Origin of the sequence: Actinoallomurus sp. CA-142502, assembly GCF_050936355.1 — a bacterium.
In the GTDB taxonomy this organism is placed as follows: domain Bacteria; phylum Actinomycetota; class Actinomycetes; order Streptosporangiales; family Streptosporangiaceae; genus Actinoallomurus; species Actinoallomurus iriomotensis.
The window spans coordinates 2,864,197-2,917,576 of record NZ_JBNJMY010000001.1 but is presented as its reverse complement, the minus strand read 5'-3'; the positions used below and the strand labels follow the sequence as shown (position 1 = coordinate 2,917,576).

Below are 53,380 nucleotides of genomic sequence, written 5' to 3'. Positions count from 1 at the left end.
CACTCGCTCGCCCGCCGCCAGGTTCCCCGACACCTGCACCAGCCCGTCGGCGTTGTCGAACAGGCCGAGCGTGACCGGCACCGTCTGGTGCACGCCGCGGGCGTCGACCCGCTCCACCGCGTACCCGCCCCCGGCCTGCCCGATCAGCGCGGTGACCGGGACGATCAGCGCCTGTTTCACGCCGTCGGTGGTGATCTGCACCTGCACCGGGGCCTGGTCGAGGTCGCCCGCGACCTTCGGGTGCGTGAGCGTGAGGTAGACCGGGATGGTGGTGTTGGAGGAGCCCTGGTCGTCGGAGGAGGCCGACGTGGCGACCGTGCCGATGCGGGTCACCTTGCCCGTGGTGACGGTGTTGTCCGGCAGGGTGATCTGCGCCTTGTCGCCCACCTTGACGCCGGCCTGCTGGGAGGCGTCGAGGTCCACGGTCACCTGCCGGTCGGCCGACGTCGCCTCCGCGACCGGCGCGCCAGGGGCCGCCCGGCCGCCGAGCCTGGCCGTCGCCTTGGTGATCCGCAGCGGACCGGGCAGGAACACCGCGTCGCCGAGATCCAGTTCCCCGGTCTCGTCGGCGCCGATCTCGTCCTGCAGCTTCTGGAGCGCGGCCGCGGTGGCCGAGCCGAAGTAGCGGGAGTCCGGATCGAGCTCCGACTTCTTCGCGTACCCCAGCTCGACCAGGTTCGCGTTGAGCTCCCCTACGTCCCGGCCGCGGTCGCCGAGGGACAGGTTCCGGTACGCCGGTCTGGTGCCGCACAGGAGCACGATCGGCGTGTCCCCCACCCAGTACAGGATCCGGCCGCACTTGACCTGGTCGCCGGCGTTCGGCGCCCAGGTGTAGATCCCCGGGACCTGGTTGATCACGGAGTAGGGCGTGCCGTCGTCCTGCGCGGCGTACGAGAGCGTGCCGCTCTGGCTGATCTGGGCGGACAACGGGCCCTGCCGTACCGGGACCAGCGAGCCGCCGGCGCCGGCCGGCGGGGGCGTGCCGTCCCCGCCGCCGAACGGGTGCACGGCGACGATCGCACCGCCCGCCGCCAGCACCACGATGACGCCGGCCACCGACCTCCCGCGCCGGAACCGGCGCCGCTTCGCGCGGCCGGGCGCGCCGGTGGTGTCGGGCGCTTCGGCGTCCGACTCGGAGACACTCATGGTCACTGGCCACCGGCCCCGGGAGCGCCGGCGGGCAGCAGTTTCTGGCACTTCTGCGTCGCGGCCTTGAACTGCGGCGAGTTGGGGTCGACGCCCTGCCCCGGGCCGCCCTTGAAGATGATGGCCCCGTTCTGCGGGTCGGGGAAGTCCGGCACCCCGTTCTGGCGCATGCAGGTGACGTACTTCAGCATCTGCGCCTGCTGCTTCGGGTCCTGGGCCCCTCTCGCCTGCCCGCTCGGCGCGTACGCCTTGCACGCCTGCTGCGCCGCCTTGAACTTCGGGCTGTCGGGGTCCATGTCGGTGCCCTTCTTCATGATGATCGTGGACCGCCCGTCGGCCGTCGGGTCGGGGAAGCTCGGCACCCCGTGGGTCCTCATGCACTGGGCGTACCGCACCGCCTTGGTGGAGGTCGTCGCCTTGCCGCCGGCGGCGGTGGAGCTCGACGCGCTCGACGAGCCGCCGGACCCGCCACAGCCCGCGGTCCCGAAGGCCGCCGCCGCCACGGCCAGCAGGGCCGCGCTCCTCATTCGTCCGTTCATGTCCTGCTCCTTCGCATCGGTGGGATGTGCCGGAGACCGTACGGACGAGGCGGTCACAGGGCGGTGCGCGGACCTGTGACCCGGCTGTGACCGGGTATCGGGCATTCTCGACACCATGAATCGGTCGTTCGCCCACCTCGCGGAACGCGGGCGATGAGAGTGCTGGTGGTCGAGGACCACGTCGAGCTCGCCGAGTCGGTGGCGCGGGTCCTGCGCCGCGAGGGGATGGCCGTCGACCTGTCCCACGACGGCGAGGACGCGCTGGAGCGTACGGCGGTGACCGGCTACGACGTGGTCGTGCTCGACCGGGACCTGCCCGGCGTCCACGGCGACGACGTCTGCCGCACCCTGGTGGCGCAGGCCACCCGCGTGCTGATGCTGACGGCGTCGGGCACCCTTGAGGACCGCGTCGACGGCCTCAGCATGGGAGCGGACGACTACCTGCCCAAGCCGTTCGCCTACGCCGAGCTGATCGCGCGGATCCGGGCGGTCGCCCGGCGCTCGCGGACCGCCTCGCCCCCCGTCCTGACCCACGGCGACCTGCGGCTGGATCCGGCACAGCGCGTCGCCACCCGCGCGGGCATGCGCCTGCCGCTCAGCCCGAAGGAGCTCGCGGTGCTGGAGTACCTCCTCACCGCCGACGGCCGTGCCGTCTCCGCCGAAGAACTGCTCGAACGGGTGTGGGACGAGGCGGCCGACCCGTTCACCACGACCGTCAAGGCGACGATCAACCGGCTGCGGGCCAAACTCGGCGCGCCGCCCGTGATAGAGACCGTTCCCCAAGCCGGCTACCGGATCTGACGCCCATGCGCCTCCTGCTCCTCATCCGCCGGCTGCCGCCCCGTACGGTCCGGCTGCGCCTCACCCTGCTGTACGGCGCCCTGTTCGCGGTCTCCGGTGCGGTCCTGCTCGCCGTCACCTACCTGCTCGTCAGCAACTCGACGGGCCGGCTCGTCTTCCTCAGCTTTCACAGGGACCCGGCCTCCGATCCCGGCGCTCAACCGCTTCCGCTCCCCGACGACCTGGCGCGGGCCCGGACGGGGGCGGCCCGCCAGCACGCCGCCGAACTGCACGAGCTGCTGGTCCAGTCCGGGATCGCGCTGGCGATCACTCTGGTGATCTCCATCGCGCTCGGCTGGCTGGTCGCCGGGCGGGTGCTGCGCCCGCTGCAGACCATGACCACCGCGATCCGGCAGATCTCGGCGCGCAACGTCCACGAGCGGCTGGCCGCCGGCGGCCCCCGCGACGAGCTGAAGGACCTGGCCGACACCGTCGACGGCCTCCTCGGCCGGCTGGAGACCGCCCTCGACGCACACAAGCGCTTCGTCGCCAACGCCGCCCACGAACTGCGCACACCACTGACGCTCCAGCACGCGCTGCTCGAGGAGACCCTCACCGACCGCGCGGCCACGCTGTCGTCCTTCCAGGCGACCTTCGAACGGCTGCTGGTCAACAGCGAGCAGCAGGAACGCCTGCTGGAGTCGCTCCTCACCCTCACCCGCAGCGAACGCGGCCTCGACCGGCGCCGCCCCCTGGACCTGGCGACGATCGCCGACCACGTGCTGCTCGCCCCCCGTCCGGAGGCCGCCCTGCTGCGCGTCGGGGCCGACACCGCGCCGGCCCCGGCCTCGGGCGACCGGACCCTCGTCGAACGCCTGGTGACCAACCTGGTCGACAACGCCACGCACTACAACCACGCGGACGGGTGGGTGGAGGTCACCACCGCGACCGTCGCCGGACGCGCCGTCCTCTCCGTGGCCAACACCGGGCCGGTCATCCCGGCCGAGCAGGTCGACCGGCTCTTCGAGCCGTTCCAGCGCCTCGGCGACCGCACCGCGCGCAACGACGGCCACCACGGCCTCGGCCTGTCGATCGTCCGCGCCATCGCGGCCGCCCACGACGCCACCGTCACCGCCCGCGCCCGCCCGGAGGGCGGCCTCATCGTGGAAGTGGCCTTCCCCGCCGGGGAGCTCGCGGCCGTCACGGCACAATGAGGGGCGTGCCCGGATCGGACTCCTCCAACGTGAACTGCGTGTGCGGGCTGCCCGCGCCGTACGACGACTGCTGCGGGCGGTTCCACCGCGGCGACGCGAACGCGCCGACCGCCGAACGCCTCATGCGGTCGCGCTTCAGCGCCTTCGGCGTCCAGGACGAGGCGTACCTCCTGCGCACCTGGCACCCGTCGACGCGCCCGCCGCGGATCGACTTCGACCCCGCCCTGCGGTGGCAGCGGCTGGAGATCCTGGCGACCACGGGCGGACGCCTCCTCGACACCGAGGGGACCGTGCGCTTCCGCGCCCACTTCATCAGGCGGAAGCGCCCCGGTGCGCTGGAGGAGAACAGCCGCTTCGTCCTCCACGACGGCGTCTGGCTGTACGTCACCGCCCTCCCCTGAGCCGAGGTCATCCGGACCCGGACCTCCGGTTCCGGGCGCACTACACTCGGGCCGTGTGAAGGCCGAAGAGGAGCGACCGATGCGCGCGGACGCCCGGCGCAACCGCGAGCGGATCCTCAAGGCCGCCCGTGAGGTGTTCGCCGAACAGGGCGCCGCCGCGCAGATGGAGCCGATCGCCCGGCGCGCGGGGGTGGGCGTGGGCACGCTCTACCGCAACTTCCCCACCAGGAGGGCCCTCATCGGCGCCATGCGCGCCGAGTGGACGGCCGAGCGGACCGCCAACCTCGAACGCGCCCTCGCCACGACCGACCCCTGGACGGCCGTCACCGAGTACGTCCGCCGCGGCGCCGAGGCCATGAGCCGCGACGCGGGCCTGCGGGAGGTCTTCCCCGACCTTCCCGCCAAGGAGACCACGCCCGAGGACGAGGCCGCGTTCCGCGACCGGCTCACCGTGCTCGTCCGCCGCGCGCACGACGCCGGCGCGCTCCGGCCCGAGGTCACCGCCGAGACCTACAACGGCATGATGGTCGGCCTGGGCGCCGCCATCACGGCCGGCACCGACTGGCGGCTCGCCGCGGACATCCTGCTCGCCGGCCTGCGCGCCACGCCCACCTGAGTGGACACCCCGCCCGCTTCGAAGATCGTCAATCCGTCGCGGCCGAGCCGACCGGGAAGGTCGTGCCGGGCGCGGCGTAGTCGATCGGGCCGGTGAACCGGGCCGCCGCACGGGCGACCGCCTGCCGTGGGGTGAGGAAGGGTCCGACATGCGTGACGATCAGCCGTCCTGCCCCTGCCTCTGGTCAGCGTGAGCGCGCCGACGCGCACCCGATGACCGTCATGCAGTTCATCGACGGCGAAGGCGGACTCGATGGGGCTGCGGGCGGAGGTGTTGGTGAGGAAGTGCGCCAGCCGGTCGGCCACGCCCGGCGGGCCGTACAGAGGGATCGGAGCTTCGAGCCGGACGTCGGCGAACAGGGCGCCGTAGTAGGCGGTGAGCAGGTCCGCGGTGTGATCGGCGTGCAGGTGCGAGATCCAGATCGCGTCCAGTTCGTCCAACCGGACGTGTCGTTGCAGCGGCGCCAGCGTCCCGGTGCCCGCGTCCACCCACACCCGGGTGTCTCCGCCGGACACCAGGTAGCCGGAGCACGGGTTGTCCACGCTCGGGTACGGCGACGCGGAACCCAGAACGGTGAGACGGAGATCCTCGCTGGTCATCCGCGAAGTCTAGGGACACCGCCGTTCGTACTCGGTGAGGATCGTCTGGAGCGTCCGCCACTCGGCGGAGAACCGGGCGCGGTCGTCGTCCCCGGTCCCCTCACGGTCGCGGCGCACTGTGATCAACGCCTTCCACAAGGCCCAGCCGCGGCCGCGCGCCCACATCGCCGGGTCGACCGCCAGCGCCTCGCGGAACGCCCGCCGGCTCTCGGCGGTCGGCAGTTTCCAGGCGATCGCCACGTCGCAGGCCGGGTCGCCGACGCCCGAGGTGCCGAAGTCGATGACCGCGGCCAGCCTGCCGTGTCGGACCAGCAGGTTGCCGGTGGCCACGTCGCCGTGGAACCAGACCGGGCTCCCCTGCCGGCCGGCGTCGAGCGCCGCCTCCCAGATCTCCGTCACCGTGCCGGCCGGGATCCGGTCCTTCAACGCGTCGATCGCCTCGCGGGTCTCGGCGTCGTAGGTGGCCGGCGGCCCGCCGCGGAAGAAGTTGTGCCGGCCGGCGGGCGGTCCGCCAGTCGGGTCGACCCTCCGCAGGGCGGTGAGGAACGCGGCGAGGTCGGTGGCGAAGACGGCCGGGTCGCCGATGCGCCCGGCGCTCGCGGTCTCGCCGTCGATCCACTCACGGACCGACCAGGGAAACGGGTATCCCTCGGCGGGCACGCCCCGGGCGAGCGGAACGGGGATCGGCAGCGGCAGGTGCGGCGCCAGCCTCGGCAGCCAGGTGTGCTCCTTGTCGACCTGCGCGGCGTACCCCTCGGCGCTGGGCAGCCGCACGGTCATCGTGTCGCCGAGGTGGAACGTCCGGTTGTCCCAGCCGTCATCGGCGACCGGGCGTACGGACAGGCCGGCCCACTGGGGGAACTGCGCCCGCACGAGCCGCCGGACCAGCGCGGCGTCGATCGCCGGGGCGCGGTCGTGTCCGTCCGGGTTCATCCGCCCCAGACTCGCGACCCGGCCCCGCCCCGGCAACCGGTTTTCCGGGTGCTGGAGCGGCCCCGGTCAGGTCGCCACGGTGAAGTCGGGGAGGGTGAGCGCCGAGTACTCGGGGCGGCCGGTTTCCGCGGGCAGGGAGGTGAGGCCGCGCAGGGCCTCGTTGCGCTGTTCGAGGGCCTCGGTGCTGCCGGGGAACATGGTGGCGTCCCCCCTGCCGACGAGCGCCTGGTTCATCTCCACGAACGCCCGTACGCCGTCCTCGTACGCGGCGAACGCCTCCGTGTGGCCGGTCCTGGTGGCGAGCTCGCCGGCGAGCACGTACGCGCCGACCAGCGCGATGCTCGATCCCTGCCCGGTGAGGAACGAGGGCGCGTACGCGGCGTCGCCGACGAGCGCGACCCGGCCGGCGGACCATCGGGGCATCCGGATCTGGCTGACGACGTCGAAGAACAGGTCGTCGGCGGTGCGCATGGCCGCGGTCAGGCGCGGGATCTTCCAGCCGTCGCCCGCGAAGACGGAGGCGACGAGCTCGCGCTGCGCGTCGGGGTCGCGGAAGGCGTGGAAGGGCGGATCGGGACGGGTGAAGTTCAAGAAGCCGAACAGTTCGTCGCCGTCGCCGACGGCGTAGAGGGCCGCGGCCCTGCCCGGGACGTTCCACAGAACGGCCTCGTGGGAGAGGCCGAAGTCGTTGTGCATGGTGAACCCGGCGAAGCAGTAGCCCAGGTAATGGTGGAATCGCTCCTCCGGCCCGAAGACGAGCCCTCGGGTGTGGGAGTGCAGGCCGTCGGCGCCGACGACGAGGTCGAAGGTGCGCCGGGTCCCGCCGCGGAAGGTCACGTCCACGCCGCCCTCGTGGTCGTCGAGCGTGGCGATCGAGTCATTGAAGAGGAATTCCACCTCGCCGCGGACGGCGTCATAGAGGATCTCGGCGAGATCCCCGCGGCGTACCTCCAGATCGCGGCCCTCGACGCCGCCGACGAGGACCTCGGGCCGGACGGAGGTGACCAGGTCGCCGTCGGCGTCCAGGAAAGTGATCTTCTGAGAGTCGACGTGGGCGTCCTTGAGCCGCGGCACGAGTCCCATGCGCCGGACGACCTCCAGCGCCGTACCGCGGATGTCGATGGGGTAACCGCCGCCGCGCAGCGCTCCCGCCTTCTCCACGACCGTGACGTCGAACCCGTACCGGTTGAGCCAGTAGGCGAGCGCGGGACCTGCGATGCTTGCCCCGGAGACGAGGACCGTGCCTCTCGGTGAACGGCTCATTGCGTGCTCCTGTCCAGCCGTCCCGCAAGGAGGAACGACTATTTATCTACCTTAGGTATCCTTTTCGGTGGCGCGGCGATCCGTCGACCACCGCGACACCTGACGCAACTATATACCTAACTTAGGTATTTAAATGGGATGTGATGGACGACACTCGATCCGCCGGCGATGACGGCGGCCCCGACCTCGACCTCATGGCCGTGTTCCCGAGGCTGACCCAGCTCAGCCACGTGCTCAACCGCAGCGGCCTGATCGAACGCGCCATGGAGCGGGTCGGCCTCGGCCTGGACAAGCCGGCGATGTCGGTCCTGGTCACGCTGAAGATGGCCGACCGGCCCCTGCGGATCGGCGAGATCGCCGAACGCATGCAGGTCGTCGGCCCCCACGTCACCCGGCAGATGAACGAACTGGAGCGGCGGGGACTGGCGCGCCGGGCCACCGACCCGGACGACCAGCGGGCACGGCTGATCGAGCTGACCCCCGAGGGAGCGGCGGCGGCCGAGCGCTACCTGGGGACCATCCTCGGCTGGTACACCGACGTCCTCACCGGCTGGCCGGCACAGGACCGCCAGGACTTCGGCCGTCTCCTCGGCCGTTTCGTCGACGACCTCACCGCGCGCCTGGCCGCCATCGACGACGAGAACCCCGTTCCGTAACGACCGCTCCGCCGGCGGGCGCGACCGGGCGCGGGAGCAGGAACCCCACCGCCGCTCCGGTGACCATCGCGACGACATGGCCGACCGCCGCGACGTCGAGCCGCCCCAGCCCCGCGAAGATGTACGGGGCGAGCACGCCCAGGGCCGCCGCCGCGGCGAGCCGCCACCAGCCGCTCGCCGCGAACACCCTCCAGGCCCCCACGGCGGACGCGGAACCGTACAGGAGCGTGCCGAGCAGCGCGGAAGTGATCACGTACGACGGGCCGACGTCGTCGAGGAAGCGCAGCGAGGCGGGTTCCGCGCCGGTCGAGATGCGCCACGCCAGCAACCCCTCGCTGACCAGCGTGCCGATGACGTGCGCCGCCCCGATGAGCAGCAGCACCCGCAGGTTGCCGAAGCGGTGGACCAGCGGGAACAGCCCGACGACCGCGAAGACCGGCCACACCCACGGCCCGCTCTCGGAGACGAACGCCGACGCGAGGAGCACGCCGAGGGGATCCGACCGGAGGTTCGCGAGGTTGGTCGCGGCGGCGGCCACCAGCGAACGCTGCCCGGCCGGCCTCAGCGCGTAGGTGTACACCAGGGAGACGGCGCACAGTACGGCGACGAAGACGACCGGCACCGCGAACCGCCGGAAGAACAGGGCCACCCCGGCAGCTTAGATCTTCGCGCGCGGACGGCTCCCGGCGGTCAGCGCGGAGCGCCGCGCGCCACTTCCCCGGCGTCCGCGGCGTTGATCTCGGCGGCGGCCAGCAGGGCGTCGAGCAGGCCTGGGAAGCGCGCGTCGAGGTCGTCATGGCGCAGGGACAACAGATTCTCCCGGCCATAGGGACGCTGCCAGATGATCCCGCTGTCTCTCAGGACCTTCCAGTGGCGCGTCAGCGTCGACTTCGACACACCGTCCAGGATCGTCCCGCAGGACTGCTCCCCTCCCGCCGCCAGCACGCGGACGATCTGCAGTCTCAGCGGGTTCCCCAAGGCCGTGAGGACGTTCTCCAACCGGATCTGATGACGCTCGGGGTGCTGCGGGATCACGTACCCAGTGTACGTACGCGTACTTGCGAACACTTCCCCACCGCCCTTCCTGTCGGTGCCACCGTACGTAAGTTGACGCATATACGTACTGTACGCAAATATGCGTACAGTCGCACTGAAGGGTGAACCAATGACCACGAGATCCACCGCGCCGGACGGCCACGCACGGCTGGGCTGGAGCCTGGCCCTGCTGGCGCTGGCGCAGCTGATCTTCTCGCTCGATCTCAACATCGTGTTCGTGGCGCTACCGGAGATCGGCGCCGACCTGGGCTTCTCCGGCCAGACCCAGCAGTGGGTCGTCAGCGCCTACGTCGTGTTCGCGGGAGGCTTCCTGCTCCTGGGCGGGCGCGCCGCCGATCTGCTCGGCCGCCGCCGGATGTTCGTTCTCGCCCTCACGATCTACGCCGTGTCCTCACTGGCCGGCGGGCTGGCAGGCGCACCGGGCGCCCTCGTGGCCGCCCGCGCGGTCCAGGGCATCGGTGGGGCGCTCCTACTGCCCTCGACCCTCTCGCTGATCAACACCCTCTTCGAGGAAGGGCGCCGGCGAAACCGGGCCCTCGCCGTCTGGGGCGGGGCCGGAGCCAGCGGCCTCACCGTCGGCGCCCTGCTCGGCGGCGTCCTCACGCAGGCCTTCGGCTGGCCCGCCGTCTTCTTCGTCAACGTGCCGCTGGCCGGCCTCGCCGCCGTCGCCGCGACGTTCGTCATCCCCCGTGACGGAGGACGTCCTGAGGGCCGTGCCTTCGACCTGCCCGGCGCGCTGACGGTGACCGGCGGCGCGACGCTGCTGGTGTTCGCCCTCGTCCAGGCGCCCGAGATCGGCTGGCGATCCCCCGTGATCATCATCGCCGCGGCTCTGGCGGTGGTGCTGCTGGCCGCCTTCGTCGTCGTCGAGCGGCGCAGCGCCGATCCGCTGATGCCGCCCCGGCTCCTGGCCAACCGCAGCCTCGTCGCGGGGGTCACGGTCGCGTTCCTCTTCATGGCGACGTTCGGCACCCTGCCGTACTTCCTGACCGTGCTGCTGCAGACCGTGCATCACTTCGGGGCGCTGCGGACCGGTCTCGCCTTCCTCGTGCCCTCGCTGGCGATCGCGGCCGGGACCCAGCTCGGCGAGCGCCTCGCGACTCGTCTCGGCACCCGTGCCACTCTCCTGGGCGGCCTGCTCACGGGGGCGGCCGGCACCGCCGTCCTCGCGCTCGGCTTCCACGCCGACAGCGGCTATGCGGCGATCGTCCCGGGGCTGGTGATCTCGGGTGTGGGCCAGGGCGTCACCTGGACCGCCATGTGGATCGCCGCGGCGGCCGGCGTCGCCCCGCACGAACAGGGCGTCGCGTCCGGCATGGCCTCCACGACGCTCAACCTCGGCAACGCCATCGGCCTCGCGGTCCTCGTCGCCGTCGCCAACGCGGGCGCCGGGAGATCACCGCTCGGTTCCTCGATCGCCGACGGGAGCCGTACCGCGGTGCTCCTCACCGCCGCCGGCATGCTCGTGGGCACTCTCGTCGCCCTGCTGTCGCCTCGCCGGGCCGCGTCCGTCCCGGCGGCCGCCGAGGAGGCGCTCGAACCCGCCGAGGGGCGCGTGGCCTGAGGTGTGCGCGGCCGGTTCGCGGCGGGTGAGGAGCAGCCCGACCGCCGCGCCGGTGAGCAGGGCGACCAGGTGGCCGACGGCGGCGACGTCCAGGTGGTTCAGCCCGCCGAACAGGTGCGGGGCCAGCATCGCCAGGCCCGCGAAGGCTCCCAGCCGCCACCAGCGGCTCGCGATGCGGTCGAACAGCCAGTGTCCGTGCCGTGCCGTGCGCACCGCCGGCTCGGGGCCGTACAGGATCGTGGCGATCAGGGCGGAGGCGATGACGTAGGAGGGGCCGACGTCATCGAGGAAGCGCAGCGACCCCGGCGCCGCCCCGGTCGAGATCTGCCAGGCCAGCAGGCCCTCGCTGATCACCGTGCCGATGACCTGAGCGGCCGCGACGAGAAGCAGGGCCCGCAGGTTGCCGAAGCGGTGGACCAGCGGGAACAGGCCGACGATCGCGAAGCCGATCCAGATCCACGGCGTGGCCTCGGACACGAAGGCCGAGGCGATGAGCGTGCCGAGCGGGTCGGTGCGCAGGTTCACGAGGTTCGTCGCCGTCGAGGCGATGAAGGATCGCTGGTCAGACGGTTCGAGCCCGTAGGCGTACACCGACGAGACGGCGCACAGCGCGATGATGAAAAGGATGGGCAGAGGGAAACGTCTGATGAGCGAGGGCACGCCGGAAGCCTAGGGCGGCCGGCTGAGCGTTTTCTGACAACGGCCGGCGAGTGAGCCCCCTGTCACCCGCCGGCCACCCCGGCGTCACCTGAAGCGGCGCAGGCGGTACGCCTCGCGGTCGACGGCGGTCGTCACGACGACCTCGCGGAACCGGCCGGGCGCCTCGGCCGCCCAGAAGGCGCCCGCGACGGTCACGGCGGTGACCGCACGCGACGTGTCGCCCGAGCGGAACTCCACGAGCACCTCGCCACCGGGCGGCAGCTGCCCCCACGCCACCGAGAACCCACGCCCGCGTACGGCGCCGCGCACGAGCGCGGCTCCGCGGCCGCCCGCGACGGCGACGTCGATCAGGCCGTCGCCGGTGTGCACCTCCAGCGCGGGGCGGTCCCCGCTCCCCCGTCCGACGCGCAGCTCCCAGCCGCTCTCCGGCAGCGGGGTCGCGCCCGGCGCGATGTCGGCGTCCATGGTCATGGCTTCTGCTCCTTCGATGTGAAAGGGACGGGCGGAGCCCCCCTCCGCCCGCCCCGGGCCCTCAGATGGCGACGGTGCCCTCGACCGCGTTCTCACCGCGCCGTACGAGCAGGGCGGCGACGGCCGCCACGAGGGCGACCGCGGCGGCCACCGCCATGGAGGTCTGGAAACCGTCCATGAACGCCAGGTGGCTGCCGGTGGTGATGGCGTTCGCGGCCGGCGCCGGCGTGCCGGGCGGTACCGGCGCGACGCCCTGGGCGATGTAGTCCTTGGCCCCCTCGAGCCGCTGCGCGGCCGGCACGGGCAGGCCCGCCCCGGTCAGCCGGTCCATCAGAACGTTGCCCACGCGGGTGGACAGGATCGTGCCGAGGACCGAGGTGCCCAGCACGCCGCCGATCTGGAACGCGGTCTGCTGGAGCCCGCCCGCGACGCCGGCGAGTTGCACGGGGGCGTTGCCGACGATCGCCTCGGTGCCGGCGGTCATGATGAAGCCGAACGCCAGGCCGATGAGGACGAACCACGGCCAGATCGCGTTGTACGAGGCGTCCACCCCGATCCGCGACAGGCCGAACATCGCCACGGCGGTGAAGACCATGCCGAGGATCAGCGGCACGCGCGGGCCGAAGCGCTGGGTCAGCGCACCGCCGAGCGGCGAGGACACGATGAAGATGCCGGTCATCGGCAGCATCCGGACGCCGGCGGCGACCGGGCTCATGCCGTGCACCTGCTGGAGGTACAGCGTGATGAAGAAGATCGTGCCGAACAGGGCGAAGGTGCCGAGCAGGAGCAGCCCCGTCGCGGCCGACAGCGAGACCGAGCGGAACAGCTTCAGCGGCAGCACGGGATGCGTGGCCATCAGCTCGCGGACGACGAACCCGGCGAGCAGCACCGCGAACGCGGCGAACGACCACAGCGGCACCGGATCCCCGAACCCGTACGTGCCCGCCTTGATCAGGCCCCAGACCAGGGCGAACAGCGACCCTGACAGCAGCGCGACGCCGGAGACGTCGAAGGAGCCGTGCGCGTCCTCGTCCCGCGACTCGCGGACCACCCACAGGCCCACGAGCAGTGCGATCAGGCCGAGCGGCGCGTTGAGGAAGAAGACCGACTCCCAGTTGACGTGCTGGACGAGCAGTCCGCCGACGATCGGGCCGCCGGCGATGGAGACGCCGACGGTGGCGCCCCAGATGCCGATCGCGGCGTTGAGCCGCTGCGGCGGGAAGGAGTTGCGGATGAGGGCCAGGCTGGCGGGCTGGAGCAGCGCGCCGGCGACGCCCTGGACGACGCGCCAGAAGATGACCATGCCGATGCCGCCGGACACGCCCACCAGCACCGACGCCGCGGCGAACCCGATCACACCCGCCAGGAACGTCTTCTTGCGGCCGAACCGGTCGGCGATCTTCCCCGCGGGGATCAGCGTGACGGCGAGGGCGAGCAGGTAACCGTTGGTGACCCACTGCAGACCGGCCAGGTCGGCGTGCAGGTCCTTGGCGATCGCGGGGTTGGCGATGGACACGACCGTCGCGTCCAGGCCCACCATCATCACGCCGAGCGCGACGGCGAAGAGTGTCAGCCAGGGATGGCCGTGGCCGGCGCGGCGCGGTCGCTCCCGCGCGCCCGCATGCGGCGTGAGTGTCGCTTGGGACATGAACTTGCCTCCGTGAAGTCCGAGTGCCCCAAAACTGTCATGCTGTGACACATGTCGTCAAGCGACTAAAGTCGTGACATGACTAGTGTCACAACATGAAAAGTGGTCTTGGCTAAGTGAACGGCGTCCGTTACCCTTCGGGCATGGAGGCGACGACGGTGCACGACATCTGCGCGGCGCCCATGGCCGGTCGGCGTGAGCGCAAGAAGCAGCGCACCCGTGAGGCACTGGTCGACGCGGCGTTCCGGCTCTTCCAGGAGAAGGGCTTCGACGCGACGACCGTCGAGGAGATCGCCGACGAGGTCGACGTCTCCTCCCGCACCTTCTTCCGCTACTTCGCCTCGAAAGAGGACGTCGTCCTGACGTTCCAGGAAGAGCAGTTCACCACGATGCTGGAGGCACTGTCCTCCCGCCCGGCCGCCGAGCCGGTGCTGACCGCGCTGCGCAACGCCGCGGTCTCGGTGATCCGCGCCTGCGAGAACGGCCAGTACGGCTTCGACCCGGAGCGGTTCGGCTGCATCCAGCAGATGATGGAGAGCAGCCCGGCGGTGTTCGGCCGCAGCCTGGAGCACGGGCAGAAGAAGCAGTCGGAGATCACCCGGATCATCGCCGAGCGCATGGGCGTCGACCCCGCCGCCGACCTGCGGCCGCACGTGATGGCCGGCCTGGCCAACTGCGCGTTCCACAGCGCCTTCGAGGTGCTGGCGGCGGGCGTGGCCAAGACCGACCGCTTCTCCGAGGTCGTGGACGAGGTCTTCGCGGTCATGGAAGACGAGCTGGCCTACCGGTCCGAGAAAGAGACCGCCACCGGATGACGCACGCCGGCCCACGGATGACCGTGGACCGGCGCACTCACGGGGGATACGGCCGTGCGGCGGGGAACCGCCGGCCCTGCTCGCGACTCCGCCGTCGGGGACCGGCGGGCCGCACAGCGGGACTCACGTGTGGGGTCACGTGGCCCGGTGGGGTCTTCAACTGGAAAGTACGGGTCAGGCCGCCATGGTGAGCGGCCGGGCACGATGGGGTTCGGTCGCGAGACCGTCGGGGCCCAGTTCGCCGGTGTCGTCGAAGATGACGACACCGTTGCAGAGCAGGTACCAACCCTGCTCGGGGTGCGACGCCACGACACGGGCCGCCGTGTGATCGGCTGCGTCAGCCGCGGGGCATGGAGGCCGGTGCTGGCACATGTCACTTCCCCTTCCTTCTTCGTAGCCGTCTGTACTTACAACACCACAATCCCTCGCCGGATGCCGTACGTCAGCGCCGCCACCCCCCAAATCGCCCGCCTGCCAGCGGCAATACCGGCCTTCCTGCTAGCTGGTATGCCTCCCGGTGCAAGGAGAGCAGAGCCGTGCCGGTCAGCGCCGCGCCGAGGCCGAAGATCATGGCGAGCGCGTGGATCAGCGGAGCGACCGGCCCGATCAGCCGACCGTGGCTCACCAGTACCTGATCGGACCGCCACGACACGACGTCGTCGACGCCCAGGACCGCGAATAACGCCGCGCCCACCGCGACCACGATCAGGTCGCCCACGGCGCACACACGCGACCGCAGCCGCCACTCGGTGAAGGGCGTCCACGGATACCCGGGAGTCTCATCCAGCCGATGCATGCCCGCATCGTGTCCGGCGGCCGGGAGATCAAACCGGACGGCCGTCTCCGGCCACGGCACGCACGGGACGGCGTCCCGTCCTACGCCGGACGGCTCAGGACCAGGCCGCTCGTGGGTACGCCCGTGCCCGCCGTGACCAGGACGTGCGCCACGTCCGGCACCTGGTTGACCGATGTGCCGCGGACCTGGCGGACCGCCTCGGCGATGCCGTTCATGCCGTGGATGTACGCCTCGCCGAGCTGACCGCCGTTCGGATTGACCGGCAGGTGGCCGTCGAGTTCGATGCCGCCGTCCGCGACGAAGTCGCGGCCCTCTCCCCGCCCGCAGAAGCCCAGCTCCTCCAGCTGCATCAGCACGAACGGCGTGAAGTGGTCGTACAGGATCGCGGTCCGCACGTCCGCCGGGGTGAGTCCGGACCGCTCCCACAGCGCGCGGCCCACCACGCCCATCGCGGGCAGCGCGGCCAGGTCCGTCTCGTAGTAGCCGAACATCATCATCTGGTTCGGGCCCGAGCCCTGCGCGGCGGCGGTGATCGACACCGGCGGATTCGGGAGGTCACGGGCGCGGTCGGCGCCGGTCACGACGATCGCCACGGCGCCGTCGGACTCCTGGCAGCAGTCCAGCAGGTGCAGCGGCTCGACCACCCAGCGGCTCGCCTGGTGCTCCTCCAGCGTGATCGGCCGCTCGTGAAACCAGGCGCGCGGGTTGGTCGCGGCGTGCCGCCGCATCGCGACCGCGACACGGCCGAAGTCCTCGCTGGTCGCGCCGTAGTCGTGCATGTAGCGCCGCGCCTGCATGGCGACCCAGGCGGCGGGCGTGGCGAAGCCGAACGGCAGGTGCCAGGAGAACTCCATGGCAGTCGTACCGGGCGCCATGGCCGTGGTCGCCTGGCCGAACCGCTGCCCGGACCGCTCGTTGAACGCCCGGTAGCACACGACCGTACGCGCCTGCCCGGTCGCCACGGCCATCGCGGCGTGGGCGACCGTGCCGCAGGCCGCGCCGCCGCCGTAGTCGACGCGGGAGAAGAACGTCAGCTCCGGGACGCCCAGCTCGCGGGCGACGGCGATCTCGGCGTTCGTGTCCTGGGTGAAGGTCACCAGGCCGTCGACGTCCGACGGCGTCAGCCCGGCGTCCTTCAGGGCGGCGACGCACGCCTCGGCGGCGAGCCGCAGCTCCGAGCGGCCCGACTCCTTGGAGAACTCCGTCGCCCCGATGCCGGCGATCGCCGCGCGTCCCGAGATCGTCATGCGGGCTCCTTCAGCCGTACGGTCGCCACCACGTGGTCGCCCGCGCCGACCGCGCCGCGCACCTCCAGCGCCCCGTCGCCCACGGGACGGCCGGTGAGGGTGAGCGTGTCCCCCGCGTACGCGGGCACGCCGAGCCGCAGCGCGATGCCGGCCAGGCGGGCGTCCGGCCGGCTTTCGAGGACGTAGCGCTGGACCAGGCCGATCGTGGTGAGGATGTTGAGGAAGATGTCCGCCGAACCCTGCGCCCGCGCCACCGCCGGATCGTGGTGCACGGGCGTGAGGTCGCGGGTCGCCAGCGCCGTTGAGATCACGAACGTCGGCGTCAGCTCGATCCGCAGACCCGCCTCGCCCTCGGCGTGCTCCGGCTCCTCGACGGCCGCCGGCGCGGTCCCGGCGGGTCGCCACTGCGGCAGCGTCAGCTCCTCGTCCATCCGCTGGAACTCCAGCTCCACCGGCATGCCGACGTACGCGTCCCCGGGCGCGCAGCCGAGGAGGTCACCGATGATCCGCACGCCCTCCTCCAGCTCGACCAGCGCCACGACGTACGGCGGGGTGAGGCCAGGCACCGGCGGGTGGTGGTGCACGACGTAGCTGTGCACGACGCCGCGCCCGGCGGCGGTGACGTGGTCGCGCTTGGTCGCGTGGCAGGCGGGGCACATCGGCCCGGGCGGGTGACGCAGCGCACCGCACTCGGCGCAGCGCTGGATCCGCAGCTCGCCGGCCCGCACGCCGTCCCAGAAGAACCGGGTGTCGGGGCCGACGGCGGGGCGCAGCGGATATCTCCCGCCGGACGGGGCGGGCGGCGCGTCGCCGCGCGGTTTGAACTTCAGCACCCGGAACAGCATCTCCGCGACCCGCTCGCCGCCGGAGTACCAGCGCTCGTACCAGGTGACGAAGTAGCCCTCGCCGAGCGCGGTCCGCTTGGGCCCGGTGACGCCGTCGAAGATGACGGTCGTGGACAGTTCCTCGCCCAGCCGCAGGTAGCGGTCGTAGGTGTGCTCGCAGTTGGTGGCGACCACACCGACGTAGCCCGCCCCGTCCAGCGTGCTCAGGATCCGGTCGGGCGAGGCGGTTTCTTCCCGACCAACCTGCCCCGACCGACCTCCCGGCTGTGGCCGCTCGTCGGGGCCGGCCATCGACCAGACCTGGATCATGGCCGGCGGGGCGTACTCCGACCAGCGCCCGCTCCGGTCGCCGAGCGCCCGGGTCCAGTTGCGGATCATCGCGGCGTTCACCGAGTCCGGGCAGGGCGTGGCGGCGCTCTCGCCCTCGGCCGCGAGTTCGTCCGCGAGCGCCATCAGCCGGTCATGCATGTCTCTCCCTCGCGGTGCGTCAGCGCGGGGCCCGCGGCAGGCCGAGGCCGATCATGGCGATGATCTCCCGCTGCACTTCGTTGACCCCGCCGCCGAAGGTCAGCACGAGGCCGCCCTTGACCCCGTGGTCGACCCGGTCGATCAGCTCGCGCGTCTCCTCGTCGCCGGGGTCGCCGTACCGCGCGAGGATCTCGCCCACGACCCGCCCGGCGTCCTGCATGCGCTCGGAACCGTAGATCTTGGTCGCGGAGGCGTCCGCCGCGCCGAGCCAGCCGAGGTCCATGCCCGCGGCGACCTGCCAGTTGAGCAGTTCGTTGACGCGCAGGAACGCGTGCACCCGCGCCACCGCGCGCCGGACCGCCGGCTCCTCGATCAGGGGCCGCCCGTCCGGGCCCGTCTTCGTACGGGCCCAGCGGACGAACCGGTCGTAGGTGTGACCGAGGTTGCCGGCCGGGCCGAGGGTGACGCGTTCGTGGTTGAGCTGGTTGACGATGAGGTCCCAGCCGCGGTTCTCCTCGCCGACGAGCAGGTCGGCCGGCACGCGGACGTCCTGGTAGTAGGTGGCGTTGGTGTGGTGACGGCCGTCCATCGTGACGATCGGCGTCCAGGAGAAGCCCGGGTCGGCGCAGTCGACGATGACCATCGAGATGCCCTTGTGCCGGGCGGCGTCCGGATCGGTGCGCGCGGCCAGCCAGATGAAGTCGGCGTGGTGCGCGCCGGAGGTGAAGATCTTCTGGCCGTTCACGACGTAGTGGTCGCCGTCGCGGACCGCCGTGGTGCGCAGCGCGGCCAGGTCGGTGCCGGCGCCGGGCTCGCTGTAGCCGATCGCGAAGTGGCACTCCCCCGCGAGGATGCGGGGCAGGAACCGCTTCTTCTGCTGCTCGGTGCCGTACTGCACGAGCGTCGGCGCGACGGTGTTGAGCGTGATGATCGGGTACGGCACCTCCGCGCGGGCGATCTCGTTGGCGAAGATCTGCTGCTCGACCGGGCCGAAGCCGCGCCCGCCGTACTCCTCCGGCAGCGCGATGCCGAGCATGCCGTCGCGGCCCAGCCGCCGGCAGTGCTCCATGTACGCCGTGCCGAACGGGTCCTCGGCGATCCGCTCGCGTTCCCCGGCGGTGAGGCAGTCGCGGAAGTAGCCGCGCAGGTCGTCGCGGAGGGCCCGCTGCTCGCCGGTCAGGTCGATGAACATCAGGCCACCAGAGCTCCGATCGTGTCGAGCTGGGCCTCCGCCCCGCCGAGCAGGTGGGCGTAGTGCTTGCCCCAGGCGAAATGGCGGTGCAGGGGATAGGTGACGTCGAGGCCGAGGCCGCCGTGCAGGTGCTGGCAGGTGTAGAGGGCCTGGAGCGCGCCCTCGCAGGCCGCCCACGCGGCGACCGCGAGCACCTCGGCGGCGTCGTCGTGGCCCTCGGCGAGCCGCCAGACTCCGGCCCACATGGCCACGTCGAGCGCCCGCTTGGCGATGTAGACGTCGCCGATCTGCATCGTGACGGCCTGGAACTCCGCCAGCGGGCGGCCGAACTGCTCGCGCGTCCGTACGTGCCCGGTGGTGAGGTCGAGCGCGGCGGCGAGCGCGCCGGAGGCGGTGGCGACCGCCCCGGCGGTGGCGTACCCCAGCAGCGTCTCGTGCGCCCCGGCGCCGAGCAGGGCGCCGGCGCCCACCCGGACGCCGTCCAGGTCCAGCCGCGCCATCGGCTCGCCGATCGCCGCGGGCTGCGGGGTGAGCGCGACCTGGTCCGGCTCGACGGCGAAGACGCCGACGGTCCCGTCGCCGGTCCGCGCCGGGACGAGGATGTACGCCGCCTGCCCTGCGTACGGCACGAAGGTCTTGACGCCCTCCAGGACGTACGCGTCGCCGTCGCGGGTCGCGGTCGCGCCGGGCGGCTGGGCGAGGCCGGAGCCCGGCTCGCGTACCGCCGCGGTGAGCACCAGCCCGCCGTCGGCCACCACGCCGAGTCGCGCGCGGAGCTCTCCGCCGCCGTGGCGGGCGATCGTGAGAGCGGCCGGCAGCGAGGCGTAGGCGGGCACCGGCGCGGCGTGCGCCCCGATCTCGCGCAGGATCACCGCCAGCTCGACCGCGCCGAGCCCGGCGCCGCCGAGGTCTTCGGGCAGGCAGGCGCCGAGCACGCCGGCCTGGGCGAGCGCCGCCCACAGGCGGGCGTCGTACGGGGCGCCGGAACGCTCGTGCTCTTCGATCCGCGCCGGGGTGGCCTCGCGGTCGAGCAGGCCGGACACCAGACTCCGCAGCTCCTGGGCGTTCTCGTCGAGATCGAAGTCCATGATCCCCTCTCGCGGCCGGGGGCAGCGCGCCTGGGATGAAAACTAGAACGGATTCTAGTCCGTGTCCACTGCCGCAGGCGGCACCGGTCCGACCACCGCACAGGGGATCCGCGGCCGCCGAAGTGACACGGCGGTTCGTTGCGGCGGAATAACGTGTTCTCGCGGCATGTACCCTTGTGCGAAGAAAGCGCGGACCGCAGGCCGCGCTCCCGACCGAGGGGTGGCGTCGTGACCGCAGAACCCGCGGCGGCCGGTCACCTGACAGGTCGCTCCCGCAGCCAGCACCAGCGCCGCAAGCGCATCCTTCAGGCCGCGGCCGCGCTGGCGTCGCGCGGAGGCGTGGAGGCGATGCAGATGCGCACGGTCGCCGAGCGCGCCGGAGTGGCCCTGGGCACGCTCTACCGCTACTTCCCCTCGAAGATGGACCTCGTCGTGGCGGTCGTCAACGAGGAGATCGACACTCTCGAGGCGAGCCTCGACCGCCGGCCGCCCCGCTCGGGGACGCCGGCCGGGAGGGCCGTGGAGGCGCTGATGCGGGCGACGCGCGGGCTGATGCGCGAGCCGGAGCTCGCGGACGCGCTCATCCGGTCACTGTTGCTGTCGGACGTCAAGACCGACCTCGGCGACCGGATGGCCGCCATGCTCGCGCGCGCCGCCGACGGCGACGTGACGCCCGGCGAGGAGCGTCACGTCCTGCTGCGCTCGTTGTCCAGCGTCTGGGTCATGGAGATGATCGAGCTGCTCCGTGGCCGCACGGGCAACGAGCAGATCCAGGCACGCCTGGAGATCGCCGCCGAGCGTCTGCTCGCCGGCGCGTAGCGAACGCTCCTCAGGCGGGAACGCCCGCGGCACGCAGGTCGCGGTACAGACCGGACCGCATGAACTGCAGGAACAGGCGGGTGAGAAGAGCCTGGAGCAGCATCACCAGGGCCTTCGCGAGGACGGTCGAGACGATGTCTGGCACGGGGAACACCTAACGCGTATCAGGGGGTGCTTTCGACCTGAGTATGCCTTCTTGTCCGGTTTCAGGAAAACCCTGGGGGTTACGAGAAGATGAACATATCCCCAGGTCAACCGGTTCGCTCGCCCCGGTTGACCCCTGTGGGCTCGCAAGACCCTGATGTCACGCGGGAAGGGCGCGGGCGAGACCTGCGGGCAGGTTCTCCTTCAGTCCCTCCCGCAGGCGGTTCGTGAGATCCTCCTGCAGCTCCTCCACGAGACGGGCGAGCCGGGTCGCGCCCGGAACGTACGTCACGATCGTGCCGCCGGGCAGCCGTGTCACCAGCACCGCGCCCAGCGCGAAGCCGCCCGCGCAGCCCAGGGCGATCAGCCAGCCGTGCGGCAGCAGCGGCCGGCTGCCGAAGAAGTGGCTCAGCACCGGCACCTGCACGATGATCCCGAGGGCGGCCAGCGAGGCCACGCCCGACGCCAGGACCAGGGGGTCGCGCCCGCCGGCCGCGATCGTCTGGGCCAGCTGGGTGCCGACCAGGGCCACCAGGCCGGTCGTGTCCGCCTGCTCGCGCGTTCCGCTCATCCTCGCGAGCGTCCAGGCGGTCACGGCGGCGCCCGCCGTCGCGCACGCGCGTACCGCGATGTCGCGGGTCAGCGCGGTGCCGAGCGAGCGGTCCGGGCCCTCCTGCAGCAGTTCCTCCCGGGTGACGCCGGAGGGCGGACGGGCCGCCAGCGCCACGGCCGGGAGCATGTCGGTGAGCAGGTTCACGAGCAGGAGCTGGCGGACGTTCAGGGGGCTGCTGCCGCTGAGCAGGCCCGTGAGCACGGTGAAGACGATCTCGCCGATGTTGCCGCCGAGCAGCACCGCGAGCGCGTCGCGGGTCGAGCGCCACATCGCACGGCAGTCGGCGATCGCGTCGGTGATCGTCTCGATCCGGTCGTCGGTCACCACGACGTCGGCGGTCTCGCGGGCGGCGGGCGTGGCACGCTCGCCGAGGGCGATCCCGACGTCCGCCAGCCGGATCGCCGGCGCGTCGTTGGCGCCGTCCCCGGTGACCGCCACGACCCGGCCCGCCGCGCGCAGCGCCCGGACGACGCGGGCCTTCTGGTTGGGGCTCACGCGGGCGAACACCGAGACCCCGGCCAGCGCCTCCCCGAGCTTCTCGTCGGGCAGGGCGTCGAGGTCCGCACCGGTCATGATCTTCCCGTTGAGGAGGTTCAGCTCGGCGGCGATCGCCTCCGCCGTGGTCGGATGGTCCCCGGTGATCATCATGATGTCGACGCCCGCCTTGCGGAGCCGGCCCACGGCCTCGGCGGCGGTCGGGCGCACCGGGTCGGCGATGCAGACCAGGCCGAGCAGGCACAGCCGGTCGATGCGCGACTCGGTCAGGTCCCGCCGCCCGGACGCCTTCCGCTCGCCGACCGCGAGCACCCGGTAGCCCAGGCGCGCCAGCCGGTCCACCTCCTGCTCGACCTTCTCGCGCGCCTTCTCGTCGAACGGGACGACCTGGTCGCCCCGACACCACTGGTCACACCTGGCCAGGAGGATCTCCGGCGCGCCCTTGACGCTCAGCAGCTGCCCGTCCGGCGTACGGCCGAGGACCGCGTGGTAGCCGCGGCCGGGCTCGAACGGCAGTTCGGCGACGCGCTTCCAGGAGCCGAGCCCCTCGAAGTCCTTCATGTCCAGCTCGCGGGCCGCGCGAATGATCGCCTGGTCGGTCGGGTGGGGCATCTTGCGGCCGGCCTGCTCGGGGCTGGCGCGGAGCGCGGCGGCGACGATGACCCGTCGCCGCGGCGACAGATTCTTGGTCGGAGAGGTCGACTCTCCGTCGGAGACGAGCCGCAGCCGCAGGCGTCCCATGGTCAGCGTGCCGGTCTTGTCGAAGCACAGGACGTCGATCCGGCCGAGGGCCTCGATCGTCGCCGGGTTGCGCACGAGGGCGCCCCGCTGGGACATGCGACGTGCGGTCGCCAGCTCCGCGGCGGTGGCGACGAAGGGCAGGCCCTCGGGCACGGCGGCGACGGCGAGGCTGACCGCCGGGCCGAGCGCCTGGGCGAGCGAGCGGCCCCGCAGCAGGTCCGACAGGAACAGGCCGGCGCCCGCGCCCAGCGCCACGGGCAGCGTCACCGCGGTGAGGGACTGCAGGCGTGCCTCGACGCCACCGGGGCGGCGCTCGCCGGCGAGCCGGCTCGCGCGGCCGATCTCGGTCCGCTCCCCCGTCGCGACGACCACCGCCGTGGCCTCACCCGCCGCGATGACCGTGCCCTCGTACAGCATGGAGGTACGGTCCGCGACGGACCCGGCCATGCTCGGGCGGGCGGTCTTGGTGACGAGCTGCGACTCTCCGGTGAGGCTGGACTCGTCCACCTCCAGCCCCTTCGCGACCAGTAGCCGTGCGTCGGCCGGTACGGCGTCGCCGGCGCTCAGCATGACCACGTCGCCGGGGACGAGCTGGTCCGCGGTCGCCCTGACGTCGGTCTCGGCCTCCTCCGGGCGCCGCAGCCGTACGCGCACCGCGCTCAGGTCGACCAGCCGGCGCAGGGCCCGGTCGGCCCCGACGCGCTGGACGCCCGACATCAGGGCGTTGACGCCCAGGACCGTACCGATCAGGGCCGCGTCGGTGATCGACCCGACGACGGCGGAGACTCCCGCGCCGGCCGCGAGCGCGGGGGTCAGCGGGTTGTCCAGCTCCTCGACCGTGACCCGGGCGAGGCCGGCCGGCCGCGGAGCGCCGTCCTCGGCCGACACCCGCCGGCGTTCGGCCTCGGACGCGGTGATGCCGGCGGAGGACGAGTCGAGACGGCTCAGCACGGCCTGGGCGGGCCAGGCGTGCCAGGGCGTACGGTCGACCGGCACGAGGGCGGGCCGCCGGCCGACCGTGAGCCCCGCCCAGGTGCCGGTCGCGAGCGCGGACAGGGCCGCGGTGTCGATGGCGAGCTGCGCCCGGCGGGCGGCGTTCCGCGGAGTGCCGGTGGCGGCGAGCAGCGCGCCCGCCACCGAACCGACCTCGGCGATCCGGGCGGAGCGGGAACTGGCCTCACGCGCGGGCACCAGGGCCTCGATCACCGGATACGCCTTGCCCAGGCCGGGGCCGCACAGGATGTGCGCGCCCCAGGGCGGGTGCCCGTTCGCGCTCACGAGCCCGACGCCGACGTCGGCGGCGGCGAGCGCCGCCCCGCCGCGCGCGGACAGCAGCATGACCGTACGGCCGTCCTCCTGGAGCCGCCGCACGGACGCCAGGAGACGGCTGCCGCCGGGCACCGCCTGCTCGACCGGGAGCCGCCGCCGCAACCCCGCGGCGACGCCGGCGACCGCGACGGGACAGGCACGCCGCGCCGCCGCGATCAACGGCTCGGCGAGCGGGTCCAGCTCCACCACCACGGAGACCAGCGCGACCGGCTCCTCCTCGCAGGTCAGCAGCAGCACGGTCGCCCCACCCTTGCGGAGCACCTCCGCCTGCTCCCTGGCCCCGCGCGGCAGCCCGCGCGCGGAGGGCCGCAGCGGCGCCACCGCCCACGGGCCGTCCTCGTGCCGGTCGCTCAGCCGGCGCACGTCCACGAGGGCGTGGGCGCGCTCGTACGCCGTCTCCGGGGGGACGCCCTCGGTGACGAAGACCACGTCCTCGATGACCAGGTCGCCGGTCCGCAGCGCCGACGCGTCGATGACCAGCTGGTCCACGCGGTCGAGCCGGCGCAGGACCTCGGGCGTCACCACGACCACGTCCCGGCGGGCCGCCGCCCGGCCGACCTGGATGGCGAAGGCGTCGCGGCCGAGCCGGGCCGCCTTCGGCACGCCCGCCGCCAGCACGCCCTGGGCCCGATCTGCGTCGCGGCTGAGCGCGTACGTGCCGGTGGCCGTGGCGATCGCGGCGGGAATGGTCCAGGCGGCGTGCTCCACGGCGCCGTACGGCAGTGGAACGGGCCGTGGCGGCACGTCGAGCGGTGCGGCCTGGAAGACGCCGGGGGTCGGCGCGATGTGCCGGGCGCGCCGGTTCCACGCCTCCGCGTGCGCGCGCATCTCGGCGATGCGCATGAGCCGGTGCACCGAGTTGATGACGGGGCCCGAGGGCTGGTACGCCAGCACGTGACTGATGATCACACCGGTGCCGAGCACCATGTCGGAGGCGGGGTGGCCGATCCGCCGCTCCAGCCCGCTCCGCACCTGCGGCGACGCGTCCGCCATCGCCAGCAGCGTCGCGAACCCCGGTGGCAGGGGCGTCGCCCGCATCAGGCGGCCGAGCACGGCGAAGCCGCCCCCGGCGAGGTACGCGCCGGCGAGAGCGGCCTCCCGCACGACGGTCTGCCGGCTCGGGTGGGCGAGGGCGGAGAACGACTCGCCGGAGACGCCGTGTGCCGCCTCGACGGCCTCGACGACGTCCAGGAGCGCGTCGAGCGGCGTCTCCTCGTCGTGCATGACGAAGACGAAGCCGAGCGGCGCGTTCACCTCGGCGCGCGTCACCCCGGCGACGCTCATCAGCCGCTGGACGAGGGACCGGGCCACCGGCTCGGTGCCCGGCTTGTGCACGCCGCGCACCCGGATGCGCGTCCGGCCCGGCGTGGTGTGCACCTGGCGTCGTTCCGCGATCCCGGTCACCGCGCCCGACACCGCTCGCAGTGTGGCGCCGGGCAGGCCGGTGGCGTCGCCGAGAAGTCGTCGCAGTCGCATGGTCGTCTTTCTGGTGGCGTACTGGTGGCGTTCTGGAGGCGTGCGTCAGCGGCCCACGCCGACGCCGCTCGCGACGGTCGGGGGTTCGGCGGGGCCGCGGGTGTCAGGTACGCGAGGTGGAGCGCCGCGCGCGCCCGCGCAGGGCCTCCATGCCACGGCCGGTCCGGCGCGCGACCATGGTGCCGATGCCGATCGCCGCGGCGACCGGCCAGTCGATGGCGCCCATGACCGCCGCGATGCCCAGCCCGCCGTAGAACGCGAGGCGCCCGGGCGGCGGGAGATAGCCGGCGACGAGCCTTCCGGCGTCGCCGACATAGGACATGCCGGGCGTGGGGACGTGCACCGTTCTCATGTGGGGGGTGAACACCGGAACCGGAACGTCCACCCCGGCGCCGTTGGTGGAGGGACGCCGCGCCGTGGCGGTCGCGCCGCCGGCGCTCCGGGCGGCCGGCGTCCTGCGCGCACCCGCCCCGGAGGTCTTCGAGGCGGAGGTCCTGGCCCGGCTGGTCGTGCCGCCGCGGCCGGCGGCCCTGGCGGCGGACGTCCTCGTCGTGGACCTGCCGCCCGTCGTTCTACCACCCGCGCTCTTGCCGCTCGTGGTCCGGCCGCCCGTGGTCCTGCCGCTCGTGGTCCGGCCGCCCGTGGTCCGGCCGCTGGACGTCCTGCTGGTCGTGGTCCCGCCGCCGGAGGTCCTCGAGGCCGAGGTCCTGCTCCTCGCGGAGGCGCTCCGCGACGTGGTCTTCTCTTTGGTCGCTCGCCCGGCTTCCGCCATACCGGCACATCCCCCCTCAGGTGTCCGGACACGATGTCCGGTTAAGTCCAGGTTGTATCCGTGAGCGGGTGTCGCCATGCCTCCGGCCGCGTTTCCAGACCGACCTTTTCCCTGGTCAGGGCGGCATGATGGAGAGCGCTGGAGCCGAACCGGCACCTGTCACCGGTGGTGACGATCGCGAGACTCCCCGGCTCCGCTATCCGGCGTTTCCGCGAGTACGGCCCGCCCCGGCGAGGGGTAGGCATACGGGCGGACCGTCACAGGTGGGGAGGGAGAGCACGATGGCGCGCCAGGAGCCCGGCTACGAGCCCGACTACCGTTTCTCCCTGGCCAACGAGCGCACCCTCCTGTCGTGGATCCAGACCGCCTTCGGCCTGCTCGCGCTCGGCGTGCCGCTCGCCGGCGGCATCCGCGGCGTACGGCTGCCGCCCTGGCACCACGAGATCGGCCTGGGCGCGATCGTGCTGAGCGTGCTGATCGTGCCCGCGGCGTACCGCAACTGGCGGCGCGTCCAGCTCGCCATGCGTCTCGGCATCCATCTCCCCCGCGACCCGCTACCGGCTCTGCTCGCCTCCGGAGTGGCGGTACTGCTGGCGACGACGCTGGTCAGCATGGCGATGGGATGAGTTCCGGGCTTCAGGCACAGCGCACGGAGCTGGCCTGGCTGCGGATAACGCTGTCGGCCTGGACGGTGACGGCCATCGCGGCGCGGGTGGACCTGCCGGTGGGGATGTTCGCGGCCGCGGGTCCGGTGGCGTTGACGCTCATCGCGTACGCGCGACGGCGGCGGCTCAGAGAAGAGGGGCTCCCACCCGCGCTGGCTCCGGCGGAGGCGGTCCCGCTGGCGGCGGCGTGCGTCCTGATCGCGCTCGCGGCCGCACTGCTGTTGTGATCGAACTACTCTTGTGATCGAACCGTGATCAACAGTCGGGGCAGAGGAAACAGGCCCAGACGACCTTGCCGTGGCTCGACAGCGGCGCCCAGTTCCATGAGTGGCTGAACGCCTCGACCAGATGCAGGCCACGGCCGCTCTGGGCCACCCAGTCGGGCTCCCTGCGCACCGGGATCTCGTCGCAGGGATCGGTGACGGCACAGGTCAGCCGGCCGCCGGTCCGCAGCAGGCTCAGCCGTATCGGGCTTTCGCCGTGCCACTCGGTGGCGTGTCCGGCGGCGTAACGCAGCGCGTTGGTGACGAGCTCGGAGACGACGAGGCGCACGTCGTCGTGCATGGCGGTGAGGCCCCAGGACAGGAGCACGGCGCGGGCGAAGTCGCGGGCCTCCTTGACCGACTCGGCCACGGCGGCGAGCCCGACGGACATGGTCTGCGGAGCAGGGCGGATCGAGGCAGGACGGTGTTCGTGCCACCGCTCGCCCTGAGTGATCGTGGACAACCACTCCGGCGCCTCGTCGACCGCCTCCCCTGCTCTTTCGCCTGTCATCCAGCGCGCTCCGTGTGCTGTCATCCGCGATCCCCTGGCGATCAGTGATCGGCGTGTCCCGCGCGCTATCCTGCTCGACATGTCTTGCAGATGCAAGGCCCGATGCACGTGCAGATGCCCGTGCGCATTCTGACAACGAGCCGAAGGGAGTGGCAGACTGTGCGCTGACCGATGCTCATGGAGGTAGGGGTGGAAACAGCGCAGCCCGCCGGAGGACCGACCGTTCTTCGCCGGCTCCTCGGTGCCCAGCTGCGCCGGTTGCGTGAGCGCCAAGGCATCACGCGCGAAGAGGCCGGATACGCCATTCGCGCCTCTGGTTCCAAGATGAGCCGCCTGGAGCTGGGCCGGGTCGGTTTCAAGGAGCGCGACGTCGCGGATCTGCTCACCCTGTACGGCGTCACCGACGAAACCGATCGGGAAAGCCTGCTCGCCCTCGCCCAGGACGCCAACAGTCCTGGCTGGTGGCACAGGTACGGCGACGTCCTGCCGGGCTGGTTCGAGACGTATGTCGGCCTCGAAGAGGCGGCGGCGCTCGTCCGCACCTACGAAGTCCAGTTCATCCCGGGTCTGCTCCAGACCGAGGAATACGCCCGCGCGGTGATCTCGCTGGGTAATTCCACGGCGGCTCAGGAAGAGATCGAGCAGAGGGTCAGCCTGCGTATGACACGTCAGAAACTACTCACGCGGGGGGAATCCCCCCGGCTGTGGGCTGTCGTGGACGAGGCGGCCTTGCGCCGTCCGATCGGGGGACGGGATGTGATGCGCGGCCAGCTCGAGCGGCTGATCGAGGCCACCAAGCTGCCGGGCGTCATTCTCCAGGTGCTGCCGTTCCGGGTCGGCGGGCACACCGCCGAGGCCGGAGCCTTCTCCATCCTGCGTTTTCCCGAGTCGGACCTGCCGGACGTGGTCTACGTCGAACAACTGACCAGCGCTCTCTACCTGGACAGGCGTGACGACGTCGACAGCTACATGGAGGCCATGGAGCGCCTCTGTGTGGTCAGCGCGCATCCGGACGAGACCGCCGAGATCCTCAGCAGGATTCTCCAGGAGACATGAATGCAGTACCCCGCCTACAACGGCGTCCCCGCCACCGATATACCCGACGTCAGCTGGCAGAAGAGCCATCGGAGCAACTCACAGGGCAACTGCGTGGAGCTGGCGAAGCTGCCGGACGGCAGCGTCGCGGTACGCAACTCCCGCCATCCGACCGGCCCCGCCCTCGTCTACACCAGGGCGGAGATGGAGGCGCTCATCCAGGGCGCCAAGGCCGGTGACTTCGACAGTCTGCTCGTCTGATCCGGCGATGTTAGAACGCGTTACCTGTAACACCTCCACCCTGCGGTACCTGACGGCCTTCCACTAGAACAGGTTATTGTTTCTCCCCCCGGTTCTAGTGGGAGGCCGTATGAGTCACCCCGTCATCGTCTCCGCCGTCCGCACCCCCATCGGCCGCCGCCGCGGCCGGCTGGCCGGGCTGAAACCCCAGGCCGTACTCGCCCACGCGCAACGCGAGCTGATCACCCGCACCGGAATCGACGCGGCCGATGTCGGCCAGGTATTCGCCGGCTGCGTCACCCAGGCCGGCGAACAGGGCGGCCACGTCGGCCGGCACGCCTGGCTCTACGCCGGTCTCGACCATCGCACCGGCGTCACGACGGTCGACGCCCAGTGCGGCTCCAGCCAGCAGGCCGTACATCTCGCCGCGGCGCTCGTGCACGCGGGCGTGGTGGACGCCGCGATCGGCTGTGGCGTCGAAGTGATGAGCCGCGCGCCGCTCGGCAGCAACGTCCTGCCCGCCGACCCGCGCCCCGACGACTGGTCGATCGACCTGCCGGACCAGTTCACCGCGGCCGAGCGCATCGCCGCACGCCGCGGCCTCACCCGCGCCGACCTCGACGCGTTCGGCGTACGCTCCCAGCGACTCGCCGCCAAGGCCTGGGCCGACGGCCGGTTCGACCGGGAGATCGCACCGATCGACGCGCCGGTGCTCGACGGCGAAGGGACCCCGACCGGCGAGACCCGCACCGTCACCACCGACGAAGGTCTGCGCGAGACCACCTCCGAAGGGTTGGCGGCGCTCCGCCCGGTGTTCGAGCAGGGCCTGCACACGGCCGGCACCTCGTCGCAGATCTCGGATGGCGCCGCCGCCGTACTGGTGATGTCGGAACGGGCCGCCTACGAGCGGGGACTGCGGCCGCGCGCCCGCATCCGCGCACAGGCCCTCATCGGCGCGGACCCGTACTACCACCTGGACGGCCCGGTGGAGTCCACCGCGCGGGTACTGGACACGGCCGGGATGACGATGGCGGACGTGGACCTGTTCGAGGTGAACGAGGCGTTCGCCTCGATCGTCCTGTCATGGGCGTCGGTACACGAGCCGGACATGGACCGCGTCAACGTCAACGGCGGCGCCATCGCGCTCGGCCACCCCGTCGGCGCCACCGGAGCCCGCCTCCTCACGACCGCCCTGCACGAGCTCGAACGCCGCGACGCGAACACCGCACTGGTGACGATGTGCGCGGGCGGCGCCCTGTCCACCGCCACCATTCTCGAACGCCTCTGATCCCGGCCGGCGGCCGCGGCAAGGGTATTGCCGGGCTGGCAAACTGCTCGTATGGCAGACGACGTCGACCAGGCGCTCGGCGCGGTCGGGCCGCGGCTGCGCGCACTGCGGCGGGAGCGGGAGACCACGCTCGCCGAGCTGTCCCGGGCGACCGGCATCTCGGTGAGCACCCTGTCCCGCCTGGAGTCCGGCGCCCGCAAGCCCACTCTCGAACAGCTGCTGCCCCTGGCCAGGGCCCACGGCGTCACGCTCGACGAACTCGTCGACGCGCCGCCCACCGGCGACCCGCGTGTCCACCTGCGTCCGGTGACCCGTAACGGCATGACCATGCTGCCCCTGACCCGGCGGGCCGGCGGCATCCAGGCCTACAAGCTGATCATCAAGGACACCGCGCGCCGGAGGGAGCCCGATCCCCAGACGCACGAGGGCTACGAGTGGCTCTACGTGCTCAACGGGCGGTTGCGGGTCATCCTCGGCGAACACGACCTGGTGCTGTCGCCCGGCGAGGCGGCGGAGTTCGACACCCGCGTCCCGCACTGGTTCGGCGCCGCCGACTCCGAGCCGGTCGAGCTGCTCAGCCTCTTCGGCCGGCAGGGCGAGCGGGCCCACCTGCGCGCCCGTCCCCGTACGAAAGGCACGGACTAGAGGCGCGCCCGCTGGCCCCGCCGCCAGTCTCCTCTGGCCACCGAGCGTGATGAGACGCGCGACACGTTGACCCTAGCAATCGCTTGGTTTAGAACGTGTTTCAGAACGTCGATCCCGGAGGAGACCCGATGGCCGTCGACCTCATCACGCCCACGCTGTACGAGACTCAGGGCTTTCCCGACGAGGACCTCCGCCGGCTCCGCCGTGAGTCGCCCGTGCACTGGCACGAGGATCCGTCCAGTGACGTGCCCGGTTTCTGGGCGGTGACCAGGTACGACGACATCGTCCACGTCTCGCGGCACCCGGAGCTCTTCTCCTCCCACGCGCGCACGTCGATGTTCGAGGAGTTCGCCGACGAGGACGTCGCGCTGTACCGGCTCATGATGCTGTTCATGGATCCCCCGCAGCACACCCGCCAGCGGGCGTTCGTCAACCGCGGCTTCACGCCGCGCATGATCAAGCAGCTCGAGGAGCACATCCGCGACGTCGGGCACCGGCTCATCGACAACGTCGTCACGCGCGGCGAGGCCTGTTTCGTCCGCGACATCGCGGCGCCCTTCCCGCTGTACGTCATCTGCGAGCTGATCGGCGCGCCGGTCGAGGACCGCGAGCAGATCTTCGCCTGGTCCAACGTGCTGGTCGGCTCCAACGATCCCGACTTCGCCACCTCGCCCGAGGACGCGAGGGAGGTCTCCGCCCAGGTCCTGCAGTACGCCCACGAGCTGGCCGCCCGCCGCAGGCGGCAACCGCGCGACGACATCGCGACGAGCCTGCTGGAGCCGGACGCGGACGGCAACCGCCTCAGCGCCGACGAGTTCGCCATGTTCATCCTGCTGCTGATCATCGCGGGCAACGAGACGACGCGGAACGGCGCGTCGGGCGGCATGCTCGCCTTCTTCCAGCACCCGGAGCAGTGGCGGCGCCTGGTCCGCAACCGCGGCCTGATCAAGACCACCGCCGACGAGGTCGTGCGCTGGGTCAGCCCGGTCAACCTCTTCCGCCGCACCGCGATGCGCGACACCGAACTGCGCGGCCGGCGCATCCGGGAGGGCGACAAGGTGGTGATGTTCTACTCCTCGGCCAACCGCGACGAGGACGTCTTCGAGGACCCGTACACCTTCGACATCGGCCGCGACCCCAACCCCCACCTGGGCTTCGGCGGAGGCGGCCCGCACTTCTGCCTGGGCACCCACCTGGCGCGGCTGGAGCTGGCCGTGCTGTTCGAGCTGCTGCTGGACCGCATGCCCGACATCCGCCAGGCCGGCGAGGCGCGCCGGCTCCGGTCCAACTTCATCAACGGCATCAAGGAGATGCCGGTGCGGTTCACCCCGTCGGAGCGCGTTAATAGAACAAGTTTCATTTAGCCGCTTCCTCGTTTACGCTCGGGATACCCCCGACCTCCAAGGGCGGTTGCGATGAACATCGACCAGGAGATCAACCTCGTCGACCCCGACCTGTACGCGACCGGCGGCATCCCGCACGAGCAGTTCCGATGGCTGCGCGAGAACGCGCCGGTCCACCGGCACCCCGGCGACCCGGACTTCTGGGCCGTCACCCGCTACGACGACGTGGTGCACGTCTCCCGGCACCCGGAGATCTTCTCCTCGCACCGTCGGCTCGCGCTGTTCAACGAGCCGACGGAGGAGCATCTCGTGCTCCAGCGGATGATGATGCTCAACCAGGACCCGCCCGAGCACACGCGCAAGCGGGCGATCGTCAACCGCGGCTTCACGCCCCGCACCGTCGGCGGCCTCGAAGAGCACATCCGCGGCATCTGCGACGATCTGCTCGACGGCCTGGCCGGCCGCGAGGAGGTCGACTTCGTCCGGGACATCTCCGCGCCGCTGCCGCTGTACGTGATCTGCGAGCTGCTCGGCGCGCCCCCCGAGGACCGGGAGAAGATCTTCGACTGGTCGAACCGCCTGATCGCCCAGGACGACCCGGAGTTCCGTACGCCGGGCGACGACGGCATGGCGGCCGCCGGCGAGCTGTACGCCTACGCCAACGAGCTGGCCGTACGCCGCCGCGACGAGCCGCGCGACGACATCGTGACCCGGCTCCTGCAGCCGCACGACGGCGAGGAGCTGTCGGTCGAGGAGTTCGACCTGTTCGTGATGCTGCTGTCCGTGGCCGGCAACGAGACCACGCGCAACGCCGCGTCGGGCGGCATGCTCGCCTTCTTCGAACATCCGGAGCAGTGGCGACGGCTGCGCGAGGGACACGCCGCCGGCGACGAGCGGCTGTCGGAGACCTTCCCGGACGAGATCGTGCGCTGGGTCAGCCCGGTCAACCTGTTCCGCCGCACCGCGACCCGCGACACCGAGCTGGGCGGGCGGCGCATCGCCGAGGGCGACAAGGTCGTCGTGTTCTACGCCTCGGCCAACCGCGACGACGGCGCCTTCGCCGACCCGTACGCCTTCGACATCGGCCGCGACCCCAACCCGCACATCGGGTTCGGTGGCGGGGGCCCGCACTTCTGCCTGGGCGCGCACCTGGCGCGGCTGGAGCTGCGCGTGCTGTTCGAGACGCTGCTGGAGCGGATGCCGGACATCTCCCCGGCGGGCGAGGTCCGCCGGCTGCGCTCCAACTTCATCAACGGCATCAAGGAGATGCCGGTACGCATCGGCTAGTGGCGTTCACCACCTTTTAGACTCTGTGCCTAATATCGAACGCGCAGGTCGGACAGGTCAGGCTATGGTCATACTTCACTGAATGTGCGTTTACGGGAGGGCCGGACGTGAACGAGGCAGACGAACCGTTGCGCGTCGCGCTCCTCTCCTACCGGAGCAAACCCCACTGTGGTGGTCAGGGCGTCTATCTCCGTCACCTGTCTCGCGAGCTCGTCGACCTGGGACATCACGTCGACGTCTTCTCCGGCCAGCCGTACCCCGAGCTCGACCGGGAAGAGATCACGCTGCGCCGCGTGCCGAGCCTGGACCTGTACGCCGACGAGAACCCCTTTCGCACCCCGCGCCTGGCGGAGTTCCGCGACTGGATCGACGTGCTGGAGTTCGCCCACATGCGTACGGGCGGGTTCCCCGAGCCGCTGACGTTCAGCCTCCGCGTGCTGCGTGAGCTGCGCGCACGCCGGCACTCGTACGACGTCGTGCACGACAACCAGGTGCTCGGCTACGGCAACCTCGCCATCCCGCACCTCGGCCTGCCCTTCGTGACGAGCATCCACCACCCGATCAGCGTCGACCGGCGCATCGAGATCAAGGCCGCCAAGGGGCTCAAGGAGCAGTTCGGCAAGCGCCGCTGGTACGGCTTCGTCCGGATGCAGGCGCGCGTCGCCGCGCGGATCGGGCCGATCCTCACCGTCTCCGGCTCCTCCAAGCACGACATCGTCCGCGACTTCGGCGTGGCGCCCGAGCAGGTGCACATCCTGCCGCTCGGCGTCGACGACCGGTTCTTCCACCCGCGCGGCGAGCGCGTGCCCGGCCGCATCGTCGCCGTCGCCAGCGCGGACTCGCCGCTCAAGGGCGTCGCGACACTGCTGCGCGCGGTCGCCAAGCTGGCCACCGAACGCGACGTGCACGTCGTCGTGGTCAGCCGGCCGACGCCGGGCGGCCCGACCGACAAGCTCGTCGCGGAACTCTCGCTCGGCGACCGGGTGCGCTTCGTCTCCGGCATCTCCGACGAGGAGCTGGGCGAGCTGCTGGCCAGCGCCGAGATCGCCGCGGTTCCCTCGCTGTACGAGGGCTTCTCGCTGCCGGCCGTCGAACACATGGCCTCGGGCACGCCGCTCGTGGCCAGCCGTACCGGCGCGCTGCCCGAGGTCGTCGGCGACGCCGCGATCCTCGTCGAGCCGGGTGACGTCGAGGAGCTGGCCGCCGTGTTCCGGCGCCTGCACGACTCGCCCGAGGAGCGCGAGCGCGTCGGCGCCGCCGGCTACGCCCGCGTGCAGGAGCGGTTCACCTGGTCCGCGGTCGCGCGGGCCACCGTCGGCCACTACCGAGACGCCATCGCCCGCCGCCGTACGGGCACCGTTTGAGAGGAGCACGGCCCTGCTGACCGTGGACTTTGACCGGTTCCGCGTCGCACCCGGCGAGCAGGTGCTCGACATGGGCTGCGGCGCCGGCCGGCACGCCTTCGAGCTGTACCGGCGCGGCGCCAACGTGGTGGCGTTCGACCGCGACGAGAAGGAGCTCGCCGGAGTCGCGACGATGTTCGGCGCGATGGAGCTCGAAGGCGAGGTACCGCCGGGCGCCTCGGCCCGTACCGTGACGGGGGACGCGCTCAGCCTGCCGTTCCCCGACGACTCCTTCGACAAGATCGTCGCCGCGGAGGTGCTGGAGCACATCCCCGACGACATGGCGGCCATGGGCGAGCTGCTGCGCGTGCTGAAGCCGGGCGGGCGGCTCGCCGTCACCGTGCCCTCATGGCTGCCCGAGCGCATCTGCTGGGCGCTGTCGGAGGACTACCACACGGCGCCGGGCGGGCACGTGCGCATCTACACGCGCGCCGAGCTGGAGGCCAAGCTCAAGGCGACCGGGTTCGAGGTCGGCGACCACCACTACGCGCACGGCCTGCACGCGCCGTACTGGTGGATCAAGTGCGCCGTCGGCGTGAACAACGAGGGGCACCCGCTCGCCAGCGCGTACCACAAGCTGCTCGTCTGGGACATCATGAAGCGTCCGCTCGCCACCCGCCTGGCCGAGCAGGTGCTCAACCCCGTCATCGGCAAGAGCGTCGTCGTCTACTTCACCAAGCCCGCCGTCCCGGCGTCGCGGGAGCAGGCCCATGCGGCGGCCTGAGGCCGTACCCGGGATCCTGACCTCAACAGACCTCGTCGCCACCGCTGAGTCGATCGTCGCCCAGCAGGAGCCGTCGGGCGCCATTCCGTGGTTCGCCCCGGTGGACGGCGTGCCGGGCCACGTCGACGCCTGGAACCACGTCGAGGCCGCGATGGCACTGTCCGTCGCGGGCTTCACCGAGCCGTCGCGCCGCGCGTACGCGTGGCTGCGCGACGCCCAGCGCGAGGACGGCTCGTGGCCCGCCAAGTGGGTCATGGGCGAGGTGACCGAGCCGGGCGGCGAGTCCAACCACGCCGCGTACCTCGCGGTCGGCGTCTGGCACGAGCTCACGCTGACCGATGACCTCGCGTTCGCGGCGGAAATGTGGCCGTCCGTACGGCGGGCGGTGGAGTTCGCCCTCGGCCTGCAGAGCGCCCGCGGCGAGATCATGTGGATGCGGAACCCGGACGGCTCCGCCGCCGACCACGCGCTGCTCACCGGGTGCTCCTCGATCTACCAGTCCCTGCGCTGCGCGGTCGCGCTGGCCGAACGCCTCGACGAGCCGCAGCCGGACTGGGAACTGGCCGCCGACCAGCTCGGCCACGTCGTCGCCTGCCACCCCGAGGCGTTCGCGGACAAGAACCGGTTCTCGATGGACTGGTACTACCCGGTGCTCGGCGGGCCCCTGCGCGGCTCCCCGGCGTACCGCCGGATCGACGAGCGGTGGGACACCTTCGTCGTCGAGGGCCTCGGCTGCCGGTGCGTCTCGGACCAGCCGTGGGTGACCGGCGCGGAGAGCTGCGAGCTCGTGCTCGCCCTCGACGCGATGGGCGACACGACGCGGGCCCTGGAGCTGTTCGCCACGATCCAGCACCTGCGGCACGAGGACGGGTCGTACTGGACGGGCTGGCAGTACGCCAACGAGCGGCACTTCCCGAGCGACCGCTCGACGTACACGGCGGCCGCGGTGATCCTGGCCGCCGACGCCCTCGTGGGCGGCTCCCCGTCCGCCCGCCTGTTCAAGGAGATCGCCGGCCGCGACCTGGGCCCGTCCGGCCCGTCCGACCCGGTCGCCTGCGGCTGCGAGGCCCCGTCCCTGGCCGACTCGGTCCGTACGCGGCGCTGACCCGAGCAGGGATCGCCTCCGGGGCGACCAGCTACCACCTGCGCCAGCTCGGCACCGCCGGCTTCGTCGAGGAGGACACCGAGCGGGGGAACGCGCGGGAGCGCTGGTGGCGTGCCGCGCACCGGTCGACCTGGGTCACCGACCTGGAGGTGCTCAGCCAGGATCCCGAGGCGGGTCTCGCCTACCTGCAGTCCGTCGCGGCCGTACACGTGTTGCAGACCCAGCAGTCGCTGAACGAGTTCCAGACGCTCCCTCGTGCCTGGCGGGACGTGTTCGACCTGAGCGACTTGGCCCTGCGCCTCACCCCCGGAGAGGCACAGGACCTCCTGGACGACCTGAGCGCGGTCCTCGCCCGGTACCGGCGAGCGGACGAGACCGCCGCCACGCCCGAGGGCGCCGAACGCGTCAACCTCATCCTGCACCTTCTGCCCGAGCCGGGCCTGCCCGCCGGACCGGCGGCGGACGGCTCCGCTCAGGAGGCCCCCGGAGACGACGGCGGCGCGTGCCCGGCGAGAGAGACGCCGTGAGCCGCCGCGCCGGCCCGGCCGAGGATGACGCCGGCCGCCGGAGTCTCCGTCCCTTAGCCGGGATCCTCGCCGCCCTCATGGTGTCGCAGACCGGCACCCGGATCTCGGCGATCGCGCTGCCCTGGTTCGTCCTCGTCACGACCGGAAGCGCCACCAGGACCGGCCTGACGGCCTTCTGCGAGATGGCCCCGTACGTGACGGTCAAGGCGCTCGCCGGGCCTCTGGTGGAGACGGCCGGGCCGCGGACCGTCTCGTGGGTCGCCGACGCGGTCAGCGGCGCCGTCCTCACCCTGATCCCGCTGCTCCACGCGCTGCACCTGCTGTCCTTCTGGACGCTGTCCGCCATGGCGGCGGTGATCGGCGCCGCGCGCGGCCCGGGTGACCTGGCCAAGGAGGTCATCGTCCCGGAGGCAGCCGAGCGCGGCCGGGTGCCGCTGGAACGGGCGACCGGCCTGGCCGGTACCACCGATCGGCTGGCCTCCACCTTCGGACCGGCGGCCGGGGGCGCGCTGATCGGGCTGGCCGGCGCCCTGACCGGGCTCGTCGTGGTCAGCGGGTGCTTCGCGCTCGGGTCGGTGGCCATCGCCCTGGGGCTGCCCCGCGTCATGGGGCACACACCGGAGCGGAACGCGGCGGCCGGAACGGGCTACTGGCGGCGGCTCGGCGAAGGTCTCGCCTTCCTCCGTGAAGAGCGGCTGCTGCTGAACCTGTGCATCGTGGTGGCCGTCACCAACCTGCTGGACGCGGCGTTCTCGTCGGTGCTCCTGCCGGTCTGGGCGAGGCAGTCCGGTGCCGGGCCGGCCGGGATCGGACTGGTCGGCAGCGCGCTCGGCATCGGGGCGGTGGGCGGCAGCCTGGTCGCCGCCGCGGTGGCTCACCGCATCCCGCGCCGGCCGGTGTTCTTCATCGGCTTCCTGGTCGCCGGGGCGCCGCGCTTCCTGATCCTCGCCGCCGGCGTGCCGACCGGGGCGGTGGCCGCGGTCTTCGCCGTGGCCGGCCTCGGCGCCGGCTTCCTCAACCCGATCCTGGGCGCGATCTCGTTCGAGCGGGTGCCACGACGACTGCTCGGCCGGGTACGCGGGCTGACCGACTCGCTCGCCTGGGCCGGCATTCCGCTCGGTGGCCTGATCGGCGGGGCGGCGGTGGCCTCCGTGGGCCTCGTGCCCGTGCTCGTGACCGGCGGCGCGGCGTACTTCCTGACCACGAACGTCGCCGGGCTTCGCCCGGAGAGCCGGGAGATGGATCGATCCCGCATGTGACGCTCAGAGCCGGCCGAGGTCCAGGCTCAGGTCGACGTCGAACCCGATGTCGGTGCGCAGCCGCCCATGGTGCACGCCGGTGGGCACGTACGCGCGGATCGAGGGGTCCAACTCGTACGTGTAGACGACCGGCCGGCGCCCGTCGCGCTCCACCCGCCACAGGAACCGGATGCCCGCTTCGGCGTACTTGATCGGCTTGGTGAACCGGTCTCGGTCCTCGGAGTCCGGTGACACCACCTCGACGACCAGCCGTACGTCCTCGGGCAGGTAGTAGGTGCGGTCGAGGTCGTCGAGCGCGTCGTCCTTCACCACCATGACGTCGGGCTCGGGACGCTGCCGCAGGCCGAGCTTCACCGCCATCTCCCGGACGACGGCCAGCCCGGCCGGCGGCCGGATGCCCGCCTGCGAGTCGGTGAGCAGATTGACGACCAGCATGTGAAATTTGGTCTGCGGCGACATCAAGACGAGGGCTCCGTCGATCAACTCGACGCGCCTGGGCGCGTCCGGTGGCAGAGCGTCGAGATCGTCAGCCGTCCACCCGTTCTCCGGGCCGGGATATAGCCACTCGGGCAACGAGGTCATAACCACCATGATTAACCCCCGTCGTGCTGCCGTCTCGATCCGCGGCAACCCTAACAGAAGTTGATTACGAAAAGTAATCGAATAATTTCCCTCGGTTATTATCTGGATGCACTGAGAGGCCGGGTGTTCAACCGCTTCCGGGGCCGAACCCGCGAATCGGGGGCGGCTGCAGTAGCGTGCGCGGCATGGTCTGGCGGGACGGCGGTCAGCGCTCCGGACGGTCGCGTCACCGCGGCCGGACCGACCGGGGCTCCCCGTACGGGGAGAACGAGGAGTTCGGCGGGTCCGGTGGGATGACGTTCCTGCCTCCGCTGCCGCCGGAACGGTCGCCGGCCGGTGTGCGGGCGGTGGTCGTCGTCCTGGTGATCCTGCTGGTCGGTGGCGGTGTGGCCCTCGCCGTCGCCGGGGCCGACGGCCACGGAAGGCGTGCCATCGCCGGGTCGTCGCCCTCCCCCGACGCGTCGCGCCTCCCGTCGTACGTGCCGTCCGCGCCGCCGTCCGCGCGGGCGAAGGTGCCGGGATGGCACGCCGTCGTCGCGGTCAAGCACGGCCTGACCTACGACGTGCCGCCGTCCACCTGGTCGGTGAAGTCGGCGGACACGATCGTCGGCTTCGAGGACCCGAACGGACGGCCCGAGGTGGCCGGCAGCGGCGTCGCGATCTACAAGGAGGGCTACTGCCCGGGACACAGCGGGAGCTGGCGGGCCCAGACCGCCGTCGCGGGCTACGGCGAGAGCGACCCGGCCGCCGCCGCGAAGGACGCGGCCCGCACGTGGGCCACCTACGGCTACGCCCCGGGCACCGGCGGCTCCGCGCCGACCGTGACGCTGCGCGCCCCGAAGCCGCTCACCACGGGCGGATCGCAGGCGATGGAGGTCACCGCGACGGTCACCGTGCACGACGACGAGCCGTGCTCCCCTCCGCGAGGAGTCGTGCACGCGGTCGCGGTGCCGCTGAAGGGCGGCGAGGTGTCCGTGCTGATCGTGATCGCCGACCAGGGCGTGCCCGACGCGACGTCCGCCACCGACCTGGAGAAGATCGCCCGCAGCGCCCGCCCGACCTCCTGACGCCGCCGCGGAAAACCGGGTTGGCCCCGGGCGTACGGACCGGGAGGATCGGGAGATGCGCGTCGAAGACCTTCTGCGGCTGGAAGAGGCGGGGGCCCTGCCCGAGCCGCTGCTGTTCTGGGGCCATCGGCCGCCCGCGGGCGGTGGGGTCGGCAAGGGCTGCCTCAGCCAGTGGTACCCGGCGCCGTTCACGGTCGACGGTGTCCGTTACGCCACCGCCGAGCACTTCATGATGGCGGGCAAGGCGCGGCTGTTCGACGACGCGGAGGCCGAGCGCCTCGTGCTGGCCTCCGACGACCCGGGCAAGGCGAAGGGCGCCGGGCGGCGGGTGCGCGGCTTCGACGAGGACATCTGGGCCGAGCACCGCTACGACCTGGTCGTACGGGCCAACACCGCGAAGTTCGGCCGGCACGCGGCGCTGCGGGACTTCCTGCTCGCCACCGGCGACCGGGTCCTGGTCGAGGCCAGCCCGTACGACACGGTGTGGGGCATCGGCCTGTCGGCGGACCAGCCGGAGGCGCGGCGCCCGTCCGGGTGGCGCGGCCTCAACCTGCTCGGCTTCGCCCTGATGGACGTCCGCGACGCCCTCCGCGAGCCGGCCGCCTGACCGGTCAGCGGCCGGCGAGGAACCGGTCGACCTCCTCGCGGTCCGGGGCCGTCGCGGGGCCGCGCCGGGTGACGGCGATGGCGGCCGCGGCGTTGGCCCGCCGCGCCGCCCGCTCCGGCGGCAGCCCGTCCCCGAGCGCCGCCACGAACACGCCCACGTGCGCGTCGCCGGCGCCGTTGCTGTCGACCGCCGTCACGTCGAAGGCGGGGACATGCACGGCCGGCGCGTCGCGCACGGCCAGGACACAGCCGCGCGGCCCCATGCGGAGCACGACGCCGGAGCGCCCGGTCCGGCGGGCCAGCTCGGCGGCGGCGCGGTCCGGGTCGGCGTGGCCGGTCATCGCGGTCGCCTCGTCGTGGTTGCAGCTCCACCAGTCGGCGCGGTCGAGCACCGGCCGGAGCACGTCGGCGGGGATGTCGGCGACCAGCGGCCCGGGATCGACGATCACGGTCGCGTCGCCGGGCAGCGTCGGGAGCCAGCGCGTGAGCGCCACCCGGTTCGCCGGGTAGGCCAGGCCGTACCCGGAGAGGTAGATCGCGTCGCCGCCGCGCAGGCGGACGCCGCTGAGCTGCTCGTACGTCAGGCCGGCCTCGGCGCCGACGCTCGTCGCGAACGTCCGTTCGCCGCCGCCGTCGACGAACGCCACGTCGAAGCCGGTGTCGGCGTCCGGGGTCGCCTCCTGGAGGACGGCGATGCCGGCCTCGGTCAGCCGGGCGCGGGCGAGGTCGCCGAACGGGCCGCTGCCGTGCGCGCCCGCGTAGGCGACCTTCAGGCCCTGACGAACGCTCGCCAGCATGACGTTGTATCCCCCGCCTGGCGTCACCTGGCTGGAGGTGGCGAGCACGTCGCCGCCGGGCCGCGGCAGCGCCGGGATCTCCATGACCAGGTCGATGACCACGTTGCCGGCGTGGACCAGCCGGTCGATGCCGCTCACGACACCACCTCGCTCACCCGTGCACGGGTCTCACGGGACCCCGTGACGGTCCGGAGGACGAGGTAGATGACGGCGGCGACGGCGAAGGCGACGAGCCAGCCGAGACCGTTGCGCGCGGGCCAGGTCTTCGACAGCGGCCCGGCGAACCACACGTCCGTCTCGGACGTCTGGGCCACGGTCAGCAGCAGCCCGGCGACGATGCCGGCGGCCCAGGCGACGAAGGCGGACCACGCCACGCCGCCGTGGTGCCAGTAGACGCCGCCGCGCGTGGTGTCCATCAGGCCGGCGGGGTCGTACTCGCGGCGGGTCAGCATGTCCACGAGGAAGACCGCGACCCAGGAGGTGATCGCGACGGCGAGCAGCGAGATGAAGGTGATGAACGGGCCGTAGAAGTTCTTCGCGATGAGCATCAGGTAGACCCCGCCGGCCAGCGTGAGCACCACGTCGGCGCCGACGGCGAGCACCCGGCGGACCCGGATGCCCAGGGTGATCATGGTGAGCCCGGCGGAGTACACCGACAGGTGGTTGGACAGCAGCAGGCCGCCGAAGGCGGTGAGCAGGTACGGGATGGCCATCCACGACGGCAGCATGGCCTGGATCGCCGCCACCGGGTCGGACGCGGCGGCGAGCGTGTGGTCGCCGGTCGACAGCAGGCCGCCCAGGGTGATGAGCAGCAACAGCGGCACGCCGGCACCCGCTGCGGCGGCGGCCACGATGCGGTGTCCGGGGACCCTCCGTGGCTGGTAACGCGCCATGTCGGCGCCGGCGTTCGCCCAGCCGATGCCCGTTCCGCCGGCGATCACCCCGATCCCCGCGATCATTACGCTCGCCGGCGCGGCCGGGGCGTGCAGGACCGTGTGCCAGTGCACCTTCGTGACGAGGAAGCCGCCGACGACCAGGTTGAGGACGCCGAAGACGTACGTCGCCCGCTGCTGGATCCACACCAGGGTGGCGTGGCCCAGCCCGGACACGAGCAGGGTGAGGGCCACGAAGGCGAGCAGGCAGACGACGGTGAGCACCGAGCTCGCGCCCACCCCGAAGGCGATGTGCAGGATGGCCAGCAGGGCGTACGCGGCGGTGGTGGTGTTCACCACCTCCCAGCCGACCCGCGACAGCCACGACACGAGCGTCGGCCCGTGGTTGCCCCGCGGGCCGAACACCGCGCGGGACAGGGTCATGCTCGGCGCGCCGCCCCACTTGCCCGCGACGCTGATGAGCCCGACGACGGCGAACGACCCGAACGAGCCGATGGCGCCGACGAGTACGGCCTGCCAGATGTTCATGCCGCGCAACGCGACAAGCGTCGCGCCGAGGGGCAGCCCGAGGATGGAGATGTTGGCGGCGAACCACACCCAGAAGAGCTGGAGCGGGTTGCCGTGCCGTTCGGCGTCGGGCACCGGCTCGATGCCGCGGGTCTCGACGGCGCCGACCTTGTTGTCGCTGGTCATAAGGGCCTTCTTCGCAGAGGGGTGTCGGGGGGTCAGGCCCGCAGGGCCAGCAGGCCGCGCGCCAGCTCGTCGAGGGGGAGCCGGTTGACCGTACGGATCGTGGTGACGGCGTCCTCGGGGAAGGAGCCGACGCCGTGGCAGGCGCCGGCGATCGCCCCCGCGATGGCCGCGATGGTGTCGCAGTCGCCTCCGAGCGACGCGGCGAGCAGGCACGCCTGCCACGGGTCGTCCGGGTGCACCGACAGCACGGCGAACGCGGCCGGCACGGACTCCTGGGTGGCGACGCTGGTGCCGACCAGGTGGTAGATGTCGGCGGCGGCGGCCTCGGCGGGGCGGCCCGCCACCAGCTCGCCGGCCCAGCGGATGCGCGAGGCGACGTCGGCGGCGGCGATCCAGTGACCGCGGCGGACGCCGGCGGACGCGGCCTCCTCCGCGCGCTGGACGGCCTCCTTCACATCAGCTCCGTCGACCCCGGCGCTGACGGCGGCCGCGACCGCCGCGGCTCCGGCGAGGGCGACGCTCGTGTTGTGCGTCACCAGGCTGGCCTCGACGACGCTGTCGAGGAGCGCGGCGGGTTCACCGCCGGAGGCGATGCCGACCGGGGCGATCCGCATGGCGGCGCCGTTGGTGTCCCCGCGGCGGCCCGCCTCCTCGACGGGCGTGCCGGCGGCGACCGCCGCGACGGCGCGTTTGGTCGAGGGGCCGAGCAGATCCAGCGAACCGCGCCGGCGCATGTCGTCCTCCCAGGCCAGGAGGGCCTGCGCCAGCGCGACCGGATCGATGTGCCCGGCGCCGTCGAGGAGCAGCCGGGCGAGCAGGACGGCCTGCTCGGTGTCGTCGGTGACCGATCCCGCGCGCATCCCCGCGGCGATCGGGTGGTCCGCGGCGGCGGGCTCGAACCCGGTGAGCGAGCCGAAGTCCCGCCGGATCCGCTCCCGGGGCAGCGACTGGGTCGGCATGCCCAGCGCGTCGCCGATCGCGAGTCCGTACAGCGCTCCGGCGGCGCGGGCCTCGGCGCCGGTCACGAGGTGCTCCCGAAGCGCAGGTGCAGCTCGAACCGGAGCGGGTCGAGCCGGCTCTCGACGTGTTCGACCAGTTCACCGGACGCGGTCCAGCTGACGCGCCGCGCGCGCAGGAACCACTCACCGGGGCTCCGTCCCAGCTCGGCGGCGTCGGTGTCGTCCAGGGGCGCGGCGGTGACCCATTCGTCGCCGTGGTCCGCGTGCAGCCCGGCGGACGCGAGCGTCGCCGTCAGCGACCCGTCGAGCAGGCCGCGTGCGGGCAGGTCGAGCAGGTCGCCTGCGGCGGGGATGCGGCTGCGCTCCAGGGAGACCGCCGGCCCGTCCGTCACGGTGCGGACGCGGTCGACGGCGAAGAACGAGGACGAGGCCAGGCCCAGCCGGCCGGCGAGCTCGGGATCCTCGACCTTCTCCAGGCGCAGCGTCCGGGTCTCGGTGGCCACGCCCTGAGCCGCCAGGGCGCGGGCCCAGCCCAGCCGGTCGTCGAGCGGCCGCCCGTCGAAGGTGACGAACGAGCCCTTCCCCGACCGGGTGGAGATGAGACCCTCCCGGCTCAGCTCGGTCAGCGCGGACCGGATCGTGTTACGGCTGACCGAGAACCGCGCGGCGAGCGCGTGCTCGCCGGGGAGGCGGCTGCCGCGCTTGAGCTTGCCCGTCCGGATCTCGCGGGCGAGGGCTTGGGCGATGTTCTCGTGTTTGAGCGCATGCACGTTGTCCGTCATGTCCACCCCTGCACCGAGACCTGTTCAAACATGTTCAGAAAGGTACGCCTGACATGGCGGTTCGTTCAAGAGTGCGTTTCTCGCCGGTTCCGCCTGAGAGCGTCAGCGGCGCTCGAGGACCCGCAGGGAGCCCTCGATCCGGCGCTCGGTCCACCGGCCGGTCGCCAGGGCACGCCGGTAGACGCGGTACGGGGCCTGGCCGCCGTCGGCCGGGTCGGGGAAGATGTCGTGGAACGCCAGCGCCCCGCCGGGCATCACGTGGTGCGCCCAGCCGTCGTAGTCGGCCTGCGCCAGGTCCTCCGCGTGCCCGCCGTCGACGAACAGCATGCCGAGCGGCTTGGCCCACAGCGCCGAGGCGGTCGCCGACGTGCCGACGACCGCGACGACGCGATCCTCCAGGCCCGCCGCGACGATCGTCCGGCGGAAGACCGGCAGCGTGTCCATGCGGCCCGTGGCCGGGTCGACCAGGGTCTCGTCGTGGTACTCCCAGCCGGCCTGGTTCTCCTCCGAGCCGTGGTGGTGGTCGACGGTGACCACGACCGAGCCGGCCGCGCGGGCGGCGGCGCCGAGGTAGATCGCGGACTTGCCGCAGTAGGTGCCGACCTCCAGGATCGGGCCGCGCGCGCCGTACTCCACCGCCGTCTCATAGAGCGCGATTCCCTCGGCCGGCGGCATGAACCCCTTGGCCTCCTCGGCGGCGCGCCGCAGGTCGTCGGGCATCGGCGGGAGACTCGTCCGCGTTGTCACGTCATCCACGCGCGCACTCTAATACCGTCGGTGACGCATATGTCCGAGTCCAGGGAGTAGGCGCATGGTGGATGACGGTGTTGCCGGCGAGCTGACGATCGGCGGGAGAAGGCGCACCTTCACGGTCCGGCTGCCACGGACACCGGTGGCAGGCCGGCCGGTGCCGCTCGTGCTGGTGCTGCACGGCAACAGTCCGGACGCGGGCGGATCACTCATGCGCGAGTGGACCACCTTCGACGAGCAGGCGGACCGCTGGGGCTGGGCGATCGCCTACCCGGACGGTCACCAGGGATGCTGGGCGGACGGCCGTGGTGTCACGACGGCGGACGAGGCGGGCGTGGACGACGTCGCCTTTCTTCGCGCGGTCGTCAGCCGGGTGGCCGAACGCCACGGCACGTCGCCGGACCGGACCGTGGTGGCCGGGATCTCCAATGGCGCGTTCATGGCCCATCGGCTGGCACTGGAGGCCTGCGACCGGGTGGCAGTGGTGGCGGCCGTCGCCGGCGGGCTGCCCGCGGCCCTGAGCGACCTCCGGCCGACGCACGCCGTGTCGGCGATGCTGATCCACGGCACAGCGGACCAGATCACACCGATCGACGGCGGATACTCCCGGCGCCGCGGGCCGGGCGGGGAACTGCGCGGCCGCACGCTGTCCCTGCGCGAGACGGCCGAGCACTGGCGCGCCGTCGACCGGTGCCCGCCCGGACCGGGCGAGACACACACCACCGAGCTCTCGAGCCGCACGATGGCCGGCGGGGGCATCGGTGGTACCCAGGTCGTCGCCTGGACGGTGTTCGGAGGCGGCCACTCATGGCCGGGCATGCCCGGCGCGCCCGGCCGGACAGAGCCGATCAGCCGGGAGTTCGACGCGGCCGAGGAGATCTGCCGCTTCGCCGAGCCCCTGCTCGCCTCCGCGGACGCCCGGCGGCTCTGACCTTCCTGTGACCGACGTCACCGCTTCTCCTCTGTCCTCCGTGTAATCGTTTCCATATTCTGCCGTGTAATCGTTTCCACGAGGGAGGTGGCATGGCGGGCATCAAGGAGGTCGCCGCTCGCGCGGGAGTCTCGGTCGCCACCGTCTCCCGGGTGCTGAACGACAGTCCCCGGGTCAGCGAGCAGGCGCGGGCCAAGGTGAGCGCCGCCGTCGAGGCGCTGCGCTACCGGCCGAACGCGGTGGCGCGCTCGCTGCGCACCGAGGCCACCCACACGCTCGGGCTGATCGTCGGCGACATCGTCAACCCGTTCTTCGCCGTGCTCGCCAGAGCCGTGGAGGACGAGGCGCGTCGGGCCGGCTACACCGTCGTCATCGGCAACGCCGACGAACGCCCCGAGCGACAGGACCACTACGTCCGCACGCTCCTCGAACAGCGCGTCGACGGACTGCTCATCTGCCCGACGGCCGAGGTCACCCCGCTGATCCGTGACTGTGCCGCGGCGGGCGGCCCACTCGTCTTCCTCGACCGCACGCTCCCCGGCCTGGACGTGCCCTCCGTACGGGTCGACGGGACGGCCGCCATCGGCGAGCTCATCCGGCACCTCCACGGGCTCGGGCACCGCCGGATCGCCTTCATCTCCGGCCCGGAACCGCTGTCCACGGGCCGCGAGCGCACCCGGGCGTACGCGGACGCGATGCGCGCGACCGGCCTGCGGATCCGCGAGGAGTACCTGGAGGCGGGCGACTTCCAGGCGGAGAGCGGGCGGGCCATCGCGGGCCGGTTCCTCGACCTGCCCGAACCGCCCGAGGTGATCTTCGCGGGCGACAACCTCATGACGCTGGGCGCCCTCGACGAGATCCGGGCGCGCGGGCTGCGGATCCCGGACGACGTGGCGCTCGCCTCCTTCGACGACGTCGGCTGGTTCGTCCACGTGGACCCGCCGATCACCGCGATCGCCCAGCCCGCCGAAGAACTCGGGCGGCGGGCGGTACGCGCACTGCTGGAGCGCGCCGAGGGCCGGCCGGTGGAACCGGTCGTGCTCCCGGCGCGCCTCGTGAAACGCCGCTCCTGCGGAGAGACGGGAAGGACACAGCGATGACCGAGGGCCTCAGCGGACGGGGGCGGGCGTACGACGTCGTGGTCGCCGGGTCGGTCAACGCGGATCTCGTGGTCCGCGTCGAGCGGCGCCCGGGCGCCGGCGAGACCGTGCTCGGCTCGGACCTGGTGACCCATCCCGGTGGCAAGGGCGCCAACCAGGCGGTCGCCGCCGCGCGGCTGGGCGGCCGGGTCGCGTTCCTCGGCCGCGCGGGCACCGACGGCCACGGTGACTTCGTACGGGAGACGCTCCGGGGCGACGGCGTGGACACCGGGCACCTGATCACCACTCCGGGCGCGAACGGCGTGGCCCTGATCACCGTCGACCCGTCGGGCGACAACAGCATCATCGTCTCGCCGGGCGCGAACGCGAAGGTGACCGAGCAGGACGTCGCCGCCGCGCGATCGCTGTTCGCGGAGGCCGCCGTGGTGTCGCTGCAACTGGAGATCCCCCTCGACGCGGTCGTGGCCGCCGCCCGTACGGCGGCCGAGGAGGGCGCGCGGGTGGTGTTCAACCTGTCGCCGGCCGCCGACGTGCCGGACGAGCTGATCGCGCTCTGCGACCCGCTCGTCGTCAACGAGCACGAGGCGGAGTTCCTGGGCGACGCGCGGCCGGCCGGCCTGCTCGCCCGGGGCGCGCGGTCCGTCGTCATCACGCGCGGCGCGGACGGCGCCGTCGTCGCCGACGCGCGCGGCGTCACCGAGGTGCCCAGCCCGAAGGTGGACGTGGTGGATACCACCGGCGCGGGCGACGCGTTCACGGGCGCGCTGTGCCTGCGCCTCGCCCAGGGCGACGACCTGGCCACCGCGGCCCGGTTCGCGGCCCGTGTCGGCGCCGCGGCCGTGCGCGGGGAGGGCGCGCAGAGTTCGTTCCCGACCCTGGAAGAGCTGTAGGCGCGGCCTTGATGCGGCTGACTGAAACGTGTTCTACTTCTCGGCGTGAGTCAGCGCTCTCGTATCGCCATGACGGACGACGAGGTCACGGCGTTCATCGAGGAGAACCCCAAGTTCCAGCTCGCCACGATCAACCGTGACGGCACTCCGCACCTGGTGACGATGTTCTCCGGGCTGGTGGAGGGCAAGATCGCGTTCTGGACGTACCGCAAGTCGCGCAAGGCGCACAACCTCGCGCGGGATCCCCGCGTCACGTGCCTGATCGAGGCGGGCACGGACTACTTCGAGCTGCGCGGGCTGATGCTGTCCGGCACCGTGCGGACCCTGACAGAGCCGAACGACGTTCGGTATGTTGGCTCCCAAGTGGTTCGCAGAATGATGGGCCTCACGGACGACGACGCGATCGCCTCGGTCGTGGATCAGACCGCGGCCAAACGCCACGCCTACATCGTCGAGCCGACCGGTGCCGCCTCCTGGGACCATCGCAAGCTCACATGAAGGGGGAACAGCTTCATGCAAGTACGGGTGGACCCGCTGGTCTGCGAGGCCAACGGCGTGTGCGTCGGGCTCGTCCCCGAGGTCTTCGACCTCGATGACGACGACGAGCTGCACATCGCGCAGCCGTCGCCCCCGGCCGAGCTCGCCGACCGTGTCCGGCACGCCGTACGCTCCTGCCCCAAGGCCGCGCTGACCCTCGACGAGGACTGACGGACATTCCCCAACCCCCATATCCGGCCGGCCTCCGGGGCCGGCCCCCGTCCTGGAGGTGTGTCAGGTGCGAGCCGCGGTGATCCAAGGCCCCGGTGTCAAAGAGGTCGAGCTTCGCGACGACGCGACGACGGTCGGCCCGGACCCCGCCGAGGTGAAGGTCAGGATCAGGGCGACCGGGGTCTGCCACTCCGACCTGTCGATCCTGAGCGGCACCCTGCCGAACAACTATCCGGCGGTGGTCGGCCACGAGGCGGCCGGCGAGGTCGTCGAGGTCGGCGAGCACGTCACGAACGTCGCGCCCGGCGACCACGTCGTCATCAGCTGGACCCCGGCCTGCGGCCTGTGCCCCGACTGCGTCGCCGGGCGGCCCTTCCTGTGCGTGAAGTACATCATCGAGGGCTACACCAAGCCGCGGTTCCGCCTGGGCGACGACACACCGGCGTACGGCATGGCCGGCTGCGGCACCTGGGCCGAGGAGATGGTGGTGCCGTGGGAGGCCTGCATCAAGGTCGCCGACGACGTGCCGTACGAGTACGCCGCGCTGCTCGGCTGCGGCATCTCCACCGGGGTGGGCGCGGTGATCAACACCGCCCGGGTACGGCCCGGCACGGCGGTCGCGGTCGTCGGCTGCGGCGGCGTCGGCCTCTCGGTCATCCAGGGCGCCAGAGCGGCGGGTGCGGCGTCCATCCTCGCGATCGACCCGCTGGAGTCCAAACACGAGATCGCCAAGAGGTTCGGCGCGACGCACACCGCCACGCCGGACGGGGCGGACGAAGTGCGGAACCTCCTCACCGGCGGGCAGGGCTTCGACTACGCCTTCGAGGTGGTGGGCCGGAGCACCACGATCCGCGCCGCCTGGCAGCTGGCCCGGCGCGGCGGCGACGTCATCGTGGTCGGCGCCGGCGCGGCCGACGACAACGTGCGGTTCAACGCGTTCGAGCTGCTCTTCGACGGCAAGAACCTCCGGTCGTCGCTGTACGGCGGCTCCGACCTGCGCCGCGACGTGCCGCGGTTCGTGGACCTGTGGCGGGCGGGGCGGCTCGACCTGGAGAGCCTCATCACGCGGCGGATCCGTTTCGAGGACCTCAACGACGCGATCGCGACGCTCGAACGCGGCGACGCGATCCGCCAGGTCGTGCTGTTCGACTGACGACCGAGCGGGGGCGGCCGGCGACGGACACGAGAAGGGCGGCCGGCGTGCGCTGCCGAGCCGTCGGCCGCCCTCTCGCGACACCCGGTCCGCCCGCGAACACGCGACCGGGTGTCTCGTCCTGACGGGCGCTCCGCACCGGGAACGCCCGGCCATCCGCATGCGATGACCTGCCTGTTACATCGTTCCGAACGGGACCGGCGCTACAAAGAGCCGGCCGTGGGCCGCGGTCAGGCATTCAGGAACTGGTGGAACTGCTTGTCGAACTCCCGCGGGTCTTTGCTCAGCGACGCCTTGACCATTTCGGTGAACTCGTCGACGACCACCTCGAACGCGTCGGCCTCGACACCGTCGAGGGTGATACGGGCGACATCGGCCGGGTCCATCTTGGGCACGTCGTAGCCCTTCATCATGTCGGTGTCGGCCGCCCCGAGATGCACCGAGGTGACGAGCGTCCCCTGACCGGCCAGTTCCTGGCGCAGCGCTTTACTCATGCTCCAGACGGCCGCCTTCGAGACCGCGTAGGCGCTGCTGCCGGGGAAGACGAACCAGGACGCCGAAGAGGCGATGTTCACGATCGCGCCCCCGCCATTCGCCGCGAGAACCGGCGCGAAGGCACGGGCCATCGACAGCGTGCCCCAGAAGTTCACGTCCAGCGCGGCGCGGACCGCCTGCAGGTCGCCGAGCAGGGCGCCGCCTCCGATACCGGCATTGTTGACCAGCAGGTTCACGTCGCCTGCCAGGCGAGCCGCGGCCGCGACGGAGTCCGGGTCGGAGATGTCCAGGCCGAGGACCTCGACGCCGTCGAGATCGATGGACTCGGGACGACGGGCGGTCGCGTAGACCTTCGCGCCTCGCTCGACGAGCTGGGCGGCGAGGTGGCGGCCGATGCCGCGGTTGGCTCCGGTGACGAGCGCAGTCGCTCCGTGAATGTTCATGAGGCGTACGCTAGAACCTCACGTCAACGTGAGGTTCAAGTCCGGACTGCGCGAGGAGTGCCATGCGTATCGGAAAGGTGGCCGAACGCGCTGGAGTCAGCGTCCGCGCGCTGAGGTACTACGAAGAGCAGGGGCTCGTCCTCGCCGACCGCAGCCCCAGCGGCCACCGGCAGTACCCCGAGTCCGTCGTTGAGCGGGTGAAGTTCATCCAGCTCCTCTACGCGGCCGGTCTGACCAGTAAGGCGATCCTGCAGATCCTGCCGTTCCTGGACACCCTCGTCGCGACCCCGCAGATGACACGCCGGCTCACGGACGAGCGTGCCCGTATCCGGGTCCGGATCGACGCCCTGACCAAGGCGCACGACCGACTCGAAGAGCTGATCCGTCTCGCCGCCGAGTACGAGAACTCTCCGGCGACGTGCTCGGCGAGCGCGGACATCGCCGCCTCGCACACGTCACCTCCGCGGCGCTGACCGCAGCGGTCTTATCGGGCAAAAGTTTTGAATGCCACTCATCGGGAATCTGGCGAGCGTTCCAGCCAAGCCAAGGAGGTCCCGATGCGGATACGGGGCGGAATCAGCTTTGTCGGCCTGATCTATATATTGATTGGCATCTTCGTGGCCTGGGACCACGACTACATCACGCTCGGCCTGCTGAAGCGGGTGTTCAGCGCGCTGCTCGCGGTTTTCCTGTGGTTCCTCGTCCTTCTCGGGGTGAATCTCCACGTCCACTGATCCGATGTCCCCCTGCTTCGCGGTCGCTCCGATACGGAATGCGACCGCGAAGCCATTTCCCGGGGCGATTTCAGGGCATCGGGGTTCGCCAGAGGGTGGGCCCGTCGGTGCGGTGGTCACCGGTGAAGCCGACCGCCAGGAGGTTCGTCCCGACGACCGTCAGGCCGTCGAGCTCCTGGACACCCGGTCCGTCCAGACCCAGGCCGTGCGGCCGCGTCGCGCGCCAGGTCCGGCCGTCCGCCGAGGACCACGTCGCGACGTCCGAACCGGCCGTGCCGGCGAGCACGAAACCGCGCGAGGTGGCGGTGGCGGCGGTGATGCGGGTGCCCGGCGCGGCGCCGGGCAGCGCCGACGGCTGCCAGGTGCGCCCGCCGTCGGCGGAGACCGACGCGAAGGCGTACGCCCCGGCCACGCCGGTGGCCACGAGCACTCCGCCCCGCGCCACCACCTTCGTCAGCGAGCCCTGCGTGGTGCCGGTGGGCAGCGCGGGCGCCGCCGAGGACAGGGTCCACCGCCGGCCGTCCGGTGAGGTCCACAGCGCGGGCTGCGACACCTTGTTCTTCGTCTGGCCGCCGACCGCCACGAAGCCGTTCGGCCCGGCGGCCACGTCGCTCATCCACTTCGGCGCGTCCCGGCCGCCGGTCAGGTCCGCCTTGCCCGCGCCCGCGGCGTGGGTCCAGCTCTTCAGGTCCGACGAGGTCCACACGGCGGCGCTCGTGCCGCCCTGGGTGCCGACGACCACGTACGCCGAACCGCTCGCCGCCGCCGCGGACGGCACCAGGTCGCCGCCGAACCGCTCGCCCGCCACCGGCTGCCAGGTGACGGTGTCGCCCGACGTCAGCACCAGCGAATGGGAGCCGGTGCCGCCGACGGCGAGCCAGCCCGGCCCGCCGTGCACCGCGTCGACGAGCCGCTGCTGACCGGTGTCCTTGGACGCCGGGAGCTTGGCGCGCGTCCACGTGGCGGCGTCGGAAGAGGTCCACAGCGCGGCGCGGCCGTTCGTGCTGCCGACCGCGACGACCCGGCCCGCGTCGGCCACGACACCGTCGACCGTGCGCTCCGGGTGCACCGCGTCGGGGATCGCGGGGAGGTTGACGTCGCCCGCGCCCGCCATCG

59 protein-coding genes and 1 pseudogene (2 of these 60 running past the window's edge) are annotated in these 53,380 nt (G+C 72.3%); 32 read left to right on the top strand and 28 right to left on the bottom strand.

Translation table 11 applies throughout. From position 1 onward, the window contains the following. A protein-coding gene (locus ACQEV1_RS14250) for an efflux RND transporter periplasmic adaptor subunit (protein ID WP_433394233.1) crosses the window boundary here: on the bottom strand, positions 1-1,146 show its 5' portion. The gene continues 18 nt to the left of window position 1, outside the view; only the first 1,146 of its 1,164 coding nucleotides appear in the window; its start codon is at positions 1,144-1,146; the stop codon falls past the left edge of the window. 2 nt (positions 1,147-1,148) lie between these two features. Then, the gene (locus ACQEV1_RS14245; protein ID WP_433394231.1) at positions 1,149-1,685 is read right to left on the bottom strand and encodes a hypothetical protein; all 537 of its coding nucleotides are present in this window, start codon (positions 1,683-1,685) and stop codon (positions 1,149-1,151) included. Between the two features lie 153 nt (positions 1,686-1,838). Between ACQEV1_RS14245 and ACQEV1_RS14240 the strand changes: the two genes are divergently transcribed. The 4 genes from ACQEV1_RS14240 (at position 1,839) to ACQEV1_RS14225 (ending at position 4,696) form a co-directional block, all read left to right on the top strand. Continuing rightward, a complete protein-coding gene (locus ACQEV1_RS14240) occupies positions 1,839-2,486 on the top strand; it encodes a response regulator transcription factor (protein ID WP_285570070.1) in 648 nt (215 codons plus the stop codon). A 5-nt stretch (positions 2,487-2,491) separates the two neighbouring features. Beyond that, positions 2,492-3,679, top strand: coding sequence for a sensor histidine kinase (locus ACQEV1_RS14235; RefSeq protein ID WP_433394229.1), 1,188 nt, complete (start codon positions 2,492-2,494; stop codon positions 3,677-3,679). Next, a complete protein-coding gene (locus tag ACQEV1_RS14230) occupies positions 3,676-4,080 on the top strand; it encodes a YchJ family protein (protein ID WP_433394227.1) in 405 nt (134 codons plus the stop codon). The genes ACQEV1_RS14235 and ACQEV1_RS14230 overlap by 4 nt, the downstream gene beginning before the upstream one ends. A gap of 79 nt (positions 4,081-4,159) precedes the next feature. Next, a complete protein-coding gene (locus ACQEV1_RS14225; RefSeq protein ID WP_433394225.1) occupies positions 4,160-4,696 on the top strand; it encodes a TetR/AcrR family transcriptional regulator in 537 nt (178 codons plus the stop codon). On the opposite strand, the gene ACQEV1_RS14220 is transcribed toward ACQEV1_RS14225, so the two are convergent. From ACQEV1_RS14220 to ACQEV1_RS14210, 3 genes are all read right to left on the bottom strand, one after another. Then, a complete protein-coding gene (locus tag ACQEV1_RS14220; protein ID WP_433394223.1) occupies positions 4,591-5,295 on the bottom strand; it encodes an MBL fold metallo-hydrolase in 705 nt (234 codons plus the stop codon). The genes ACQEV1_RS14225 and ACQEV1_RS14220 overlap by 106 nt on opposite strands. A gap of 9 nt (positions 5,296-5,304) precedes the next feature. Further along, on the bottom strand, positions 5,305-6,228 hold the full coding sequence (locus tag ACQEV1_RS14215; RefSeq protein ID WP_433394221.1) for an aminoglycoside phosphotransferase family protein: 924 nt from the start codon (positions 6,226-6,228) through the stop codon (positions 5,305-5,307). A gap of 66 nt (positions 6,229-6,294) precedes the next feature. Beyond that, positions 6,295-7,491 (bottom strand): FAD-dependent monooxygenase, encoded by a 1,197-nt coding sequence (locus ACQEV1_RS14210; protein WP_285618223.1) that lies wholly within the window; start codon positions 7,489-7,491, stop codon positions 6,295-6,297. Between the two features lie 143 nt (positions 7,492-7,634). On the opposite strand from ACQEV1_RS14210, the gene ACQEV1_RS14205 reads away from it, so the two are divergent. After that, positions 7,635-8,147: a MarR family winged helix-turn-helix transcriptional regulator gene (locus ACQEV1_RS14205; protein WP_285618225.1), complete on the top strand. Its 513-nt coding sequence runs from the start codon at positions 7,635-7,637 to the stop codon at positions 8,145-8,147. On the opposite strand, the gene ACQEV1_RS14200 is transcribed toward ACQEV1_RS14205, so the two are convergent. Together ACQEV1_RS14200 and ACQEV1_RS14195 are read right to left on the bottom strand one after the other, a co-directional pair. Next, positions 8,101-8,796 carry a rhomboid-like protein gene (locus ACQEV1_RS14200; protein WP_285618226.1) on the bottom strand — a complete coding sequence of 232 codons (696 nt, stop codon included), beginning with the start codon at positions 8,794-8,796 and terminating at the stop codon, positions 8,101-8,103. The two genes, ACQEV1_RS14205 and ACQEV1_RS14200, sit on opposite strands and share 47 nt — an antisense overlap. Positions 8,797-8,837: 41 nt before the next feature. Further along, complete coding sequence (locus ACQEV1_RS14195) at positions 8,838-9,182, bottom strand: ArsR/SmtB family transcription factor (protein ID WP_285618227.1); 345 nt, start codon at positions 9,180-9,182, stop codon at positions 8,838-8,840. A 130-nt stretch (positions 9,183-9,312) separates the two neighbouring features. Between ACQEV1_RS14195 and ACQEV1_RS14190 the strand changes: the two genes are divergently transcribed. Beyond that, a complete protein-coding gene (locus tag ACQEV1_RS14190) occupies positions 9,313-10,767 on the top strand; it encodes an MFS transporter (RefSeq protein ID WP_433394218.1) in 1,455 nt (484 codons plus the stop codon). A gap of 240 nt (positions 10,768-11,007) precedes the next feature. Here the strand turns inward: ACQEV1_RS14190 and ACQEV1_RS14185 are convergent. From ACQEV1_RS14185 to ACQEV1_RS14175, 3 genes and pseudogenes are all read right to left on the bottom strand, one after another. Next, positions 11,008-11,427: pseudogene (locus ACQEV1_RS14185) on the bottom strand (rhomboid-like protein); the annotation flags it as partial. A gap of 84 nt (positions 11,428-11,511) precedes the next feature. After that, entirely contained in the window at positions 11,512-11,898 is a 387-nt protein-coding gene (locus tag ACQEV1_RS14180) for a hypothetical protein (protein ID WP_433394216.1), read from the bottom strand. A gap of 61 nt (positions 11,899-11,959) precedes the next feature. After that, the gene (locus ACQEV1_RS14175; protein ID WP_285618231.1) at positions 11,960-13,546 is read right to left on the bottom strand and encodes an MFS transporter; all 1,587 of its coding nucleotides are present in this window, start codon (positions 13,544-13,546) and stop codon (positions 11,960-11,962) included. Positions 13,547-13,689: 143 nt separating this feature from the next. Between ACQEV1_RS14175 and ACQEV1_RS14170 the strand changes: the two genes are divergently transcribed. Then, complete coding sequence (locus tag ACQEV1_RS14170) at positions 13,690-14,361, top strand: TetR family transcriptional regulator (RefSeq protein ID WP_285618232.1); 672 nt, start codon at positions 13,690-13,692, stop codon at positions 14,359-14,361. Between the two features lie 174 nt (positions 14,362-14,535). Here ACQEV1_RS14170 and ACQEV1_RS14165 read toward each other — a convergent pair whose 3' ends face one another. The 6 genes from ACQEV1_RS14165 to ACQEV1_RS14140 form a co-directional block, all read right to left on the bottom strand. Further along, entirely contained in the window at positions 14,536-14,733 is a 198-nt protein-coding gene (locus ACQEV1_RS14165; protein WP_285618233.1) for a DUF5999 family protein, read from the bottom strand. A 70-nt stretch (positions 14,734-14,803) separates the two neighbouring features. Continuing rightward, the gene (locus tag ACQEV1_RS14160) at positions 14,804-15,157 is read right to left on the bottom strand and encodes a hypothetical protein (RefSeq protein ID WP_285618234.1); all 354 of its coding nucleotides are present in this window, start codon (positions 15,155-15,157) and stop codon (positions 14,804-14,806) included. Between the two features lie 80 nt (positions 15,158-15,237). Next, positions 15,238-16,404 (bottom strand): lipid-transfer protein, encoded by a 1,167-nt coding sequence (locus tag ACQEV1_RS14155; RefSeq protein ID WP_285618235.1) that lies wholly within the window; start codon positions 16,402-16,404, stop codon positions 15,238-15,240. Next, positions 16,401-17,717 (bottom strand): OB-fold domain-containing protein, encoded by a 1,317-nt coding sequence (locus ACQEV1_RS14150; protein ID WP_433394212.1) that lies wholly within the window; start codon positions 17,715-17,717, stop codon positions 16,401-16,403. The genes ACQEV1_RS14155 and ACQEV1_RS14150 overlap by 4 nt, the downstream gene beginning before the upstream one ends. Positions 17,718-17,736: 19 nt before the next feature. Beyond that, positions 17,737-18,909, bottom strand: coding sequence for an acyl-CoA dehydrogenase family protein (locus ACQEV1_RS14145; RefSeq protein ID WP_433394210.1), 1,173 nt, complete (start codon positions 18,907-18,909; stop codon positions 17,737-17,739). After that, the gene (locus tag ACQEV1_RS14140; RefSeq protein ID WP_433394208.1) at positions 18,909-19,997 is read right to left on the bottom strand and encodes an acyl-CoA dehydrogenase family protein; all 1,089 of its coding nucleotides are present in this window, start codon (positions 19,995-19,997) and stop codon (positions 18,909-18,911) included. Before ACQEV1_RS14140 ends, ACQEV1_RS14145 begins: the two co-directional genes overlap by 1 nt. A 228-nt stretch (positions 19,998-20,225) precedes the next feature. On the opposite strand from ACQEV1_RS14140, the gene ACQEV1_RS14135 reads away from it, so the two are divergent. Beyond that, a complete protein-coding gene (locus ACQEV1_RS14135; RefSeq protein ID WP_285618241.1) occupies positions 20,226-20,816 on the top strand; it encodes a TetR family transcriptional regulator in 591 nt (196 codons plus the stop codon). A 10-nt stretch (positions 20,817-20,826) separates the two neighbouring features. On the opposite strand, the gene ACQEV1_RS14130 is transcribed toward ACQEV1_RS14135, so the two are convergent. The 3 genes from ACQEV1_RS14130 to ACQEV1_RS14120 form a co-directional block, all read right to left on the bottom strand. Further along, a complete protein-coding gene (locus ACQEV1_RS14130; RefSeq protein ID WP_285570124.1) occupies positions 20,827-20,961 on the bottom strand; it encodes a hypothetical protein in 135 nt (44 codons plus the stop codon). A gap of 159 nt (positions 20,962-21,120) precedes the next feature. Further along, positions 21,121-25,614 (bottom strand): HAD-IC family P-type ATPase, encoded by a 4,494-nt coding sequence (locus ACQEV1_RS14125; RefSeq protein ID WP_433394205.1) that lies wholly within the window; start codon positions 25,612-25,614, stop codon positions 21,121-21,123. 103 nt (positions 25,615-25,717) lie between these two features. Beyond that, on the bottom strand, positions 25,718-25,966 hold the full coding sequence (locus ACQEV1_RS14120; protein ID WP_285570130.1) for a hypothetical protein: 249 nt from the start codon (positions 25,964-25,966) through the stop codon (positions 25,718-25,720). A 7-nt stretch (positions 25,967-25,973) separates the two neighbouring features. On the opposite strand from ACQEV1_RS14120, the gene ACQEV1_RS14115 reads away from it, so the two are divergent. The 3 genes from ACQEV1_RS14115 (at position 25,974) to ACQEV1_RS14105 (ending at position 27,278) form a co-directional block, all read left to right on the top strand. Beyond that, entirely contained in the window at positions 25,974-26,450 is a 477-nt protein-coding gene (locus ACQEV1_RS14115; protein ID WP_433394203.1) for a hypothetical protein, read from the top strand. Positions 26,451-26,667: 217 nt separating this feature from the next. Continuing rightward, positions 26,668-27,012 carry a YidH family protein gene (locus ACQEV1_RS14110; RefSeq protein ID WP_285570136.1) on the top strand — a complete coding sequence of 115 codons (345 nt, stop codon included), beginning with the start codon at positions 26,668-26,670 and terminating at the stop codon, positions 27,010-27,012. Continuing rightward, the gene (locus ACQEV1_RS14105) at positions 27,009-27,278 is read left to right on the top strand and encodes a hypothetical protein (protein ID WP_285618244.1); all 270 of its coding nucleotides are present in this window, start codon (positions 27,009-27,011) and stop codon (positions 27,276-27,278) included. Before ACQEV1_RS14110 ends, ACQEV1_RS14105 begins: the two co-directional genes overlap by 4 nt. Before the next feature lie 28 nt (positions 27,279-27,306). On the opposite strand, the gene ACQEV1_RS14100 is transcribed toward ACQEV1_RS14105, so the two are convergent. After that, positions 27,307-27,825: an ATP-binding protein gene (locus ACQEV1_RS14100; RefSeq protein ID WP_433394200.1), complete on the bottom strand. Its 519-nt coding sequence runs from the start codon at positions 27,823-27,825 to the stop codon at positions 27,307-27,309. A gap of 189 nt (positions 27,826-28,014) precedes the next feature. On the opposite strand from ACQEV1_RS14100, the gene ACQEV1_RS14095 reads away from it, so the two are divergent. From ACQEV1_RS14095 to ACQEV1_RS14045, 11 genes are all read left to right on the top strand, one after another. After that, a complete protein-coding gene (locus ACQEV1_RS14095) occupies positions 28,015-28,881 on the top strand; it encodes a helix-turn-helix domain-containing protein (protein WP_285618248.1) in 867 nt (288 codons plus the stop codon). After that, the gene (locus tag ACQEV1_RS14090) at positions 28,882-29,121 is read left to right on the top strand and encodes a DUF397 domain-containing protein (RefSeq protein WP_285570145.1); all 240 of its coding nucleotides are present in this window, start codon (positions 28,882-28,884) and stop codon (positions 29,119-29,121) included. A gap of 109 nt (positions 29,122-29,230) precedes the next feature. Further along, positions 29,231-30,388, top strand: a complete 1,158-nt coding sequence (locus ACQEV1_RS14085) for a steroid 3-ketoacyl-CoA thiolase (protein WP_285618250.1) — start codon at positions 29,231-29,233, stop codon at positions 30,386-30,388. 51 nt (positions 30,389-30,439) lie between these two features. Next, positions 30,440-31,033, top strand: coding sequence for a helix-turn-helix domain-containing protein (locus tag ACQEV1_RS14080; RefSeq protein ID WP_433394196.1), 594 nt, complete (start codon positions 30,440-30,442; stop codon positions 31,031-31,033). Between the two features lie 128 nt (positions 31,034-31,161). Then, positions 31,162-32,397 carry a cytochrome P450 gene (locus ACQEV1_RS14075; RefSeq protein ID WP_433394194.1) on the top strand — a complete coding sequence of 412 codons (1,236 nt, stop codon included), beginning with the start codon at positions 31,162-31,164 and terminating at the stop codon, positions 32,395-32,397. Positions 32,398-32,448: 51 nt separating this feature from the next. Next, positions 32,449-33,663 carry a cytochrome P450 gene (locus ACQEV1_RS14070; RefSeq protein ID WP_433394192.1) on the top strand — a complete coding sequence of 405 codons (1,215 nt, stop codon included), beginning with the start codon at positions 32,449-32,451 and terminating at the stop codon, positions 33,661-33,663. 107 nt (positions 33,664-33,770) lie between these two features. Further along, positions 33,771-35,027, top strand: coding sequence for a glycosyltransferase family 4 protein (locus tag ACQEV1_RS14065; protein ID WP_433394190.1), 1,257 nt, complete (start codon positions 33,771-33,773; stop codon positions 35,025-35,027). Positions 35,028-35,040: 13 nt separating this feature from the next. Then, complete coding sequence (locus ACQEV1_RS14060; protein ID WP_285618892.1) at positions 35,041-35,790, top strand: class I SAM-dependent methyltransferase; 750 nt, start codon at positions 35,041-35,043, stop codon at positions 35,788-35,790. Next, complete coding sequence (locus ACQEV1_RS14055) at positions 35,777-36,895, top strand: prenyltransferase (protein WP_433394188.1); 1,119 nt, start codon at positions 35,777-35,779, stop codon at positions 36,893-36,895. Before ACQEV1_RS14060 ends, ACQEV1_RS14055 begins: the two co-directional genes overlap by 14 nt. A gap of 149 nt (positions 36,896-37,044) precedes the next feature. Next, positions 37,045-37,422, top strand: a complete 378-nt coding sequence (locus ACQEV1_RS14050) for a hypothetical protein (RefSeq protein ID WP_433394186.1) — start codon at positions 37,045-37,047, stop codon at positions 37,420-37,422. Beyond that, the gene (locus tag ACQEV1_RS14045) at positions 37,419-38,681 is read left to right on the top strand and encodes an MFS transporter (protein ID WP_433405897.1); all 1,263 of its coding nucleotides are present in this window, start codon (positions 37,419-37,421) and stop codon (positions 38,679-38,681) included. Before ACQEV1_RS14050 ends, ACQEV1_RS14045 begins: the two co-directional genes overlap by 4 nt. A gap of 3 nt (positions 38,682-38,684) precedes the next feature. Here the strand turns inward: ACQEV1_RS14045 and ACQEV1_RS14040 are convergent, their stop codons facing one another. Then, the gene (locus ACQEV1_RS14040; protein WP_285570166.1) at positions 38,685-39,263 is read right to left on the bottom strand and encodes a Uma2 family endonuclease; all 579 of its coding nucleotides are present in this window, start codon (positions 39,261-39,263) and stop codon (positions 38,685-38,687) included. A 185-nt stretch (positions 39,264-39,448) separates the two neighbouring features. Here ACQEV1_RS14040 and ACQEV1_RS14035 point away from each other — a divergent pair, with 185 nt between their 5' ends. Then, positions 39,449-40,330, top strand: coding sequence for a hypothetical protein (locus ACQEV1_RS14035; RefSeq protein WP_433394183.1), 882 nt, complete (start codon positions 39,449-39,451; stop codon positions 40,328-40,330). A gap of 55 nt (positions 40,331-40,385) precedes the next feature. Next, entirely contained in the window at positions 40,386-40,937 is a 552-nt protein-coding gene (locus tag ACQEV1_RS14030; protein ID WP_285618261.1) for an NADAR family protein, read from the top strand. Between the two features lie 4 nt (positions 40,938-40,941). Here ACQEV1_RS14030 and ACQEV1_RS14025 read toward each other — a convergent pair whose 3' ends face one another. From ACQEV1_RS14025 to ACQEV1_RS14005, 5 genes are all read right to left on the bottom strand, one after another. Then, positions 40,942-41,871 carry a PfkB family carbohydrate kinase gene (locus ACQEV1_RS14025; RefSeq protein WP_285618263.1) on the bottom strand — a complete coding sequence of 310 codons (930 nt, stop codon included), beginning with the start codon at positions 41,869-41,871 and terminating at the stop codon, positions 40,942-40,944. Next, positions 41,868-43,319, bottom strand: a complete 1,452-nt coding sequence (locus ACQEV1_RS14020; RefSeq protein ID WP_285618265.1) for a purine-cytosine permease family protein — start codon at positions 43,317-43,319, stop codon at positions 41,868-41,870. The genes ACQEV1_RS14025 and ACQEV1_RS14020 overlap by 4 nt, the downstream gene beginning before the upstream one ends. A 32-nt stretch (positions 43,320-43,351) precedes the next feature. Beyond that, positions 43,352-44,344, bottom strand: a complete 993-nt coding sequence (locus ACQEV1_RS14015; protein ID WP_433394180.1) for an ADP-ribosylglycohydrolase family protein — start codon at positions 44,342-44,344, stop codon at positions 43,352-43,354. Then, complete coding sequence (locus ACQEV1_RS14010) at positions 44,341-45,060, bottom strand: GntR family transcriptional regulator (RefSeq protein WP_433394178.1); 720 nt, start codon at positions 45,058-45,060, stop codon at positions 44,341-44,343. Before ACQEV1_RS14010 ends, ACQEV1_RS14015 begins: the two co-directional genes overlap by 4 nt. Before the next feature lie 102 nt (positions 45,061-45,162). Further along, positions 45,163-45,780 (bottom strand): class I SAM-dependent methyltransferase, encoded by a 618-nt coding sequence (locus ACQEV1_RS14005; protein ID WP_285618893.1) that lies wholly within the window; start codon positions 45,778-45,780, stop codon positions 45,163-45,165. A gap of 91 nt (positions 45,781-45,871) precedes the next feature. On the opposite strand from ACQEV1_RS14005, the gene ACQEV1_RS14000 reads away from it, so the two are divergent. The 6 genes from ACQEV1_RS14000 to ACQEV1_RS13975 all read left to right on the top strand — a co-directional run bounded on the left by ACQEV1_RS14000 (position 45,872) and on the right by ACQEV1_RS13975 (position 50,592). Then, complete coding sequence (locus tag ACQEV1_RS14000) at positions 45,872-46,741, top strand: alpha/beta hydrolase family esterase (protein WP_433394176.1); 870 nt, start codon at positions 45,872-45,874, stop codon at positions 46,739-46,741. 92 nt (positions 46,742-46,833) lie between these two features. Then, positions 46,834-47,841, top strand: a complete 1,008-nt coding sequence (locus tag ACQEV1_RS13995) for a LacI family DNA-binding transcriptional regulator (protein WP_433394174.1) — start codon at positions 46,834-46,836, stop codon at positions 47,839-47,841. Then, entirely contained in the window at positions 47,838-48,731 is an 894-nt protein-coding gene (locus ACQEV1_RS13990; protein WP_433394172.1) for a ribokinase, read from the top strand. Before ACQEV1_RS13995 ends, ACQEV1_RS13990 begins: the two co-directional genes overlap by 4 nt. A gap of 69 nt (positions 48,732-48,800) precedes the next feature. After that, positions 48,801-49,229, top strand: a complete 429-nt coding sequence (locus ACQEV1_RS13985; RefSeq protein ID WP_285618276.1) for a pyridoxamine 5'-phosphate oxidase family protein — start codon at positions 48,801-48,803, stop codon at positions 49,227-49,229. 15 nt (positions 49,230-49,244) lie between these two features. Beyond that, complete coding sequence (locus tag ACQEV1_RS13980; protein WP_285618277.1) at positions 49,245-49,439, top strand: ferredoxin; 195 nt, start codon at positions 49,245-49,247, stop codon at positions 49,437-49,439. 67 nt (positions 49,440-49,506) lie between these two features. Continuing rightward, complete coding sequence (locus ACQEV1_RS13975) at positions 49,507-50,592, top strand: Zn-dependent alcohol dehydrogenase (protein ID WP_285618278.1); 1,086 nt, start codon at positions 49,507-49,509, stop codon at positions 50,590-50,592. Between the two features lie 230 nt (positions 50,593-50,822). Here ACQEV1_RS13975 and ACQEV1_RS13970 read toward each other — a convergent pair whose 3' ends face one another. Then, positions 50,823-51,530 carry an SDR family oxidoreductase gene (locus tag ACQEV1_RS13970; RefSeq protein ID WP_285618279.1) on the bottom strand — a complete coding sequence of 236 codons (708 nt, stop codon included), beginning with the start codon at positions 51,528-51,530 and terminating at the stop codon, positions 50,823-50,825. Between the two features lie 62 nt (positions 51,531-51,592). On the opposite strand from ACQEV1_RS13970, the gene ACQEV1_RS13965 reads away from it, so the two are divergent. Together ACQEV1_RS13965 and ACQEV1_RS13960 are read left to right on the top strand one after the other, a co-directional pair. After that, positions 51,593-52,003 carry a MerR family transcriptional regulator gene (locus tag ACQEV1_RS13965; RefSeq protein ID WP_433394169.1) on the top strand — a complete coding sequence of 137 codons (411 nt, stop codon included), beginning with the start codon at positions 51,593-51,595 and terminating at the stop codon, positions 52,001-52,003. 84 nt (positions 52,004-52,087) lie between these two features. Then, positions 52,088-52,264: a hypothetical protein gene (locus tag ACQEV1_RS13960; RefSeq protein ID WP_285570203.1), complete on the top strand. Its 177-nt coding sequence runs from the start codon at positions 52,088-52,090 to the stop codon at positions 52,262-52,264. A gap of 70 nt (positions 52,265-52,334) precedes the next feature. Here the strand turns inward: ACQEV1_RS13960 and ACQEV1_RS13955 are convergent, their stop codons facing one another. Beyond that, positions 52,335-53,380: the end of a hypothetical protein gene (locus ACQEV1_RS13955; RefSeq protein ID WP_433394166.1), read on the bottom strand. Its footprint extends 1,738 nt past the window's final position; 1,046 of the gene's 2,784 nt are visible here — the last part of the coding sequence; its start codon lies beyond the right edge, outside the window; its stop codon occupies positions 52,335-52,337.

Excerpts from the sequence above, each read along its gene's own strand:
- ACQEV1_RS14245 (WP_433394231.1), bottom strand. The coding sequence starts at position 1,685 with ATGAACGGACGAATGAGGAGCGCGGCCCTGCTGGCCGTGGCGGCGGCG.
- ACQEV1_RS14240 (WP_285570070.1), top strand. The coding sequence starts at position 1,839 with ATGAGAGTGCTGGTGGTCGAGGACCACGTCGAGCTCGCCGAGTCGGTG.
- ACQEV1_RS14235 (WP_433394229.1), top strand. The coding sequence starts at position 2,492 with ATGCGCCTCCTGCTCCTCATCCGCCGGCTGCCGCCCCGTACGGTCCGG.
- ACQEV1_RS14230 (WP_433394227.1), top strand. The coding sequence starts at position 3,676 with ATGAGGGGCGTGCCCGGATCGGACTCCTCCAACGTGAACTGCGTGTGC.
- ACQEV1_RS14225 (WP_433394225.1), top strand. The coding sequence starts at position 4,160 with ATGCGCGCGGACGCCCGGCGCAACCGCGAGCGGATCCTCAAGGCCGCC.
- ACQEV1_RS14220 (WP_433394223.1), bottom strand. The coding sequence starts at position 5,295 with ATGACCAGCGAGGATCTCCGTCTCACCGTTCTGGGTTCCGCGTCGCCG.
- ACQEV1_RS14215 (WP_433394221.1), bottom strand. The coding sequence starts at position 6,228 with ATGAACCCGGACGGACACGACCGCGCCCCGGCGATCGACGCCGCGCTG.
- ACQEV1_RS14210 (WP_285618223.1), bottom strand. The coding sequence starts at position 7,491 with ATGAGCCGTTCACCGAGAGGCACGGTCCTCGTCTCCGGGGCAAGCATC.
- ACQEV1_RS14205 (WP_285618225.1), top strand. The coding sequence starts at position 7,635 with ATGGACGACACTCGATCCGCCGGCGATGACGGCGGCCCCGACCTCGAC.
- ACQEV1_RS14190 (WP_433394218.1), top strand. The coding sequence starts at position 9,313 with ATGACCACGAGATCCACCGCGCCGGACGGCCACGCACGGCTGGGCTGG.
- ACQEV1_RS14180 (WP_433394216.1), bottom strand. The coding sequence starts at position 11,898 with ATGACCATGGACGCCGACATCGCGCCGGGCGCGACCCCGCTGCCGGAG.
- ACQEV1_RS14175 (WP_285618231.1), bottom strand. The coding sequence starts at position 13,546 with ATGTCCCAAGCGACACTCACGCCGCATGCGGGCGCGCGGGAGCGACCG.
- ACQEV1_RS14170 (WP_285618232.1), top strand. The coding sequence starts at position 13,690 with ATGGAGGCGACGACGGTGCACGACATCTGCGCGGCGCCCATGGCCGGT.
- ACQEV1_RS14165 (WP_285618233.1), bottom strand. The coding sequence starts at position 14,733 with ATGTGCCAGCACCGGCCTCCATGCCCCGCGGCTGACGCAGCCGATCAC.
- ACQEV1_RS14160 (WP_285618234.1), bottom strand. The coding sequence starts at position 15,157 with ATGCATCGGCTGGATGAGACTCCCGGGTATCCGTGGACGCCCTTCACC.
- ACQEV1_RS14155 (WP_285618235.1), bottom strand. The coding sequence starts at position 16,404 with ATGACGATCTCGGGACGCGCGGCGATCGCCGGCATCGGGGCGACGGAG.
- ACQEV1_RS14150 (WP_433394212.1), bottom strand. The coding sequence starts at position 17,717 with ATGCATGACCGGCTGATGGCGCTCGCGGACGAACTCGCGGCCGAGGGC.
- ACQEV1_RS14145 (WP_433394210.1), bottom strand. The coding sequence starts at position 18,909 with ATGTTCATCGACCTGACCGGCGAGCAGCGGGCCCTCCGCGACGACCTG.
- ACQEV1_RS14140 (WP_433394208.1), bottom strand. The coding sequence starts at position 19,997 with ATGGACTTCGATCTCGACGAGAACGCCCAGGAGCTGCGGAGTCTGGTG.
- ACQEV1_RS14125 (WP_433394205.1), bottom strand. The coding sequence starts at position 25,614 with ATGCGACTGCGACGACTTCTCGGCGACGCCACCGGCCTGCCCGGCGCC.
- ACQEV1_RS14120 (WP_285570130.1), bottom strand. The coding sequence starts at position 25,966 with ATGAGAACGGTGCACGTCCCCACGCCCGGCATGTCCTATGTCGGCGAC.
- ACQEV1_RS14110 (WP_285570136.1), top strand. The coding sequence starts at position 26,668 with ATGGCGCGCCAGGAGCCCGGCTACGAGCCCGACTACCGTTTCTCCCTG.
- ACQEV1_RS14105 (WP_285618244.1), top strand. The coding sequence starts at position 27,009 with ATGAGTTCCGGGCTTCAGGCACAGCGCACGGAGCTGGCCTGGCTGCGG.
- ACQEV1_RS14100 (WP_433394200.1), bottom strand. The coding sequence starts at position 27,825 with ATGACAGGCGAAAGAGCAGGGGAGGCGGTCGACGAGGCGCCGGAGTGG.
- ACQEV1_RS14090 (WP_285570145.1), top strand. The coding sequence starts at position 28,882 with ATGCAGTACCCCGCCTACAACGGCGTCCCCGCCACCGATATACCCGAC.
- ACQEV1_RS14085 (WP_285618250.1), top strand. The coding sequence starts at position 29,231 with ATGAGTCACCCCGTCATCGTCTCCGCCGTCCGCACCCCCATCGGCCGC.
- ACQEV1_RS14080 (WP_433394196.1), top strand. The coding sequence starts at position 30,440 with ATGGCAGACGACGTCGACCAGGCGCTCGGCGCGGTCGGGCCGCGGCTG.
- ACQEV1_RS14075 (WP_433394194.1), top strand. The coding sequence starts at position 31,162 with ATGGCCGTCGACCTCATCACGCCCACGCTGTACGAGACTCAGGGCTTT.
- ACQEV1_RS14070 (WP_433394192.1), top strand. The coding sequence starts at position 32,449 with ATGAACATCGACCAGGAGATCAACCTCGTCGACCCCGACCTGTACGCG.
- ACQEV1_RS14055 (WP_433394188.1), top strand. The coding sequence starts at position 35,777 with ATGCGGCGGCCTGAGGCCGTACCCGGGATCCTGACCTCAACAGACCTC.
- ACQEV1_RS14040 (WP_285570166.1), bottom strand. The coding sequence starts at position 39,263 with ATGACCTCGTTGCCCGAGTGGCTATATCCCGGCCCGGAGAACGGGTGG.
- ACQEV1_RS14035 (WP_433394183.1), top strand. The coding sequence starts at position 39,449 with ATGGTCTGGCGGGACGGCGGTCAGCGCTCCGGACGGTCGCGTCACCGC.
- ACQEV1_RS14030 (WP_285618261.1), top strand. The coding sequence starts at position 40,386 with ATGCGCGTCGAAGACCTTCTGCGGCTGGAAGAGGCGGGGGCCCTGCCC.
- ACQEV1_RS14020 (WP_285618265.1), bottom strand. The coding sequence starts at position 43,319 with ATGACCAGCGACAACAAGGTCGGCGCCGTCGAGACCCGCGGCATCGAG.
- ACQEV1_RS14010 (WP_433394178.1), bottom strand. The coding sequence starts at position 45,060 with ATGACGGACAACGTGCATGCGCTCAAACACGAGAACATCGCCCAAGCC.
- ACQEV1_RS14005 (WP_285618893.1), bottom strand. The coding sequence starts at position 45,780 with ATGCCCGACGACCTGCGGCGCGCCGCCGAGGAGGCCAAGGGGTTCATG.
- ACQEV1_RS14000 (WP_433394176.1), top strand. The coding sequence starts at position 45,872 with ATGGTGGATGACGGTGTTGCCGGCGAGCTGACGATCGGCGGGAGAAGG.
- ACQEV1_RS13995 (WP_433394174.1), top strand. The coding sequence starts at position 46,834 with ATGGCGGGCATCAAGGAGGTCGCCGCTCGCGCGGGAGTCTCGGTCGCC.
- ACQEV1_RS13990 (WP_433394172.1), top strand. The coding sequence starts at position 47,838 with ATGACCGAGGGCCTCAGCGGACGGGGGCGGGCGTACGACGTCGTGGTC.
- ACQEV1_RS13985 (WP_285618276.1), top strand. The coding sequence starts at position 48,801 with ATGACGGACGACGAGGTCACGGCGTTCATCGAGGAGAACCCCAAGTTC.
- ACQEV1_RS13980 (WP_285618277.1), top strand. The coding sequence starts at position 49,245 with ATGCAAGTACGGGTGGACCCGCTGGTCTGCGAGGCCAACGGCGTGTGC.
- ACQEV1_RS13970 (WP_285618279.1), bottom strand. The coding sequence starts at position 51,530 with ATGAACATTCACGGAGCGACTGCGCTCGTCACCGGAGCCAACCGCGGC.
- ACQEV1_RS13965 (WP_433394169.1), top strand. The coding sequence starts at position 51,593 with ATGCGTATCGGAAAGGTGGCCGAACGCGCTGGAGTCAGCGTCCGCGCG.
- ACQEV1_RS13960 (WP_285570203.1), top strand. The coding sequence starts at position 52,088 with ATGCGGATACGGGGCGGAATCAGCTTTGTCGGCCTGATCTATATATTG.